This window comes from Rhodococcus sp. T7 (genome assembly GCF_009872365.1).
GTDB lineage: Bacteria > Actinomycetota > Actinomycetes > Mycobacteriales > Mycobacteriaceae > Rhodococcus_F.
On the sequence record NZ_WXYH01000390.1, the window covers coordinates 239,330 to 287,406 of the forward strand.

The following is a 48,077-nucleotide window of genomic DNA, read 5'->3' on the forward strand; positions in this document are numbered from 1 at the left end:
CAGATCAGATCCGCAGTGGGGCGGATGGGGCATTGTCCTCGATCGACGCCATCCCGGTCTGAGCCGCTGCCTTCGAGGTGCCGCCTGACTCACCGCGATGCTCTCCCCGTTGGCTGCCTTCAAGCGGAACCGGAACTTGCCGGCCGCGTCCTTGAAAGCTCGAAGTTCGCAGTCATCGTCCCTCCTCCGCCAGGTGCCACGACGTGTCGCGAACCCCCTGCGATCACGGTAGTCCGACAACACACCTACCGGCAGCCGAACGCGCTCTTTCCGGCGGCACCGAAGTCCGGGACGAATCATCTTCCTAGGTCAGCGCGTTCTTCGAGGCGTCGGCTCTTGCGTCTATCCACGCGATCACGTCAAAGACGCGCAGCGCCGAGTTCTCCTCCGGCCGGCCCGCCTCCTCCTGGATCGACAGCAACCGGCGATGCAGATCGCCGTCGTCGGCCCGGAGGATTCCTGAACCGGTTCAAATATGGTCGCTCGGTGCCCAGAACCTGGCTGGCCCGATCCCAGATGCCACCACGCGATGTCGACTACCTCGATCAGCCAGCGCGGCCGTTTACCCGTGAGTACCTGCGTGGTTCGGTCCGATGGACGGCGGTGGAGACCTCGTGCAGACGACGAACACCTCGCCCACCGACACCGGACGCAGTGTCCTATTCCCGCCTGCTGTGCGGACGCGAGCACCGCGCCGGTATACCCCCGCCCGACCCGAACCTGCCGCGCCCGATGTCAAGGGACTTTGGTTTCTGCCCATCGGCGGTCACGAAACCTGCCCGTGGGCGGACATGAATGTGCCCACGGGCGGACACGAAACTGCCCACCGTGCTGCTCAGATCAGCGGTGTGGTGCCGGTGCCGGCGAGGGCTTGACTCATCCGGATCGAATCTCCACTGGTCTGACACAGGTGAGCGTGATGCATGAGCCGATCGACGGTGGCGGTGGCCAGTGTCTTGGGCATCAGTTCGTCGAATCCTGACGGATGCAGATTCGACGACAGCGCCAGGGCCCGTTTCTCATATGCGGCATCGACAAGCCGGTAGAGGCCTTCGGCGGCGTCGGCGGCCACCGCCAACAGGCCGATGTCATCGATGACCACGAGATCGGCGCGCAGCAGCTTGGTCAGCGCCCCCGACACCGAGTCGTCGGCACGGTGCCGGCGGATCAGTGCGCCGAGGTCTTCGAGGGTGAACCACAACACCTTCCGTCCCCGTTCGACGGCATGCTGGCCGAGTGCCTCGAGGAAGAATGTCTTGCCCGTGCCGGACGGGCCGCAGACGACGAGGTTCTCGCGCCGCTCGATCCATTCCAGGGTGCGCAGCGCCTGCTGGGTCGGCGCCGGGATCGAGGACAGTTCCGGTTTCCAGGCGTCGAAGGTCTTGCCGGTGGGAAACGCTGCGGCGGCGCGGCGGGTGGCCAGCGCCGAGCGTTCCCGTCCGGCGGCCTCCTCGGCGAGCAGCGCCTTGAGTACCTCGGCGGGTTCCCACCGCTGGGCGCGGGCGGTGGCCAACACGTCGGGGGCGGCGCGGCGGATGTGCGGCAGCCGCAGCCGGTGCAACAGGGATTCCAGGTCGGCCGGCAGCGGCGGCGCCGACGGTGGTGCAGTGCTCACGAGAACAGCCCTCCTGTGGTCGGTGTTTGCGTGGCGATCCTTGATGCTGTTGCAGCACAGTAGCTTTAGATAGCACCGCGCGTTGGTGGGTGCTAGTATTCGGTGGCGCCGGTGCCCTCGGTGTCGGTGAGTTCGCTCAGGGTCGGGGCACCGAATCGGGCCCACCCGGCGGTGCCCTGGGCCAGGGACCGCGATTCGTCGGCCCGATGGGTGGTGTCCGAGGCGGCGCCGGCAGGGTGGGCGTCCAGGATCGCCATCAGGTCGCCCTCGGCGAAGCGGCCGTAGGCGGCGGCGTGCCCGAGCGCCCAGTCGACCCGTTCGGCGCCGAGCAGCTTCGCCAGCGACACCGCGTGCTCCATCTTCACTCGGATCTTCCCGGTGCCGGCCTCGGCGGCCTCACACAACCACAGCCGGGCACCGACACCGATGTCGCAGAACGCGCGTTCGGCGTCGGTCCGCGGGATCGGCTGACGGCCCAGGACCCCGGCAGGAGGCGGCGGGAAGTGCTCGTCGCAGATCTGCGGCGAACCGGGGCGGGCCCGCCGGTGCCGGGCGACCTCGACCGGGCCACCCTCGCCGTGGTGGACGAAGACGATCCGCTCGCCGGCCCCGGCGCCGTGCGCGCGGACCCACACCGTCTGCCCACGCAGGGTGTGCGGCACCGAGTACTGGCCGTTCTCGAACGCGATCATCGGTGTGTTGTCCGGGACGATGCGGGTCACACCCCAGGTCACGGTGTGCGGAGCGGCCGGGACCGGGTGCAGGTGAAGGCGTTCTTCGGCGAGCATCTCGGCCGGGATGCGGCGAGTGGTGCGGTGGATGCGGGTGTTGACCTGATCGCAGAACTGCGTGCAGGCGGCCTCGAGGTCGTCGAAACTGTCGTACTGGGCGGCGAGGTTGTGGTCGGTGGGCACCAGGTCGGCTTTGGCCAGCTTGACGGTGTTCTCCACCCCGCCCTTGGTGGCCGGGTCCGCGGGCAGACAGGTCTTCACGACCAGGCCGTAGTGCCGGGCGAAGGAGACCACGCCCGGGTTGCGGACGGCGACCGAGGCGATGTGTTCGGTGGTGACCATCTTCTCGTTGTCGGTGAGCAGATACGTCGGGACACCACCGACCTGCCGGAAGATCCGGTCCAGGCCCGCGTAGACGGAGGGAGCGGTGCGGTCCCGCAACGGGATCACCACCCGGTGCCGGCACCAGGCCAGCCACGCGCACAGCAGCACCGTCTTGATGCCGTCGACGATCGGGCCGTCGCCGAAGTCGTGCTGCAGCCAGAGCCCGGGTTCGGTGACCCAGGGCCTGTGCACCCGGGTGTGGCCGAGCCGGTAGGCGCGTTTGACCCGGGCCACGGCGCGGCGGGTGGTGCGTTCGGTGCCGGTGAAGCCGAGGGCGAGTAGTTTGTCGTGGGCGACGTCGGCGCGGACCCGACCTTTCGAATGTTCGACCCATTCTTCGATTTTCGGTAGATATTCGTCGATCAACATCGGTCTCCTCTCCCGCGGCGGGGTCGGGACATCGGCGGTGTCGCGTTCGGCGACGAGGCGGGCGACGGTGTGATGGGAGCACCCCGCCAGCGCGGCGGCGGCACGGTAGGACTTCGTCAGGTCGTAGGCTTCGAGAATTTCCATGAATATGTAGGTGATCCAGCCGGCTCGACCCGGCGCCGACTCTGACCCTGACGAGGAGTGCACGATGCAGTGGGATCCCTGCTTGGTTCGATCGTCCGAGGACGCTGGTGTGTCGATCGGCCACCCCGACGTTGACGACTACCTGCGGTTCGTGGCGACCCGGGCGCGGCGCAACACCCTGTTGGCCACCGCGTTCGATCTGAAGGTGTTCTTCGGTGTCGTAGGGAAGGACCCGAACGCGGTGACCCGCCGCGACGTGCTCGCCTTCATCGAGGCGCAGCGCACCCCGCGGCGCGGACCTGGCGTCGTCCGCCTGGAGGACGGCGAGGCCGGGCTATCGGCGCGGACTGTGAAGCGACGATTGACGTCGGTATCGGGACTGTTCGAGTACTTGATCGTGCGCGGCGACGCCGGTATCAAGCAGAACCCGGTGCCGCGCGGGTTGTCCACCCGCCGGGCGGGAACGCGCACCCGCACGGTGCCGTTGCTGCGCACCCCGCGCACATTGCCGCGGGTGCTGAGCCCCGGCGACGTCGACGCGGTCATTGCGGCACTGCGCACCCACCGCGACACCGCGATGATCGAGGCGATGCTGCTGGGCGCCCTGCGTCGCAGCGAGGTGCTCGGTCTCACCCTCGAGGACATCCGGGTCGGCGAGAAACGCGTGTTCATCGCCGACGGGAAGGGCGGTCACCAGCGCATCGTGCCGGTCTCCGCACGGTTCTTCCAGACCCTGGCCCGCTACCTCGATGCGGAGCGCCCCGACACCGACACGAATCGAGTGTTTCTGGTGCTCAAAGGACCAAACCGCGGTAAGCCGCTGTCGGCAGCCGGGCTGGAGGAGATCATCCGCGGCCTGCGGCGCCGGTCGGGCGTCGCATTCACCTGCCATCAACTGCGGCACACCTGCCTGACCAGGCTGCGCGAGGCCGGGATGGCACTCGAAGCGGTCCAGGCCCAGGCCGGACACCGGTCCATCGAATCGACCCGCATCTACCTCCATCTGGCCAACGGCTGGCTCGACGAGGAGTACCGACGCGCCCTGACAGCGCTGGACATCCCGACCACCGAGGGCACGCGGTGACCGCCCCCGAACTCCCCGGCGAGCCCGACCTCGTTGCGGAATTCACCAGCGAAACGGATTCCAGTGCAACCACGCGGCGCAGGCAGGCCCGCGCATTCTTCGCCCGCTTCGGCGACCCGGCGGACTGGCAGCGGGCATCGCTGGTCGATCAGCTCGCCGCCGAGCCGGAGTGCGGCCGGTTCGTCGCGTGGCTCATCGTCACCGGCCGGGTTCGGCCGAGCCCGGACTACCTGCTCGGGTGCCGCGGCAATCTCGCCTCGATCGGTGACCGCGTGCACGCCGCACTGTCGATCGAATTCGCGGATATGAGCAAGGAATTGGGCTACTCGGTCGTGCTTGCCAGGCGGCAGTGGAGCGCGCTACTGCTCATCGCAGCACTGACCGCGACCGCAGCCAACCGCGTCGGTGATGCGCAGATCGACGATGCGGTGCAGCAGTTGCGATCGGCGGCAGACCGAGCCGGCAACCGCAGCCTGCGCAACCTGACCGCCAACGTGTTCGGCATGCAGGCAGTCCTGTTCCACCTCGGGCTCATCGACCGGCTGCCCACACGCAGCAACGGCCGCGTCGGTCGTCGCGACGCACAATGGCGCCACATCACCGAACACGCGCCCCTGCTCGCGATCACCCTGCGCGACTATCTCGACCAGATGGGGGTGCGGCTCCGACCCAATTCGATTGCCAGTGTCGAGAAGTCGTTACGCATCTTCGCCGGCTACCTGATCGAGCACCACCCCGACATCCGCTGCGTCGCCGACGTACGCCGCAACCACGTCCAGGCCTACAAGACCTGGCTGGCCACCCGGACCGGCAACCGCGGACCCTCGCTGGCCAACCAGACCATTCGCACGCGCCTGGGAACGCTCGCAGCGTTTTTCGCCCGACTCGACGAACTCGACATCGCCGACCGCCCACCCCGCGTCCCGGTCCTGCGGTCCGACCTGCCGATCAAGGACGACCCGCTGCCCAGGTTCATCGACGACGCCGCCTCGGCGAAACTGCTCACCGCTGTCCGGGCCCACCCGGATCCGTTCACCCGCACCGCGATAGAACTGCTCGCCCGTACCGGAATGCGGCAAGGCGAACTGCTCGCCCTCACCACCGACGCCGTCGTGCAGATCGGATCGTCCTACTGGCTGCGCGTCCCACTCGGCAAGCTGCACACCGACCGCTACATCCCCCTGCACCCGCACCTGAAGACGTTGCTCGACGACTGGATGACCCAACGAGGCGACATTGCCCGCTCGAAGCTGCTGTTCCTCGAACGCGGCCGACGCATCCGACCATCCCGACTCGCCACCGCACTGCACTCGGTCGCCGCCGAGGCCGGGATCGGGCACGTCACCCCTCATCAACTCCGACACACCCTGGCGACCCAGGCCATCAACCGCGGCATGTCGCTGGAAGCGATAGCTGCCCTGCTCGGACACAAATCCATGTCCATGACCCTCGTCTATGCCCGCATCGCCGACCGCACCGTCGCCGACGAATACTTCGCTGTCACACAGAAAGTCGAAGCACTCTACGACCAGCACCGGCAGCTGCCCGCGGACGCCGAGGGGAGCGAGATGGCCAAGCTGCGACGCGAAGCCCACCGCCGCATGCTCGGCAACGGCTACTGCGCACGCCCGGTCGAACTGGACTGCCACTTCGAGTCGATCTGCGAATCCTGCACCTTCTTCGTCACCACCATCGAATTCCGGCCCACGCTGCAACGCCAGCGCGACGACGCCGCCGCCAAGGGGCAAGTCGGTCGACAGAAGATCTTCGACGGCCTACTCGACCGCCTCGACGGGGACGCGGCCTCTTGACGATCACCCGCATAACCATACGGTCCCTCGCAGACTTCAATGGAACTCCCCGGGTGGTGCGGTGTGTGGTTGGCACCTTCACCGTCACCGCTCGGGCCACAAGTTCCTGATCGACACGACGAACACGGGGTGGGGACTTTTATCTGGCCACCAGTGGGGACCTCGACCTGGCCACCAGTGGGTACTTTCTCATGGCCACGGACAGCCGTAGTGCCTGATGAATCGACGACGAGCTCCCCGTAGTTCTGGTGAGTTCCGGACCCGATGAATGAGGCGAACTTCACCCCTTCAGCACCGATCTGGGAAAGGGCGTTTGCACCGTCAGAGCCTGCCAGGGCGGTGAGGCTCGAGGCGAGCTTTCCAAGGTCCCCAGCCTGTGACTGCTGCATGATCTGCTGTCCGGTCGTCGTGGACGCCGACACCGAACCGAGCTTGGACGCGTCGGTCTTCTGGCCACCGCTGAGTGTGCCCACCGCGATCTTCGCGAAGTCGAGGATGTGGGGGAGTGCGCCGAGGCCGGCTCCGATGATGTCGCCGGTTTCGATGGCGTGCCAGAGCTGTTTTTGGAGTTCGCCAGCGGTGTTCGCCAGACCAATGATGTCGAGATTCCCGACGACGCCGACGATCATCGAGATGATCTGTGCGGCGCCGGATGGGTCGGGAATCATCGCGATCAGGGCCGCCGCGGTCTTGTAGTCGAGCCCGGCGGCGAGCGTGATGAGTGGCTCGAACAGGACATTGATCCGGTCGAATTCGGCGTGGACAGCCTTGACCTTGGCCATCGGATCGAGACCCGGATCGAGAACAATGTGCGGGATCCGGTTGAACACGATGTCGAGGACTGCAGGGATGTTGTTGGCGAGGTCGAATGCGTTCGTCCCGATGTGCGTGACCTGGTTGATGAGCACGCTCGGCTTGATGATCGAAAGTGCGTCCGCCGCGAGTGACAGACCATCAGCCGGAGTAGCGGCCAAGGGGGAGACCTGAGTGGACAAGGTATCCACCGATGTCTGCAGCTGCTGCACCTGATCCGGCGTGGAGGCATTCTGAACCGTCCGCGCGATGGTGTCCGCGGCCTGAAATGCACTCGTAAGGTCGATGCCTTTGACCTTGTCGACGAGCTGGCCGGCGGCGTATTCGGGAGTCGACGCGTCCGCGGTCTTGAGCGTCTGTTCCACAGCCGGATTCTGGGTAACCCAGCTGGTCGTATCGACCACCGGAACAAGGGTGTTGGCAACATCTGTCGCCGCCGATTCCATGCTCTTCAGGTCCGGAGCGCCGGACTGCAGCTGTTGCTGGAGGGTCTCGATGTTGCCGGCCAATCCCGGAAGATCGACCTTCGAGTAGTCGGACACCAAGGCGTTCTGCAGACCCGCGGTGGTGGGCTGAAATCCATCGCTCTGCTGCGGACCGGAAGCAGTCGGAGGCTGCGCAAGCACCCGTCCAAGTCCGGCGAGCAATCCATCCTTGCCGGCGTTGGTCGAGCAGTAGAGGTCGTCGGGGGCGCAGTACGAACGCGTGACTGCAGCAGTCTTTCCGAACCCGCCCGGCCTGGCCCCCGCGATCCCAACACCGTCGACGGGAGGACCGACGAGAGTGTTGTCGCCATTCGAACTCTGCCGTGGGTCAGCAACAAGACCGACAGCGATCAACTTCTCTGCCGGGATCGGACCCTTGTCGTGGCCGATCAACCACGCCAAGTCGCCGGCCACGTCCGCACCCTGGCTGTAGCCGCCGAGTGCGAACAGAGTGTTCGGGCATTGCGTTGCACGAGTCTGCATCACGCGCGCGCCGGCCGCGATGCCAGATGCCTTACTGATGCCATAGGTCTTGCCCTTGTTGAAGGCGGACGCTTCGTACGCCGGATAGGTGATCTTGATGGAGCTACCGAACAGCTGGGAAAGAGGATCGGTGACCTGCTTGAGCAGACCCTTCGCGACGTCGGGATTGGCGGTCGAGTCCGTCTCGAACGTTCCCGGCATCATCACCACTTCCACTGCCGGGCAGCCCGATGATGCCGGCGCCGCCCCGGCCTGACTTGGCGACACAACCGCGATGAGCGAGGCGAGGAGTGCAGCGAGCAAGGAGGCGACGAGCAGGGCAACCCGGCCGCTGTCGTTGGCGCGACCGTCCTCAGATGATGGTGCGTGAAGGTTTGTCATGAGTGTTCTCTCTTCGTCAGCGATACAGCGCCGGCACGATGACCCGACCGCTGTCGATATGAGTGGTGATGTCGCGGGGCAGAAAGTCAGCGACAGTGAGAGCGACTCTGCTCATCACATGCGAGGACTCGGCGAGCAGTCCGGGACGAGCGATTGCGGGGCGGGTGAGTGCAGCATCGAATCCTCGCGTCGCTTCGAGGAGCAAGGACGTTTCGGTCAGAAGAAACGCCGCCGCGATGAAGACCATGACGGTGAACAGAGGCGCGAGACTACGGATCATCAGATCACCGCAGTAGTCGTTGCAGTCCGACGACGACCACGTGCAAACCGGGGTCGAGGAGTCGGCGGGTTGGAGGCGACGACACTTTTGCGAATGCGTGTGACCGCGCGGTAGAGCCGCTGGCGAAGCGCTGCCGGAGTCATCCCAATCTCCGCGGCAATCACGGCCAGGTCGCAATCGGTCTGCTCGAGGTATGCCCGCTGAATCAGGGTGCGATCGAGGTCGTTGATGACCTTCTTTTCGACCGCCCAGGAGAGCAGAGCCGGAGCAGAGATATCCGCTTCCGGCTCGTTCTCAGCACTGTCGGACTCGTCCATGACATCGGAGGCGGGGATCTCCTGGGTGAAGGTTTCCTCGCACGTGATCTTCTTCAGCGTGTGCAGGAAGAGCGCCGCGTAGACGTTCTCACCGGAGGGCCTGTAGGTGGCGATCAGTGACATAAACGTGGCCACAGTGGAGGCCGCTCTCTCATCGCACGCGTAATACCGATCGTGCCCACTGACCCGTGCGTGGCGCGTCAGGGAGATGAGCTTGCCGAGCATCAGCTGCAGTAGCGCTCGCCCGGCAAGGGCGCTTCCTTCCTGATGCAGTCTCAGCAGCGCCAGAAGCACACCATCACGATCTCGGCGGTGCGCCGCGGCGAGATCGTTGAGATCCGCGACGTCACGGAGCGCGGCCCGGCTCACCGACCACGTCAAGACTTCGGCGGCGGGGCGAGCGCAGAGGTACATCCACTCGGTGTTCAAGCGGCTGTACAGATTGCTCTGCGCGGTGCTGCGAACCGGCGTTGCCGATGACGCTGTGATGGCGGTGGGTGCGTGGGTGGACGTTTCCACGATCGGTCTCCTCTGGGCGCGGGCGAGGTGGTCTCGCGCCCAGTACAGCAACCGGATATTGCCTCTGACCTGCGTGTTTGTTGTTGCCGGAGGGGCTGTCGTTATTGCCAGGGCGTTGTTGCCGTGAAGGTTCCGGCTGTGCGGCGGTGGGCCAGGGAGTGCCCCTCACGTGCGCTCTTTCGGCTGAGGCAATAACCCCTTGGTGACTGCAGAAAAACTTCAAGAAAGTTTCGCGAACGATGTCACTCAAGCCCCCGGACCCGGATCTTCCTCCAAGTAGAAGCCCACTTTTTCTGTGTGGCGCTCTTCCACACCCCAGTCGCCAGGAGGACCGGATGCACGAGCTCGACAACTCGCTGCAAGCCCAGCTGCACGATCTCGGCTACGTGCACGCCGTCACCGAGGAGATCCGTCGAGTCGCGGCAGCCCTGGCGGTGAACCCTCTCGATGAAGAGGCGAACACTTCGCTGTGGCTGTTGGTGTTCGTCGAAGCGCCAGCCGCGCGCGCCGCGCTGTCGCGGGCGTCCGCATTCGACATCGCGGATTCCGTCCCCGATTGCAGAACGTCCGACCCGACGACAGAAGCCGGCATCCGATGAAAATCGACCTCGCGAAAATCAACAACTTCGGCCGCAGCCCCAAGAGCAAGACCGATCCCGCGACTGAAAATAGCGTCGACTCCGTTGTCGCCGAAGCCGAGGAGTTGGCGCGCGCGGTGCGTGCACAGTGGGGCCTTCGGCAGGTGTGGACCACCCGACTTCTCAAGGCAGGAATCCTTGCCGCACTCGGCGCCGGAATAGTTGCCCTGATCCTCGTCGTCTTCGGATCCTCGCCCACCCCGAACCTCACCGACAACGCCACCAAGGACACCGCAGACGTCGACACAATCGGTCAAGCGAAAGCCGAAGATCTTGCTCGGCAGTTCGTCGTTGCCTGGCTCCAGGCATCGCGTGGGAATGAACAAGAACTCGATCATTTCGTCTCGGGAAGCCCCAGCCTTCCGACCGCGCCGTTGTTTGCCGCGACTGATCCGGCCGTCGCGTCGATCGACTACGAGCAGAAGTCACGGACATACGCGGTGACGATCTCGGTGTCAGTTCGAGCCGCCTCGGACGCGAATGCGGCCACAGTTCGTCGCTACTTTCAGGTGCCGGTTGTGGTCACCGAAGCGGGCGTGAGGGCCGCCGCACTCCCCGCCGAAGTAGCTGAACCGTCGACCTCGATCGACGTCAAGCTCGGCTACAAGTACCGGGTCGCCAACCATCCCATCGCCACGTCCGCGCACGAGTTCCTGTCCGCGATGTTGACCGGCAACGGGGAAGTAGCGCGCTATCTCACGCCGGGGGTTTCGATCGCCCCGATTGTTCCGGCGCCGTATCGCAGAGTGGCAATCACCGATGTCTATTCGTCGGAAGACCTGAGTGCTGCCAGTGCATCGGCACCGCTGCCTGACGGTGATGTTGTGCGCCTCCTGGTGACGGCAGCGCAGAAAGTCGCCGAGGTCGATTCGGTCAGTGGGCAGTACGCGCTGACGATGACCTCCCGCGGCGGCCGGTGGGAGGTCAGCGCAATTGACGCAACGCCGTTGTACCCGCCGGCGGCACCCCGAACACCATCCTCGTCAACGACCGCACCGAGCTCGACCACACCAAGTGCCGGTGCCCCGGAGTCCGCATCGCCTGATTCAGGACAGACCCCCGCACTTTCGGTGCCGACTGCCGGCGACGTGCCGCTTTTTTCCCCGTCAGGAACCGATCCTCATTCATCCGGAAGGTAACCCATCATGTCCATTGCGCTCGCAACCACCGATCCCAACAACGCGGTCCTCGCCGCAGGGCTTTTCGACAAGGCGCAGGAGTTCACCAGCAACGGCAAGCTGCTCCTCCAGTCGGCCGCCGGCTGCCTCGTTTTGTTCTTCCTTCTCAAGAATCTGATGGCCTCATTCACAGTTGCCCGGCTCATCACTTCCGCGCTCATCGGCGGTGCAGCACTGTGGGTCGTCTTCAACATGGACGTCCTGAAGGACTCGACAGGTGAGGAGTTGGAGAGCGCTCCCGCCGTGGTGCACATCGTGGCCGAGCCGATTTCCGGCTTAGACCTTCCCGTGTGATCTCCGCTCGTTCGCACCGGCTGAAAGATGCCTTGCCAGCACTGACCTCGTTGCGCCACCGACCTCTTACAAGGAGGGCTCCCATGTTCGATGTAGCTAGCACTGCGGAAGCGGGTTCGCGGCTTCGCCGGCATGAAGTCACGAGTGGGCCGGTGCTGCGATGAGTGACGATCGCACCACCGGGGAAGTCATCAAGAACTTCACCCGCGCTCGCAAGGTGCCGCAGCTGATCGGGCGTACACCTGACGGAAAGAAGCTGCCGTTCGGTCCCTACACCGTTCCGCAAGCCGTCAGCGGCGCAATCGTCGGTGCGCTCCTGTGGCTCCTGCATCCACTGTGGCTTCGGGACAGCATTTCCTGGAACGTCGGATTCTTCGCCTTCTGGTCACTGGGCACCGTCTTTGTCGTCGGCAAAGTCCGGTTTGCCGGCCGGAGCCCCGCCTCAGTGGCACAGGGAATCTGCGCCGCAGCCTTCGCGCCGGCCGGTGCCAAGATCCAGATCAACGGCCGCCGGGTGACCATCCGGCCACCCCACCTCGTGCGTCCGAGTGGCTACATCACTGCCGACCCCACGGCCGCCGAACTCAGCGCCACGGTCGTCCCGCAGGCCGTGCACATCGCCACCGCCGAGGTCACCGAAACCGCATCGGCGGAACCTGTCGCACCACGACCGCAGACCTCCGCTCCGGTGCCCACACCGGCAAGCGGGCCCACCCATCGCGCCGGCCGATCGAGCGTCAAGGAACTCCTCGCTCTGGCTGCTGCAGGCACCTCCGAGTAGAAAGCACCGCCACTATGGAACAGCCGACACTGTCAATGGCCGCGAACATCCGGTGGACGAAGTCCGGCGTTGTCTGGGCGGACTACGTGCTCACGGGCATCGACTACGGTTACCGCCCCGATGTGGACAAGCGCACTGCTCGTACCCTGCACACGATGCTCGTCCGCGCCCTTCCGGGCGAGTCACTGTTGATGGGCATCGCAGCATCGTTGAGCGCCGAAGCCATCGTTTCCCGAATGACCGAAGGCGTCGATCTCGATGCACACCCGGACTGGGCAACCGAATGCGAAGCGACTCTCGACTCGATCGAGCTATACCGCCCGGGGCAGAGGATCTACTGGCTGAGCATTCCGCTGACCACACCCAAGGTCGTCGATCAGGTCAAGGCCGCCGCTCATTCGGCCTGGACCACACTCTCCGACTACATCGGGCTGCCGCGGACCGCACTTGACGATGACGAGATCCGGGCCCGTGTCCGGCAGGCCAACCGGATCATGGCCGACATCCCCGGTGTCTTCGATCCGCAACCTGCCACTCCCGCTCAGATGGTGTGGCTGTGGCAGCACGCGATGACGCGCGGACTGCATGTCGACCCTGACCTGCCCGACGCAGCCGTGACGCCAGGAGCAAAGTCAGGTGCCGCCCTGACCGCATGCCGGATCGACGAGGGCGCCCAATCGGATCGAGAGAAGGCTTCGGGTTGGCGAGGCAAGGTCCCGACGTTCAGTCGGGTCCTGAAAGTCGACCAGCCGTACGAAATCGTCGACCACCCGGCCTCCTACCAAGTGCTCCTCGCGCTCGCTGACACCCCCGCCGGTGGCGTCTATTTCCCCGGCTCGGAGTTCTTCACCCTCGCTGACGACTTCGGCGATATTGATGTCGATTTCGCCGTACGGCTCAAGGTAACCGCCGGTGCCGATGTCATGCGAGCGAACAAGCGCGCACTCGAGAACCTGAAGGAGCAGTACGAACAGCGGGAAGGAGAGTTGGCCGGCGGCCAAGGTGTTCTCGACCTCGCTGCCGCCGCGTTGACCGAATACACCTCGTTGCTCGAGACGAACCGCGATGAGGTCGAGGTTGCCTGGACGGCGTTGTTCGCGGTAGGAGCTGATTCCGAGGAGCGTGCACTCGCTGATGCGAAGGCATTGGTGAAAGCGTTCGAACAGCAGGAATACAAGGTGGTCGCGCCGGTCGGCTACCAGGAAGACCTGTGGTGGGCGATGTTGCCTGGCGTCCCCACATCGAAGATCGTCCGCGAGTTCGCGCAGATCACCACATCGACGCATTTCGCGGCGTACATGCCGTTCATTCGCAACGAACTCGGCGATGGCAGCGGTCCGCTGTTGGCACTGAACATCACCACCTCTCGGATCGGTGTGGTTCACCACGACGTCGCCGGAAAGTCCCTACGCGACCAGTCCGGATCCTTCGCGGTCACCGGTGAGCTCGGATCGGGCAAGTCGGTCACCATGAAGGTGATCGCCGGCCAGGTCGTCGACTGCGGAGGGCAGGTCATCGGCATCGACCAAAGCGATCTCGGCGAGTACGCCAACTGGGCACGCGCCGTCACCGAAGCAGTCGTGGTCGACCTCGTCGAACCCGAATACAGCATGGATCCACTGAGGATCTTCGAGGCCGGACTCGCAGCAGAAATGGCCCAGTCCGTGTTGTTGACACTGCTCCGGATCCAGCCTTCCTCAGACCTGGGCATCGCATTGGCAAAAGTGATCGAGCCCGAATACCGCGCAGAGCACCCCTACCAGGGTTTGGGCGAGCTGACCGAACACCTCCTGTCCGGTGCTTGCCCGATCGCCCACGCCCAAGATCTCGGCGAAGCAATGAACGTCTACGCCCGCCGCACCTACGCGGCGGCACTGTTCGGCAAAGATCTACCCCCGCTGCCCATTACTGCTCCCGGCATCATTTTCCGCACCCACAAGGTCGACTTACCAACCCAGCTGCAGACCGAGAAACAACACCTCTACGAGAACCTGCCGCTGGAGAAGCGGTTCGGCCACGCGGTGTACACCCTGATCGCGAAGGTCGCCCGCGGACAGTGCTTCGCCGACCCCGACCAGATGGCGTTGTTCCTCGTCGACGAGGCACACCACCTCCTGGGCGCCGACGACGGAGTCGACATCGTCGAGGACTTCGTGCTGCAGGGCCGCAAGTCCTCGGCCGCCGTGGGACTCGGCGACCAGGACTGCGCGTTCGGCACCCCGAAGCTGCGCGGACTGATCAAGACCCGCATCGCGCACCGTCATACAGACGAAACCCTCGCCAAGCGCGCCATTGAATGGCTTGGCCTCGACCCGGACGACTACGGACTGGTCAAGCAATACATGGAGCAGACAGCTCCGGTAACCGGAAAAGACAAGTACGTCGAACCTCACCGCCGCGGTGAAGGTTACATGCGCGATGGCAGCGGAAACGTCGGCCGTATCAAGACGCTGCTGCCTGCAACCGAGTCTCGCCGAATTGCAGTGTCGACCACTCCGAAGGACAACAAGCTGGTGAAAGCATGACCGCGGCCGCGGCGTCCTCCCGTGAACGGGAGGTGGTCGGCGGCCCCGAACCCCGGGAGTATTTCAGTGTCCGCGCCGCGGCCAAACGCTCACTGCTGTGGCTTGTCACCGCATGGATTCCGCAATCCTGGCTGACCGCACTGATACACCTGACCCGTCCAGTAACCCGCTGGCTGTGGGCACGCTGGTGGAGCCGGCTACTCATCCGCCTCATCGCCGGCTGGCACGCGGCCGGCGCCCTCTTGATGATCGTGGCCACCCCGGCTCTCGCCGATCCCGCCGGCGGCGGCGGTGCGAGCCCGTTCTTCGCCTGGATGAATCTGAAAGATTCGCACGGCATCGACGCGTGGAGCTATTTCCTGTCCATCGACAAAGGCAACGCCTCAGTGGGCGGCGGCTGGCGCATGATCTGGGCGTACATCATCACCCTCGAATACGAGGTCTTCCGCTTCCTGATGGCAACGGCCATCTGGTTCATCACCTGGGTGCTCTCGTTCGAATGGCTCGACCTGATCCTCACACCCGTGCGCACCATCGCCGACTCGGTCACCACCATCACCGACCAGTTCGCGCTGACCCCGCTGATGCTCACAGTCGCCGGACTCAGCGTCGCCATCTGGATCATCCGCGGCCGATTCTCCACCGGAATCTACGAGCTCCTCATGTCCTGCGTCATCGCGGCCGCGGCCGCGGGCGTTCTCTCGAACCCGGTCGATCGCGTCCTCGGGGACAACGGACTGGTGCTGTCGGCGCGAGATGCCGGCCTGGAAGTCGCCTCCGGGCTCGCCAACGGCGGTGATACCAGCGGAAACCCGCAGACCGAGATCGAAACGATCGAATCGAAACTCATCGACACGTTCATCCGCCAACCAACGCAACTGATCAACTTCGGAGTCGTTCTCGATGCCCCGGAAAACAACGGGAAATGCGTCAAAGAGTTCGACGCCGCGTACCTCGCGAAGCCCAAGGAGCCAGGACTTGCAGACAAAGCGCAGGACGTCGTCTCCGAGATCGCCCCTGGGGCAGGCGTAGCCCTTGACCTGATCAATCCCGACGCGAAACCGGAAGACCGCGTCAAAGATGCCATCGCCAAATGTGAGGGGGAGGACGGGCCGATGAAGGCCTATGCCGACAACCCCGGTCCCGGACAAGCGATGGGCCTGTTTTTCCTGATCTTCGCCGGCGCACTCCTCATGGCCTTCGCGATCTACCTCGCCGGCCGATTGATCATCGCCGCAGGTGTCTCGATCGGCAATGCCATCAAATCGATACCAGGAGTCGTCCTCGCCATCGCACCCTCGATGCGCGGGCAGTTCTGGCGGACCATCGCCAACGTCGCAATGGCGTTGCTGCAGATGATCTTCGCCATCGTCTTCCTCGTGGGATACGTCATGGTCGTCGAGGATCTCTTCGCTGCAGACGAATCGAACCTGATCCGCACGGTGTTCTTCGTCGACATCTTCCTGGTCACCGCACTTCTCCTCTTCCGCCGAGCGGTCAAGGGAATGAAGCGAATGTCGGACAACCTGGCAACAATTCTGACTAAACGGCCCAACGTCGCACCGACCGCCATTAGTCGCTCAACGCCCACCACAGCGCGCGACATTGCTGCGATGGCCGCCAACGGACGCCACATGTACCAGGGCGGAAAGGCCGTGGTGAAGGGGGCAGGAGCACTAGCGAAGAAGTCCGGCACTGCCGCGGCAACGACCGGAAAAGTCGCAGCCGGAGCCACGTCGACCGCAGCAACCGGCGGGGCAGCTGCAGTGCTGGTTGCCGGACGGGTCCTCTCCTCGACGGCGAAGCGAGCGAAGAACAAGGTCGACTCGATCGCCGATCCCGACAGCTACCCGAAGTCCACCTCAGGCACGGTCGGTGCCCAGACCAGTCGTGGAACCGCGGCTACGAACGCTGCTGCCGACGCTGTCCGGAGTCGACTGTCGAAAACGGCGGTGTCGGACAAGGCCGGCATCAAGCACCCCATCGGGGTCGCCCCGTCGTTGCCGGTCGCCAACCCTGGCCAGGTCCGCGCCTCGGCCACCACGACCAGTAGCCCTGACGGTCGCCGATTCCGCGAATTCACCACCACATCTGGGGCGCCGGTGATGTTGCCGACTACACCGAGCCGCACCCCGCGACCAGCCAGACCCGCCTCTCCTGAAACAGGGGTCCCCAACGGTGCAGGGTCGAAGACTGCTCAGCTGCTCGCTGCCGCCGCGCAGTCCGGATCCGCGCCGGTAGTCACGCCGAGCGCACTGGCTCACCGAGCTCGCTGATGGCGCTCCTCGACACACCACCGTCGACCCCGGACGCACAGGAAGGCAGCTCGAAAAAGTGGTGGTGGCTGCTCGCCGGAATACCCGCCTTCGCCATGGTCATCATGATGGCTCCGATACTGGTCATCCTCGCGACGACCGGTAGTGACACGAACTGCGGTCAACCTGTGCCAGACGCCGGGGGCGGCAGCCTCATGGGACTCAAGCCCGGATCCCTCGCGGTCCCGATGGCCGAAGGCACCTACACAATCAGCTCACCCTTCGGTATGCGCGAGACAGGCATGCACGACGGCCAGGACTACGCAGCACCACTGGACACCCCGTTCTACGCCGCCGGTGACGGCGAAGTCATCGCCGCCGAGCCCGCCGCCGGCTACGGACACTGGATTCGGATCCGGCACACCATCGAGGGCCAGATCGTCGAATCCCTGTACGGGCACATGCAGGCGTCCGGGGTCCTCGTCCACACCGGAGACAAGGTCACAGCGGGCCAACTGATCGGCAAGGTGGGCAGCGAAGGACAGTCGAGTGGACCGCATCTTCACTTCGGCGTCTACCCCGGAGGCTGGTCACTGGGCGGGGGAGTAGATCCCATTCCGTGGCTCAAACAACAAGGAACCATCTCGCCCACTCGAGGACCAGCAGAGCTGGTCGCACATACCGATTCCACCGGTGGAGATCTGCCACCGCTGCCCGCCGACAAAGGCAGCGAAGCGCAGATGCAGGTCGACTCGATCCGCGTCATGCGCACAATCGCGGCGGCCTTCCCCGAGATCACTACCATCGGCGGTTGGCGCCCCACGGACGACGTCGCCCAGGACCACCCCGCCGGGCGCGCGGTCGACATCATGATTCCCGACTCCGCGAGCGCCCAAGGGAAGGCACTCGGCGACAAGATCGCCCTGTACCTCCAACAGAACAAAGCGGCCCTCAGCGTCGAGTACGTGATCTGGCAACAGCGCTACTGGGACGGCACCGGTGACTGGTCGCTGATGGAGGACCGTCACGGCTACACCGCAAACCACTTCGACCACGTACACGTCACACTCGAGGGCGGCGGGATGCCGACCGCCGACTCCCACTACGGCAGCGCTCCGGGCGGTACGACCACCACGGAGCCGTGCCCGCCAGAGGTCGGTGATCAGACCAGGTTCGCCCCTGGCAGCATCCCGCCGCAATACACCAACGCAGTCTCGGCTGCTGGGTCTCTGTGCCCAGAGGTGAGCCCGGTTCTGGTTGCCGGCATCGTTCAACAAGAGTCCGGGTTCAACGAAAAGGCGGTCAGCAAGGGCGATGGCGTAAACCAGGGCGGCGCCGAAGGAATGAGTCAGTTCATGCCGGAGACCTGGAAGGCTTTCGGTACGGATTCCGGTCTAGATCGAAGCGGAAAAGCGGAACCACCGAACGCTGCCGACCCGTTCAATCCGTATGACGCGATCGCCTCGGAAGGGCGCTATCTCTGCCACATCGCCGACTACCTTCGACCGCATCACGACAGTGGAGCCGTCAAGGGCGACTTCACCGATCTGATCATCGCCGCCTACAACGGCGGGGAGGGTGCCGTCGTCACTTACGGCGGGATTCCGCCATTCGGCCAGACCCAGGCATACGTGCCGGCCGTGCGTGAGCACATGAAGAAGTTGACAGCCTGACACCCGCCAGGACGTTATTGCCACACCGAGATCGTGCGCAAATGCCACCCACCGCCCACGCCGACCTACGTCGACTGCACCACTGACCTACAGGTTCCCGCAGGCCAGGACCGTTAATGGGCCTCCGGTTTGGGGCAGGGTCGCGCCCCACCGCTCGGCGTGCTCGCAGCGACCGTATTGAGCCTTACTCGGTTTCCTTCGGATGCCCAGGCTCGCATCGCTCGAGTAGAACTCGGCCGGCGTTCTTCGCGCCTTTAGGCGCCGGATCGACGAAGAACCAGATCCGCCCACCGTCGGTCACCTTGTACTGGTACCGAGCGTAGGTTCGCCCTTGGTACGTCCCGTAGGCGTAGTCGCCCTTGAGCTGATACAGCCGCGATGTCTCCACTATCGGTTCTCGGGTGAGTGTGTCCCATGCATCGACCGTGGCGTTGCGTGCGGTCGCCAGCAGATCGGTCCAGCCCTTCGCGGCGTCACGCGTGGCGAACACGAGATGCCATTCGACACGTTTGATCGGACGAGGGACCGGGCCATCCTTCTTGCTCACGCGCCGAGATCCGGGGCTTCGACCACCTCGGGTTCATCGAGATACTCCAAGTCGGAGCCATCAGCTGTCAACCGAGGGTCGGCGTACGCCTCCGCCGTGGCCTTCCATGCTTCGAGCAGGATCGCGAGTCGATCGAAGCGGGCCACAGCGATGCAGGCACGCGCCGTGGCCTGGAACTCGGCGACGAACTCCGCGTGCAAGGCCGCAGGGAGTAACCCGATCCACGGCAGTGTCACGGCCAGGCGGGTGGCGACACGATCGAGCGCCGCCTCATCGAGGGAGGCAGCGAAAAGCTGCCCGACGACGCCGAGGGCGCTCAACTCCGCGCGGCTCGCCGACTCCTGGGTCAACCGCAGAGCTGGAGCATTCCGGCGAGTCAGAACCACCTCACCGCTGTCCTCGAGGACGCCAAGGACATCCTTGGGTGACCTCAAAAATTCGGAGAATGTGGCCGTAGTAGTCGACTTGCTCATACACACCATTACATCAGAACTAGTTCAGATATTCCAGGTGCCGTTGATCACGTAGCCTCCTCCGAGCATGCCTCCGCGCCCTAAGAGAGTCACCGTTGGCAAATTCTTCGGCCGCAGCGTCTCGGCGTCCAAGCCGCATGTGGCGTCGGTGTTCCTGCCCGACTTCCTGCCCTACTTCGACACCGAGGCGACCGCACACGTGGGGATCGAGCGGTCCGGGCGATCCGAATCCTTTCGTCGTCGCCGGACAGGCTGAACTTGTGCCCGACCAACGGGGCGCTCATCTGCGCTGGGTGCAACTTACCGTCCGCATCGCCGGCAGTGTTCTCGTCGGCATCGGCTACCGCATCGTTGTGGACGCCCACCCTGACATGATCAGTCGATAGAGCGCGGTGGCACTGCTCGTTCGAAGTACGTTGCCGCCGAAGACGAAGGATATTGCGCACTGTCCTGACCGCACCGAGTTGGTCGGCTTCGGCGCGGCCAAGGCTCAGGAGCTCGGTGTCGAAATCGACTGACACACCCTTCTCACGACTCTCCCGGGGAGTGAACGGCCGACCTGTTAGTTGAGAGGAGCACCACGGATAAGCCCGTAAGTCAAGCAGTCTTGATGTTGGGACGGCATTGGGACGGTGTTGGGACGGTGTTGGGACGGGTTCTTGATCGGAGTGCGAGACCAGGGAGATCGGCAGCGTGGGCCACAGTACGGGGACGTAGCCGAGGCTGAAGGAACGATCAAGACGCGTGAGAGAGGTTATTGCCTGAGCGGAATAATTCCCGTACGCGGGGGATTCGCTCCGATCCATGCTCTCTTCGTTGCGCTGATCGGAGCGTAACCAACGTGTCAAGGGGTGGTGGTGTAAATCGGGGATTTGTCCTGGCTGTCGGTTCTCGGTCGATCTGGCGCGTTTCTCACATAGGTGGCGCGGCGTTGGCGCAGTTTCTCGCCCGGGTGGCGCATGCCTCGGTGCTGGGAGAGATTGCGCAGTTGAGCCGTGCCGATGACGAGTTCGAGGCGGTGTTCGTCTCCGGGTCCGGGGTGGAGCGTCGGGTGCCGTGGCGGTGGTTGCCGGGAGGTGGTCGACGAACTGGAACGGCCGGTGAGGTCGTTCCTATCGGTTCTCAGCTGATCTGGCGGGAGTTCTCACACATGTGGCGAGGCTCCTCATCCGAAGTGGCGGAAGCGGTGGAACCGCAGTTCCACGTGTTGCAGTCGCGCCGATTCGGGTGCCTCTGTCCCCAGAATCCGCCAGATCGCGTGAGAAGGGGTTGATGACGACATGACCGCGACAAGTGGCGCACCGCAGCTCACGGCAGGGCGCCACCGCCAGATCGCTCAAGAACCGACACTGGCTCAATGAAGGTGGCGGAGGATCACTGAATCTGGCGAGTCGTGTCGGCTATCTGGCGGACGGCTCAGTGGAGCTGGGAGAGTTGGCCGGGCGAGATCACCCAGTATCACCTGGTGTAGCTGCGAATCGGCGAAACCTTCATCTCCATACTTATTTCCGTACTCGCCAAATTCAATGAGTCGCTCATCAAGGCAACGACGCACCGAGCCTGGCGAACCGCTGGTCAGGTCCGCCAGATTCATTGAGTCAGGACAGGATTTGTCCTGACTCAGTGCATCTGATGATGCCGACTCGTGTAGCTTCTCGTTGAAGAGTTCGGATTCTCATTGAAAGTTCGTGCGTCGTTCGGATTCGAATGATTGCTGAGAATCTGCGGCGGCGTGTCTGCGGCCGGATCGGTTCTGGGCGGTGTTTCATGGCGCCCATGACTGAGGACTCCGTCCTGCGGGCGGGCTTGGCCGATTTTGCCGAGAAATCGGATGTGTCCGTCCGGTATCGGGCGGACGACGGCAGATACGTCGATACGACGTTGCCACGTCTACCGGTGTCGGAGGTGCTGTCCGGTCGTCCGGTGCGGGAGTTCCGTTCATGGCAGGGACGTCGCCATTATTCCGGGTGGTATTGGGCCTCAACAACGGGCTCGCATGTGGTCTACGAGAGTCGGCTGGAGCTGGCGAGGATCCTTCTGGCCGATCAGGACCCGGACGTGGTGGGCATCGCCGCTCAGCCATTCCTTCTGAAGGGGGCTGACGGTGACCAGGTGCGCCGCCATGTTCCGGATCTGCTGCTGACCTATGCCGATGGCGCGGTGACGGTGGTGGATGTGAAAGCCGCTTCCCGCGTTGACGATCCGAAAGTTGTCGCACAGTTTGCCTGGACACGGGCGGTGTGTCGGCGGCACGGGTTCGGGTTCGAGGTCTGGAGTGGGTGCGATCCGGTGCAGCTCGAGAATGTGCGGTTCCTGGCGGGGTATCGACGGGCGATGACCGTGGCGACCGAGTTGATCGAAGCCGTCGTGGATGCCGCCGCCGAGCCCACGGCGATCACGGTGCTGGAGCAGCAGATGGCGGCCGTGGCACCGCCGTGGGTGATCCGGCCGGTGATCCTGCATGCGTTGTGGAGGTCGTGGCTGGCGGCGGATCTGTCGCAGGCCCTCGATGGCGGAACGGTGGTTTCGGCGGCGGCAGGGGGTCGAGTATGACCGAGCGCGCGATCACGGTGGCGGTCGGCACCGCGGTGCTCGTCGATGGGGATGCGGCGCAGATCGTGGAGTTCGACGGCCGAAAGGTCGTCATCTCCTATACCGACGGCCGCTACAGCAGTTTCTCTCTGACCGAATTCGTCACGCGAGCACGAGGTGTTGAGCCGGTCGGATCCGGCGGCGATCCCGGGCTGGTGCTGGCGGGGCTGACCGGAGAGCAACGGCGGCAGGTGACCGAGCGTGGTGAGCACGTCCGAGAGGTGCTGACCGGCTACCGGTCCGGTTATGCCCAGGCAGCCCGGGAGGGCGAGCCACGATCGGAATATGCTCCGAGCCAGCCGCTGATGGCGCGTTACAGGGCCAAGGCCGCGGAATTGTCGGTGACGTCGCGGGCGGTCGAGAAGTGGGTGGCCGCTTACCGCGAGAGCGGCGAAGCCGGGCTCGTGGACCGGCGCCGCGGCAGGAGCGGGTTCTCGGTCGTCGATCCGCGCTGGGAGACTGCGGTACGGGCGGAGCTGGCGGCGGGGGTGTCTGCGTCGACGCCGACGCGGTCGGCGGTGCTGATGCGGGTCGCTGATCGGCTCGACCGTGAGCACGGCGAGAAGGTGGTGCCGATTCCGTCGCAGGCCACCGCCTACCGCCGGTTGGCGGAGCTGACGAAGGGCACGAACGCGGTGAGCGGTTCGGCGAAGGCACGACGGTCGATCGCGGCCGGCCCGAAGGGTGTTCACGGGCGGTTACGTGCTACCCGGCCGGGCGAGTACGTGCTCCTCGATACCCAGGATCTGGATATTTTCGCGATGGAACCGGTGACCTGCCGGTGGGTTCGTGCCCAGCTGACCGTCGCGCAGGACCTGTTCGACCGCCAGATTCTCGGGTTGAAGGTGACCCCGGTGTCGACGAAAGCGGTCGACGTCGCGGGGGTGTTGTTCGAGGCGGTGACCGGCCGCAGTTCGGGACGGCCGACGCTGGGCCCGGCGCACGGGTTGCCGCGGTTTCTGGTGTTCACCGAGGACGGCACCGCCGAGGCTTCGGCCGAGGTGTGGTGCCCGCCGGAGACGCTGGTGATCGACCACGGCAAAGCGTTCCTGTCGGCCCACGTGATCGGTGTCTGCGCGCGGCTGGGCATCTCGATCCAGCCCGCCCAGCCCCGCAAACCGACCGACAAGCCCACCATCGAAAGGTTTTTCAGATCCTTACGCCAGGGCCTGATCCAGCACCTTCCCGCCTACAAGGGCCCAGACCTGCACAGCCGTGGTGAGGGCCTGGAGGAGCAGGCGTTTCTATTCGTGCACGAACTCGAAGATGTCATCCGGGATTGGATTTCGACGGTTTATCACCCGTCCGATCACGACGGGCTCGCGGTCGCGGAATGGCCGAATCTGGCCATGTCACCCAACGACATGTTCGCCACCGGCATCGCCAAGGCGGGCCTGTTGCGGATCCCGGCGGCTCCGGAGCTGGCGCTCGAATTCCTGCGAGTGGTCTGGCGCACCATCCAGAATTACGGTGTCGAGATCGACGGTCGCCGCTACGACGGTCCGGTGTTGAACGGCTACCGCAACGCATCGAGCCCCTACGGCGGTCTGGACGCCGGGAAATGGCCGTTCCGGGTCAACGACGACGACGTCCGCCACGTCTGGTTCTGCGACCCCGACGACGGGCGATGGCATCGGCTGGTCTGGGAACACGCGCCGATGCTGAACACGCCGTTTTCCGACGAAGCTGCCCGCTATGCCCGGTTCCTGGCGCGCCGCAACGACCGGTTCGCCGACCCGAACGAGGCGCTGAGACAAGTGTTGAGCCGCTGGAGCGTGGGGGAAGTTCTCGACCGCCGCGAGCGGCGCATGGCCGCCCGGCTGGCGGCCGAACGCGCCGGTCTGGCCGCGTCCGCGGAACTCGAGCTTGCCGGCGAGCCGGTCCCCGTGCTGCCCGCCGAGTCGCAGCAGGTGATCGCCGACAACGACGACGAGGACGATCTCACCGACGACATCGACACCGGCCGGGCAGGCGAGAACACCGGCGAAGGCCGCACCGGGGTGATCCCGATGCCGATCTTCGACGCGTTCGCCGAGGCGGACAAGAGATGGTGAACCGCCCCGCGCGCCCGGACCGAGGTGACGACCCGGCGGGCGAACACGAGCACTTGCAGTTGACCACGCTGGCAGGCTGGCGCGGCTTCGTCACCGAAATGCCCACTGCACCGAACCTTCTGCCCGACACGATCTGGACGGGCCTGGACGAGGACAAGCGCGACTGCTACGACGACGACCGCATCGCTCACCACTCCCGGCTACTGGTGGTCCAGACTCCCACGATCCGCCAGGTCATCACCTCCGGTCGCCGCCTGATCCAGCTGAACCGCAACGCCCACTACGGCCGCTGCGGCCTGATGGTGTCCGGGCCCGCCCGCACCGGCAAAACCACCGCGCTGACCCAGCTCGGCAAGACCGTCGAGGTGATCCACCGGCGGCGTCACCCGCACGCGACGGGCGACATTCCCGTCATCTACATCACCGTCCCGCCCGCGGCCACCCCGAAGATGATCGCGATGGAGTTCGCCCGGTTCTTCGACCTGCCGATCTCACGGCGCGCCAACATCACCGACATCGCCGACGCGGTCTGCGGAGTGAGCCGCGACGCCCGTGTCACCCTCGTCGCGGTCGATGAACTGCACAACCTCGACACCCGCACCCGCGCGGGCGCCGAAGCATCCGACACCTTGAAATACCTGAGCGAGAGGGTTCCCGCAACGTTTGCATATGCCGGGATCAGCCTGGAACGGACCGGGCTGCTGTCGGGGACTCGCGGCGAGCAGATCGCCGGCCGTTTCGGAATGGTCCGCACCAGCGCGTTCGGCCAGGACCAACAGTGGGCCACATTGATCGCCGCCCTCGAAGGCAGCCTCCGGCTGCACCGGCACCAGCCGGGCACCCTCACCAAACTCGACAACTACCTGCACAGGCGCACCCACGGAATGATCGGAAGCCTGCTCTGGCTAATCCGCAGCGCCGCCATCGACGCCGTCCTGGACGGCACCGAGAAGATCACCAAGAAGACCCTCGACTCCGTCGACGCCGACATCGCCTCCGGGTCCCCGCGCCCACCGGCCGCATGACCGCGATGCTGCCACGAGACCGCGCCGAGAAGATCATCGCGCTGCACGCGGCGGGATGGTCAGGACGCGCCATCGCTAGCCATCTCGGCCACAGCCAGCAGACAATCCGCGATTACCTGCACGGCCGCAAGAAGCCCGGAATCCGGGCCCGGACAAAGCCGAGTATGCTCACCGACCCTCTGGCCGACTACTGCCGGCACCGGTTCGCCGAGGACCCGAACCTGCGGCCCGCGACCGTGTTCCGAGAAGTGACCGACCTCGGTTTCGCCGGAAGCAAAGCCACGTTCTACCGCGACGTGGCCCGCCTCCTGCCGCCCCGACACGAGCAACCTCCCCCGAAAACGCAGAACTCGTCGGTGGCACCGAACCCGTTCTCTCACAAGCCGAAACGCACGCCGGTGCTGCCGCGGTCGGCCGCCCCGGTCAACGGGGAGACCCTCGTCTCCTACCTGACTCGCCTCGCCGACGCCAACCACCTCACTCTCGCCGAGGTTCTCGCCGTCCTTCCCCCGTGGTTCTCGACGAAGGCCAGCAGCGACGACGACCGCGCCCGCCACCACATGCTCGTCCCCGCAACCGGCGCGGCGCTGCTCGCGCTCGCGCACCTCACCAGCAAACCTCCCGCCGACCTCGCCCACGCACTGCCTCCCTTCGGCGACACCGACATCCAAGGCCCGCTCCGGGCCACCACCGCCTGCCGACGATGCACCATCCGCCGCGGCATCCGCGGACCTGTCCCCGTCCACCTGCCCGTCCACCACAATGTCTGCACACGCCACGGGATCTGGATCAGCGACGCCGACAGCCCCCAGCTCGATTTATCCGCCACCCCCGAGATCATCACAGCCCAACGCCGCACCAACCAGCTACTGCGCCACCACACACCCCAGCAAGTGACACTCGCCTACGCGACCGCGGTCAAAGCCGTCCCGCCCTGGCCGGCCTCGACGACCGCCCTTCCTCACCACTGGCGACACCGGCTGCTCCGGCTACAGACCCGCAACCACTATCTCGGCATCCAAACCGATCACGACAGCTTCACCCACGCAGCGATCTACCCCGACACCGTCGAGCTGGCCGCACAGATCCTCAGGCCCGCCAACCAGCACACGCCGAGAAGAAGTCGAACGAACCGTGAGAAGTAGACGTCGAACAGTTGATGAGAACCGACCACAAACCCCCAGGACAGACCACGAAAGTCGAACTTTTAGGCGGGAACCTACAGTTGTTTACCGCGGTAAACAACAGACAAAACGGACATTTCCCGGGGTGGGTGTCGCTTGCAGGCTTGGTCAGGTTCGTTGGGTAAGCACGGCGAGAAGGGTCCGAAGACCATCGCCGTCGAGGTACTCGACCAGCGCTTCCGCGAGAACTGCGGGGTCGGCATCCAGGCGCCGGAAGGTGCGGGTCACCTTCGCCGCGGTCACGGGCACCCGTTCCGCTGGCCCGGGACCGTCGTCAGTGGAACCTGAATCTGACTCAGCACTATGGTGACGCGTGCGTTCGGTGTTCCATGCCTCAACTTGATCCTCCGGCGGGACTTGCGCGAGTGATCGAGCGGTGCGGATCGCGAGTTCACCATTGCGCAAGGCGGTTTGGAGTTCTGGGGTGAGTTGGAGCAGAGACCGCCGTTGGGAGATCCACCCCTTGGACTTGGCGAGCTTCATAGCTGCCTTGTCGACGGTCCCGCACTCGCTGATGAGGAGCTCGATGGCCTTGGCCTCTTCGATGACGTCGAAGTCGCGGCGGCCGACGTTTTCGATGACCGCCGCAGCGAGCAGGGTGACACGGTCCTTGGCGACCTCGTCCTTGACGACGATGTCGAGCGAGGGGCGGCCGAAGTTGGCGGCGGCGGCGAGGCGCCGACAGCCGTTGATCACCACCCACCGCGCCAGCCCGATCTCGGCTTCGTCCTCCGGATACAGCCGCAGGTAGGCGTCCCGGGTGACCACCAGGGCAGGTTGGAGTTGGGTGCCGGTGATGGAGACCAGATCGTTGAGGTCGCCGAGGTCATCACGCGGGTTGCGCGGGTTCGGTGCCAGCTCGCTCAACGGAGCACTGGTCGGTGTCGCGGGCGGGGTGGGCCGGTCGACGGGCGAGTTGTCACCGACGGCGCCGGCGAGGGTCGCCAGGTTGGTACGTGTTCCGCGTGCCATCACCGACCACCGTCGATTCGCAGCTCGAGGGCGAGCCGGTAGAAGTCCTCCCGGGCCTGCAGCGCTACCCGGTTGGCCGGGTACTCCGTTACGACCAGGCCGTCGGCGCTGGCCCGAGTGTGCAGTTTGTAATGCCGGATGACGGTCTTGGCGAGCGGCCATTTGTTCGCGCGGACGAAGTCCTTGGTCTCCTCGAGGTCGAGTTTGCCGTCGCGGGGATCCCAGTTGTTGATCACCACGCTGTAGGGAATGCCGCGGGGCTCGAGGATCTTTCGGATCGTGCGTGCGGTCGGGTCGAACGAGAGTGGTTCGGTTTCGATCGGCACGATGACGTGATCAGCGACCTCGAGGACCGTCCGCAAGGCGTCGGCGGCGGGTCCGCGGCCGAGCGGGTCGGAGGTGTCGTCGGCGGCGTTGAGGTCGATCCAGCCGGGGGTGTCGACGTAGACATGGCGGATGCCGGGCAGCTGACCCAACTGGCGTAGTCCGTTGAGGTCATCGTGCGCCTGGACGACGTGGAATGGCAGGTTGTCGAGGCGGTCGGCCCACCAGATCGCCGAGCCCTGGGGGTCGACGGAGACCGCGGCGACGGGGGAGGTGGCGTCGGGATCGTCGTCCTGGTTGAGAACGTCGGCGGTGACGGCGGCGAGATTGACGGCGAGGGTGCTTTTTCCGACGCCGCCCTTCTGATTGAGAAGGACATGAATGGTCATGGGACCCTTTCCGTTTGCTTCACCCACCTGGTGTGGGCTACTTCGGACGGGTATGCACGGTACGGCACCGCGGCGGTGGAACGGTGCCGACACGCGGGGTGTCATGCAGGCTGAGCGCAAGGTATCGGGCCGATCGTCGTTGGCCGCGCGCTAGCGTCGCGGATGCCGGTTGCGCGGCATCTCTTCGAAAGGTCTCGCCGGCGCGACACGCGCCTGACGCAGCCGACGCGATACTCGGAATGCCGTTCGAGCCCCGGCCCGCACTGCCGGTGCCTTCGCCGGGGGCGACTTGCCGAGTGCTGTGCGTCGCGTGTTTACCGCGGTAAACAAACAAGACCAATCGGTCTGGTTTGTTTACCGCGGTAAACAACGGACAAAACGGACATTGGGGCCCGGGTGGTGGGGTGGTCGGTGTGTCGCGCTATCTGGCGGCGACCGTGACGTTGCCCCGGGCGGGGCCGAAGATGGTGACACCACGTGCGGCCGCGGCGTGCGCGTTGCCGTGCAGCACGATGCGGGTGCTGTCGGTGGCGTGTACCTGCGCGTCGCCGTGTGCGTGGACGGCGGCGTGGTCGTAGGCGTAGACGGTGGTGTTCTCGCCGGCGTAGATGTGGGCGTGGTCGACGGCGGAGACGGCGGCGCGGTTGTGTGCGGTGACCCGGGTGTGATCGAAGGCGTCGACGGTGGCGGTGGTGTACGCGTGGGCGCGGACGTGGCCGAAGAGTTGGGCGTGGGCGGCGCCGGTGATCACGATCGCGGGACCGCGTTGTTCCGACCGCACGGTGGTGTCGGTGATCTGCACGCGGGATGAACCTTCGACGCGCAGGGTGAGGCCGTCGGGAAGATCGTGCAGTTCGATAGTGGTTTCGGGTGGGCTGTCGAGGATCACGGTTTTCGCGCCGGTCGCCAACCGGGTGTGCACGTCGTGCGCTGTGCGGCAGGGACTGCGGCGGGCGTGCGCGGACGCGGATCTCATGGCGCCAATCTAACCCGGCGACCGTGCTGTTTTCGGCTGGGCCGTGGTGGTGTCGGAAATGGAGAGGGCAATGCCGTGCTGGGCGAACGCCGTACGCAACCGCAGCACAGCGGCCTCGGTGCGACATCCGTTGCGGGCGAGCGCGAACAGCGCCTGCGCGGCCGCGGGGTCCTGCCGGGCCGCCGCGATCGCTGCTTCCATGCTCGAGTGCACGCGCGCCCACAGCGCCGCGGTCTCGTCGCTGGACACCGGGTGCACCGAGCGGGGTGGTGACGGGCGGCGGGTGAGCCGGCCACCGAAGACGGTCGTCGACGGCCAGGGGCACAGCAGGGGCCCGTGGGTACCTCGCGCGGTGATCGTTCCGGCGCCGAGTAGGTCGATCGCGACGGCGGCCGCGGCGAGCAGGTGTGCCTGCGTCGCCCAGTCCAGTTCTTCGAAGGTGGTGGTCAATACCCGATGGGGTCTGCGGCCGACGCTGGTCCAGATGCGGCGCAGGTCATCGCCGCCGGGCCCGGCGGCGCGAAACGGGGTGCACAGTTCGTCGAGCAACGTTCGCAGCATGCGGAACCAGACCGCGGCGTGCACCGCCCGCCGCCGCAGGGTGACGGTGCCGGCGCCCAGCGCCTGGGCGATGAGTGCGTCCAGGCCGGCTTCGGGTGCGGTGGTCGCCCGGGTGACCGATTCGGCGGTCTCCCAGCGCGCCAGCGGGTGCGGGATGGCGTTACAGGATTCGAGCCGGCGGTGGTGGGCGGGGCACCCGAGTGTCAGCGGCAACTGCCCGATCAGGGGGATCGACCACGGACCGGACGGCGCGACGCAGTCCGGGCATGCGCGGTAACTGCGGTTCGCGCTCACCCAGGGCCGCCACCGAGCAGAGGCGGGGGCGCGGACGGCTGAATCGCGCCGATCGGTGGGGAGCAGGACCGAGAGTTGATGGACGTAGGTGGGAAACGAACATCGGTCCGGGTCGGGGTTGTCGAGCAGCCACGGAGCCCATCCGGCCAGGCTCATCGGGCGCAGCCGATCCAGGGGGAGGCCGCTGCGGGTGGAGATGGTGTCGAGTACGGCCGGTGGTGGGTCGTCGTCGAGTTCTCTCGCGGTCAGGCCGCGGTGGTTGAGGTCGTGTTCGAGGAGTTCGTCGAGGCTCAGGGAATGCAACTGCGCGATTCGGTACAGCCAGGAGGAGAGCGCTTCCCCCGGCTGGGGTGGTGGGTGTAGCGGCCATTTTCCCGTGCGGGTCACAGCAGTTCGCGTTCGAACTGGCGGCGGCGGTCGCTCGGACCGGTGTAGTCGGCGACGGTCAGGGCGCAGCGGTTGATCGCTTCCTCCCCGGTTTCCACGGCGGCGACGGCGGCCGCGGTCAGCAGCATGGCGAGCTCACCGATGGTGCCCTCGCAGCGGGAAAGGAGGTATCCGGTCATCTCGTCGCCGCTCAGATGCGAGCGGGCACGCAGCGGATAGCTGGCGGCGAAACTGGCGAGCAGGGACCGGGTGACGGGGTCATCGCCCCACGGCGGCAGGGAGATCGGCAGGAACCGGTTCTCGAGTTGGTCGTCGGTGCGGATCGCCAGATACGCCTCGCGGGTGCCGACGCCGACGAGGGGGATTTTCAGTTCGTTGCCGAGATAGCGGAGCAGGTTCAGGAATTCGCGGCGGACGTTGTCACGGCCGGCGAGGATGTTGTGAATCTCGTCGATCACCAGCAGCTGCACTCCAGTGCGGCGCAGCAACGTGAGGGTGAGCTGTTCGAGTTCGGCGATCCGCCGGTGCGGACGCAGCGGGGCTCCGAGGGCGGCGAGCACCGCGACGTAGAACCGGCTGATCGAGGGGTCCGAGGGCATCTGCACACACAGGACGGGGATCTGTTCGGCGTCGTCGCCGCTGACCGGCGGATGCTGGCGGCGGAACTTCTCGACGATCATCGACTTGCCGTTGTTGGTCGGCCCGATGATGAGCAGGTTCGGCATTCGTTGCCGGGCCGGCCATTTCAACAGGATGTCGAGTTGCTCCACGGCCGCGCGGGCGCGGGGATAGCCGATCCACCGTTCGGCGCGGATGTGCCGGATCCGCTCCTCGGCCGGTAGGGCGGCGACCGGACGGACCGGTGCGTGCAGGTGCTCGAAATCTTCCGGTGCCGCGGTGTCGACCATCTCTCACCATTCTTCGATGTCGTCGAACACGGCCACCGGGACGCCGGCTCCGGCGGTGGGACCAGGGTCTGGTGGTGGCTGCATCCGGGCAGCGGGTACGGGTGGGCGCAGGTGGCGGCGGCGTTCGGTGTTGCGGCGGGCTGTACGGGTGGCTTTGCTTGCGGTGGCGGTGATCTCACGCATCGTGTCGAGCATCCGGAACAACGCCGCCTCGTCGACTTCGGTGCGCCCCCGCTCGCGCAGACGGGTGATCGCGGCACGGTGTTCCCACAGGGTGATCGACGGTCGGGACAGAGTGCGGTAGGGCACCTCCAGATAGGTGGTGCCGTCCGGGTCGAGCACCCAGATGCGGCTCAGATCGCGGGGGTCGCGCCGGAGGACGAACTTGCCGCACTGTTCTCGGCGCGCGACCCACGGCTTGAGGGCGGCGGAGAAGTAGTGGATGTGGTCGACGACGAATCCGGTGCGGGTCAGTCGGCGCCGGAGCACCGGCAGGAAGTCGATCAGGAACACCGCCCGGTTCGCCGACACCGGTGGGGGAGCGGGCAGGGCGGCGATGCCGTCCGCCCACCGCCCGGCGGGGGTCTGACCAAGTCCGGTGTGGACGGTGCCGTGATACGAGCCGACTGCCAGGGTCAGCCAGCGTTCGAGCTCCGTCAGGGTCAGTGCCGCGGCGGTTTCGGAGTCGTAGGTCCCACGGTCGGTGGGATTGGAGAAGGTGGTGCCGGGCAGCTCGTGTACCCGGGTCATGGCGGTGCCGATGAGGCGTTCGATGATGCCGCCGTAGTGCGGGCGGCCGAGTGGCCGGTAGTTGGGATCGATGCCGTGCTGTTGGCAGCCGCGGTGCAGTGCTTCGCTGTGGAACTCGGCCGCGTTGTCGAGGTACAGGTGGCGTGGTTTTCCGCTCATGGGCCAGGTCATCTGCTCGCCGACGCCGAGGCTGTCGAGCCAGGGCCGTTTGTCGCAACACACCTGCCCGAGACACAGTCCCACCGATACCGCGGACGGCGGCTCGAGGGTGAGGACTAAGCCCAGCACACACCGGCTGAACACGTCGATCGCAGCCGTGAGGTAGGGCCGTCCGATGGGTTGTCTATCGCGTTCGTCGACGACCATCACATCAACCACGGTGTGATCGATCTGTACCTGCTCGAGCGGCGTATCGATACTCGGGGCGGTGCCGCCAGCGGACCGCCGACTGCGCGCGGCGGGGGAGTCGGTACCCTCCCGCTTCCGTGCAATCTCGCCCGGATGCAATGCAGCGATGCGCGCCGCCACCGTGTTGCGGGCCGGCACCGGCAACTGCTGCCGCACGCAGGCACCCACGATGGCCCGATAGACCACTGCCACGGAAGGCTTCTGGCGCTTGAGGTACATCCTCGTCAGGTGATCGGCGATCACCTCTTCCACCGCCTCGGGCAGGCGGCGCGCACCGCGGCCGCCGGACGAGCGGCCAGGAAGCAGATCGGTGACCGTGCCCGCCCCCTTCCGGAAGCGATGCACCAGCGCATATACCTGCCGGCGTGACAATCCCAGCCTCACCGCTGCCTCATCGGCCGCGGCGTGGCCGATCGCGTCCAGCGCGGCCAGCGGGGCGATCACCGTGAACCGCGCACACGCGCAATCCCATTCAGGTTCCGTGGCAGTCAGCACACCAGTCTCGGTGACCGCAGGTCCCGCAGTCACCGCACATCCCACCTCACCTGGTGCCACTGCTCGACGCTAGTGGCCGAGACCGGCGATCGGCAGCGCTATCGGCAAATCACGGATCGGCCGGAGATGGTGGTTGCGCGGCTCCGGGTTTGGCATGTGGATGGCGGCGGGGGACCCGCAATCTGTGGATCCGGGATATGCCGCAGAGAGCGGGTGGCCGGCGGTGTGGGCCCCGACCCCCAGTCCTGGCTGCTCTTCCCGACATGACGCTGCACCCGACCGCGGTCAGGGCGTACCCGACCGGGCCTCGAGATACGAATGCTGTTCACTGCCGACGGCGCTCTCGCCGTGCTTGCCCGGCACGAGGCCCGGGCCCTGACCGACCGCGGCCATCGGCCCAGCATCAGATTCACTGAGCCAGGCATCAGATAGACCGTCGGTCGCGTCAGGTCAACTGAGTCGGCATCAGATGTACCGAGCCGGGACATCGAAATCACCGCCCTCATGTCCGTTTTGTCTGTTGTTTACCGCGGTAAACAACAGACAAAACGGACATGCTGCGAGTGTTCAGTCCGATTCGAGGACGGAGAGCAAGTCGGCCAGGAGTTGGTCGGCGCGGTCCTCAATGTCACCGAGAATGTCGGTGACGCCGCTCATCGCGGTGTGCGCGTTCGCGCGAGCGCGAATGCCGCGCTCGTAATAGTCGCCGTCGAGGATGATGTCCTGCGCCTCGGTCGGCGCAGGCGTCTCCCGGGCCGTAACAGGCCGTCGGCGCACCCGATCATGGGTGGGCGCATGGCCGGTCAAGTGGGCTCGGACGACGGTGCCGACGGACTGCCCAGTCAGCGTGGTCGCGACGTACGGAGTGTGGCCCCATCGATCGATCGGGGTCAACAGTGGTCGATCGTCCCGGCGGGCCGTCGCCGCGTGCGCGGTCAGGTCCGCACCCCGGCCCAGGGACTGCGCCAGCAATGAGGTGCTGGGGTAGCGGTCGAGGAAACCCAGGACCTCGAGCCACCTGTGGTAGACCGCGACCACATCTGTGGTCGGCAGGTGGAGTCGGCGGGGGCCATCCTCGTCGAGGTGGATCAGCAACGTATCGGTGTGGACGCTGATCTGGTTTCGGCGCAGGCGGGCGATCTGCTCGAAGCGCAGTGTGGCGGCGAGGGCGAGGAGGAGGGCGTCGCGGCGCCCGAAGAGACCGGCCGGCGAGCCGGTGAGCGGCAGCTGCGCTATTCGATTGGCGATTGCCGCCGCAGCGCGCTCGCGCCTTGCCGTGCGCCCGGCATCGAGCAGGTCGCGGACGAGTTCGCTGCGCCCCGGTTGCGGCAGGCCGGCTCGGCGGTGCGCGGCGTTGATCACGCCGACCCGGCGCCGTTGCGTTCCGGGGGCAGTGGGGTGCTCGCCGAGGAACATCGCCACGGTCACCGGGTCGGTGGGCAGCGGTGCGAGGTCGACGGCCGTGCACCAGTCGGTGAACAATCCCCACACGTGCTGAGACGCCCGGTCCATGCGGTGTTCGGGCCTGTCGCCACGCTCTGTCCGTGCCGTCCGCCCGTCGGTCTCCGCCCCCGTAGGTCGTGCGGGATCGGGCGGCGAATGGTCCGGGCGGGGGGCGAGATGCATTCTGGAATCATGCCGAACCTGTCGGACACAGCACGGTGCGACCGCAACCCGTGATGGGGCGCCGTCTCTTTTGTGACTCGTCTGCGGTCGTGGAATGCGTTCGTACCTTTGGTGCTTACGGGTGTCGTCGTAGCCGATTCCCGCCGGGTTGCTAGGGTCCTGGTGTAGCCATCTCATTGCGGTGGGATCGGAAGTGAGCTGCAGGATTACTCGCCGGACGACGAGGCCTGTGGCTCGCGTCGTGTCCGGCTCAGATCGCCCAGGTCGGGTTCCGTCTTCGGCCGGCCCACGGTGTTCTCGTCGGGGCGCGCAGGAGCGCATCGGCTGCCACCGGTGTCGTGGGCGACGCTGGTGGATCAAACGCTTTTCGTGCAGGTCATGTGTGCCGCGGTTGCATCGACGGATCCGGCACCGACATAATTCGGGTGCCCGACGCAGTAGCCGAGGGAAGTGGTTCGTGTAGGAGGTCTCCGGGGCGTAAGCACCCCTGTAGGCAGCCCCACCCAGCGGTTTCCAGCCTTGCGTGCCCACATACGACGAATGCCCTTCGGCGCTGAGGGTTCTCGTGGTTCAGACCCGGTCCGGCGCAACCCGGGGCGCCATCGCCCGCGCACAAGCTGCCGCCGTGGCGCGGCGTTGGCTGACCGCCGTCCACCCGGGATCGAAGTGCCTGTTCAGGAGGCGAGCAGCGGACCATACTTCTGGCGGGCTGCCTCCCCGGACGTGCCGACCTCGGCGCCGATCGTCGACCAGGGCAGGCCGTGCTTTCGGGCCGCGACGATGTGGTCGACGAGCTGACGCTCGGCTTCGGCGCGGGCGACTACGGCGGCGCGCAGCTCGGCGAGCGCGGCCGGGTCCCGGCGGTCCCCCTCTCGGGGTTCGTAGTCCTCGAACCGCTTCGCGAGTTCGTCGGCGTGCGCGAGGATGTCCTTCGTTGTGCGTGGCATAGTCATCACCTCAGGTAGCTTGGTCGGGCCTTCATGGCGTGGACGATCACGTGGGCGTCGGTGCTGGTGACGTAACCGATCTCCAGCAACGTCGCGTCGAGCGCTGGTCCGACGAGCATGATGAACCCCTCGCCGAGATCGAACGCGGTGATCGCGTTATTGAATGCGTGCACCATGTCGCCGGAGTCGATCCCGTGCTTGTAGGCGCTCTCGGCGATGACCGGCTCCGACTGCATTATTCCAAGTTACCTTGCCACTCGACGGACTGCAAGCTAACTTGCCGTCTTGATGCTGACTGCACCCCAGGCCTCGCCCTGCCTCGGTACCAGATCCACGCCTCCTTCGCCGGATAGCCGTCGGTCCTTCAGTCGGTCGTGGGGATCCGGAGCGGGGCTGCCTCAGGTTCCCAGTGGGTGCCGGTCCCTCACCAGAGGGTGAGGGGCAATCCCGCCGCTTCGGCGCTTCTGATCCGCTGTTCGATACTGTCCGCATTGTCGCCGCTGGCAAGGCCATTCCGGATCGCGGTGGCGATGGCACGGGTGCGCCCGGCCTGGCCGCGGACGTCGGCGAGGGGACTGGCGAGGTTACGCCGCCGCAGGTGGTATTCACTGCGGTTGACGGCGTTGGTGCCCAGTCGCATGTGCCGAGGATTCACGCAGCCGGCGAAGTCGCACTGGTGGCACAGCACGGCGTCGTCGGTGCCGGACCACCCCAGCCGCGGGATGACCCCGTACTCGAGCTGGTATGCGAAGAGGTGCGCGGGCACGGTGCCACGGCGAGACGCGCCGGGCAGGCTCGCGGCCCGAAAAGACCCGTGCCCGGTGGAGGAGACACTGCCCAGCCATGCCGTGCATCGGTTTGCTTCTCGCCGATAGCATTTGGCGACGAACCGGGCAACGACCGAGGGGTCGTCGAGCCAGGACCGCCACAGCCGTTCGGGGATCCGGATCGGCTGCGGCTGACCGAGCAAGGCGAGTTGCTCGGTCCCCGCTACCACCGGGTGTGCGGGCATTCCGGGAAGCGAAAGTACGTCGTCTACGACTGCCACACTGCTCTCCCCTCCGCGTCCGCGGTGCTGTTACCGGGAGGGTAGGGGCGGTGTCCGACACGAACCGTCCGGGTGGTCAGGGAACTATCCCTGCAGGCGGATGGGGCCGCTAGTGGCGCACGCAATCGGCTACGACTGGGCCATCAGATGCAGTTCCAACCCTGTTCGACACGTCAGAGGCCGATGTCGGTGACCGCGTTGGCGATCAGCGGCGCGTTGTCTCGGGTGTAGACCTCGATCATCGCCGGTGTGGTGTGCCCGGTCTGGCGCATGATCGCCTGCGCGCTCCGGCCGTTGCGGACGGCCTGGGTGACGAACCCGGCGCGCAGCGAGTGCCCACCGAGCTGGGCGACGACAGCGGGGTCGTACCCAGCCTGTCCGGCGCGGCGGCGGACAGCCTTATGAATCGCCGCTCCCGACAAGGCGGTCTCGGAGAGGTTCCCGTTCTTCTGGATCGACCGGAACAGCGGGGACCGTGCCCGCGTCCGCGGCACCGCACCTTTGCAGACGTGCCCGTCGAACGGTGGGGTGTTGCGCAGCAGCCGGATCACCCCGGGTCGGCCGTAGGTGTCGTGGGCGGCGAGTATCTGCGCCCACCGCAGGTAGGCACAGGGTGGGCAACTGGTGTGGGAGATGGTGAACGGCAACGCCCGCGTTGCGCCCTCGCCCTCCTGATCGGTCTTGGACCGCCGCAACCGGATGTGCACACCGTCCAGCCGATGCATGCTCGCATCCTCGCAGACCAGGTCGGCGAGGTCGCCGCGACGGAAGGCACCGGCGAACCCCATCAACAGCAGCGCGGTGTCGCGGCGCTCGAGCACCTCCGACGCCCACCCGGTAACAGCCTGGCGAGCCGCGGCGACGATGGTGACGACGTCATCGACCAGCAGCGGCGCGGCCTGGCGGCGCGGCCGGTCTCCGTTGTCGGCGTAGTCGCGGCGGATCCCGGACAGGGTGGCCGCGACGATCTCGTTGCCCCCGGGGGCGGGGTGCCCGGCACGGCGGTGGTGATGCCCAAGGGCGGCAACCCAGCGCGAGAGCGTCGCCGGGGCGTAGGCGCGGTCGCCGTCCTGGTCGTAGGTGTCGGCGGCGTCAATCAGATACGCGGCCACCACCATCGGGTGCGCCGGCAAGGAAGGGTGGCCGTGGGAGAAACACCACGTGACGAAACGATCCCAGTCCGAGGCGTAGCCGCGACGCGTGTTCTCCGCCCGCGACCGCTGTATGGCTCCGGCGATCCGCGCCGCCACCTCTTCCGGTACCACCGGCTCTGTGCCGGAAGAAGCTGTTACCGGGCCGCTGCGGGCCTCGTTCACCGGTTCGATCGTCACCGGCGCAGGTTATCCGAGCACACCGACACTCTGCAGAGCAAAAACGTGGTGACGTGGGGTTTCGGCGGGGACGGTGCGATAACTGAAATTATCGTCGCCGAGTGCGCACAAACCATGAGTGACGCGAAGCGAGTGCACGTAGTGCCGATTTTCGGTGTAGGAGGTGCAGGTTCCTGTGAAGTGACAGGCGAGTTGTCCAATTGACAACCTTTTGTCCAATCGTGCCTACGGGCTTGTCCAGCCACCGAACGACCGCCCCCTCATGAAAGCCCCGACCGGCACTCGCTGCCCTGTCATCGCCGCAGGTCCGGACCCCCTCATCCCCACACGAGGACGGCTCCGGCCGGGTCTTCCACGTTGGACAACATCACTGACGCGACGCGCACGGAGACCGACGTTTTTCGATCATTGGATTTGGCACACCGGCCCGGCATTCCAGCAACGCGGTGGACAACTACCTGGTCCGATTGGACATCTTCGGTGTCACTTCACAGTTCCGCGGAGCGGTGTCACTTTCCAATTTTCGTGTCACTCGCGTGTCACTTTCCAGGTTTGGTGTCACTCGGGTACGTGTCCCGGCCAGCGAGGTCGAGGTCACGTGTGTGCAGGACAACGGCGCTCCTGTCGCGACAACGGTCGCTGCCATGGACTTCCATCGAGTTGTTCGTGGTTTACCGCGATCATCGTCGGCGGCATTACGCGGGGCTGTTCTGGTCAGCCATCCAATCGTGACCATGTGCCCTATGAGAGTCGGGAGCCGATGTTTCGGGAGGGATGGCTACGGGCACGCCGAGGGCATGACGACCGAACACGGCCCCACACCCGTCTCCGCTTCCGGGTCGGCCGGGGACTGTCCGCTTCCGCCCCTGAGGTCCGGTGGCCGGTTGCACATCGTCGAAGGTCGGCCCTGGCGTCGGGCGCTCGACTGTGTGGCGGTTGGCGGCCGGGAGGGTAGAAGGCCATGGCACGGGGTGACGGACCTCGACGATCTGGATTTGCTGCTCGTTGTGCTCTCGACAGATCCCCGCATGGTGTTGTGCCTGGACGTTGCGGATGGAGATGCTGCCGAGCGCGGCGGCAACATCGTTGTGCACCCTCGCGAGACGGTGCTGTTCCGGCACGGCATTTTGTTCGACGCGGTGAAAAAGCGTTCCGGACTTCATGTTCGGATGTACGAGAGCTACACCGGGGTGGATGCGCATGCGATCTTGGATGTCCTCGATAAGGAGTATCACCTCGATATACCGTGGTTCACCCCCGCGCGTTGGCTCGACGGCCACGGAGTCGACTTCTAGCGGTGTGCCGATCGGGGAAGGGGCAGGAACCGAATACGCCGGAGTGGGGCCGCAGCCGGGTGCAGATGCTGGTCAGGCGCCGCTGTCGGGGAGTTCATTCGCGGTGGAGCGAGTCGACCGAGGGGTGAACGACCGGCGTTCTTGCCGGTCTTGATCTGCGCTCGGGGAACAGCGGAACAGCCGGAACAGCCGTTAGTGTTGAAATTGATCTTGGTCGACTTCGAGGTTGGGGCCGCGGCCGACTATGAGTGGTCTGGGCAAAGGAGCGTCGGGCTGATCTGCCATCCGGCGTCGGTGAGCCAGCGCTGGGTGATGTCGGGCAGGTGGGCGGGGTCGGAGACGTTGGCGAGGGACGCGGTGAGGATCGGGCCGTCGCCGCAGACGGCGCACGAGAGGCACGGTAGTCGACTTGCGCCATCAGGAGGGCTTCGTGGTGCGGGCCGCGCTGAGTCGGTCGGTGCCGCAACCGGGCGTCGACACTCTCATCCTGGTGCTTTCAGATGTCACCGAGCAGCTGTGGGACGGCGGACCGTCGGCCTCCTTCGACTGAACATCGGCGGTGTGCGACGGCATGCGTGTGCAGTCGCGGTGGTCGAGTGTTCGGATTCCGACAAGTTAGCTTTAGCAGACCCACCGTACATAGAACGGCCGTCGCGCTTTGATCCCGACGTCGTCCACGGAAGACAGGCGGGCGGTCTGCCCGCTGGGAAGGGCCACGATGTGTCGATGTCCGGTAGGCGCAGCGGTCAGATCGACCGCATGGTCTAGCAACGCGGCCTGATCTTGGGTATCCAATGCCCGGCGCAGTCGCCGGTTCATCAGGACGACATCGTCGCCGAGGGCCAGCACCCCGGTCTGCGGTGCGCGGCGATAGGCCTTCAGGTAGGCGTCGAGCAACGCGAGCTGCTCCGCGCTGGCCTGGGCGAGCAGCCGCCCCGCTATCTGGGCGGTGGCCGACCGGGCCAGTGTGGCCAGCAACGGTCCGCCGTCCTCGACCCAACCGGTGAGATCGAGCGCACCGACGAGGGCGCCGGATACCGGGTCGTGGATCGGGACACCGGCGCACGCCAGTTCCCCGAAGCAGTCGGCATAGTGTTCGGCGCCCGCGACGAGGGTGGGCTGGCCCGTCTCGAGAGCGGTGCCAATCCCGTTGGTGCCGGCGAATTTTTCCGAGTAGCTGAAGCCAGGCGCGAGGTTGACGTCGTCGAGTGCCTGATTGAGTTGTCGGCTGGCGGTGATCCTGGTCAGTATCACGCCGTCGGCTGAGGTCAGGATCACGCTGACCGGCTCGTCGACCAGCCCGTCTGCCAGTTGTTGCAGCACGGGGGCGGCCGCTGCGACGAGGGGGCTGTCCAGATCCGGTTCGCGGACGAAGGGGAGCTCGATATGCTCGGGTAATACTTTGAGCGACTTTGATCGCTGCCACGAATACGAGATGGATTCCCGAACCGAGCTGTCGAGATCGTGCTCGACGAGGAAACGATCCCGTGCTCTCTGGAGGTCCTTGGTGGTCATGGCTGGTCATCGCCCTGTTCTTTCACCGGTTACATAGACGAGCCTACGTGGGGTGAGAAACGCCTGAAAGGGCCGTGGCCGGATGTAGGTGCTGGTCAGGCGCCGCTGTCGGAGAGTGCGGTAGAGCGAGGCGATCGAGGGTGACGGCCGGCGTTCTTGCCGGTCTTGATCACGAGCTTCTCGGCGATGTCGGACGTGGGGGTGCCTTTGTCCTTCAGGGCGCGGGCGAAGATCAGCATGTCGTCGCCGATGACCGTGGGCCGTCCGCCGTGGTGGCCCTTCGCGGCGGCGGCCTGGTGTCCTTCGAGGGTCTTCTCGCGGATGTAGTTGCGGTCGAGCTGGGCGGCGACGGCGAGCACGGCGAAGAGCATGGCGCCCATGCCGTTGGGGTCGTAGATCCCCGCCAGCGGACCGGTGCGATCAGTCAGTCATGCTCGAATGACACGAAGACCCGGTGATCGTCTGCTTCCAGGATGTGACCGGGCAACTGTGGGGCGGCGGCGGCAGTGCCCTCCGCGCTTCGAGTGAGGCACGGCCTGTGCGGGTATCCGCTTGTGCGATCTTCGGCGACGTGCGATCAGGACTGCCGCCCCTGCGTCTGCGCGACGATCCATGCCGCGATCTGAGTGCGGGAGGTGAATCCTAACTTCGAAAGGATGTGCTCCACGTGGCCCTGTGCGGTGCGTTGCGAAATGACGAGCTTGGCTGCGATCGCTCTGTTGGTGAGGCCTTCGGCGACGAGTTCGGCTACCTGCTGTTCCCGCCGCGTGAGAATCGTGGGCCCCGGCTCGACTGAGGTGTTGGGCGGGCCCTTCGCGTCGAGTGCGTAGTCGACGGCGTCTTCGAATCGCATCCCGAGGCCGTGCCGGAACTCCGTCTCGACCGCGCGGTCACCGATCGCCGGACGAGGCTTTTGCTCGAATCGGTCGCGTAGGACACGAAGATTCGGATAGATGGTGTACGGGCTACCGACCGTTTGGGCGAGAGCCTCGGTAGAACCCATCAGCTTGGCCGCGCGCTGGAGAGCTCCCTCATCCACAGCGATCCACGTGAGGACCTCCAGACACCCCGCAGCACTCGCGCGATCGTCCACCGAGAGCGCGAGCTGTAGCCCCCGCGTGAGAAGATCCTTAGCGCGGGAGTGCTCGCCCCGCTCCCAGGCACCCATCCCTAAACCCCACAGCGCCCATCCCCGGTAGATGGACTCGCCCCGCGATTCGGTGATCGTAAGGATCTCCTGGTGGCACTCCTCGCTCCGGATCCGGTTGCCGTCCGCGTGACTGGCCAGCGCGAGTCCGAACAGGGACCAGATCATGTACAGCAGGTTGCCGTCCGTGCGGAAAACCGCGAGCGAGGACTCGAAGTGTTCACACGCCGTCACGGAATCTCGGGTGATCAGCGCGTGATGGCCGACGGCCTCGGCCATGAGCGCCGTTGCGGTTCGATCGCCGAGCTGGCCCGCGAGGGCGCCTCCGCGCTCCGCATACAGTGCCGACGCCTCCGGGTCACCATGCAACCCGGACAGCACACTGAGCACATGCAACGCCTTGATCCGACCCACACTGGGTGTGCCGCCCTGAACGGCCAGAAGTTGTGCCAGCCAACGCATCCCCTCACGCAGTCGGCCCCGCACCCGCCAGTACGGGTACAACGCTGCCGCCATGCGCAGTCCCGCATCCGCCTCTCTCGGGCCGGTCAGGCAGAACTGCAGAGCAGCCCGGATGTTCGGTTGCTCTGCGTCGAGGCACCCGATCCACGCTACCTGCCGTGAACTGATCCAGTCGGACTCCGCCCGCAGCACCATGTGTTCGTACCAGTTCCGGTGCCGGCGCAACAGCGATCCGAACTCGCCGGTCTCCTGCAACCGTTCCGTACCGTAGTCACGCAGCGTCTCGAGCATCCGGTACCGCACCGCCCCCGCGGTGTCCGCTTCGCGAATCAGGATCGACTTGTCGATCAGCGAGCCCACCACATCCACAACCTCGTCCTCTGCGACGGTGTCGGTGCAGACCGCTTCGACGGCGTCGAGGTCGAAGCCGCCCGAAAACACCGCCAGCCGCCCCCACATCGCCCGCTCGGCCGGAGTGCACAACTCATGGCTCCAGTCGATGCACCACTGCAGAGTGTGCTGCCGGGCCGGCGCCCCCCGACTGTCCGAAGTCAGCACACCGAACCGGTCCGTCAGCCGCTGCAGGATCTGCTCCAGCGACATCACCCTCAGTCGTACTGCCGCCAGTTCGATCGCGAGCGGCAGACCGTCCAGGCGACGGCAGATCGCCGCGACCACATCCTGATTGTTCTCGGTGACAGCGAAGCCCGGGACCGCCATAGCCGCACGTTCGGCGAACAGGCTCACTGCCTCGTAGTGACCGAGACCCCCACCGGCCGCCGTTGGTTCCGGCATCGTCAGGGGCGGCACCCGGAGCACGGCTTCTCCGCCAATGCCGAGAGGTTCCCGGCTGGTCGCGAGAATCCGAAGTTCCGGGCATGCGCGGAGAAGGGTTACGGCGAGGTCTGCGACCGGTTCGACAAGGTGCTCGCAGTTGTCCAATACGAGCAGCGGTTTCCGCGCCGCGAGGTACTCGACGAGCAGCGTCTCGGGTGCGGCGTCCCGGCCCTCACGCAGGTCTACTGCCGACGACACTGCGTCGCCGACCGCGCCTGGGTCGTGCAGTTCGCCCAGCCCGACCAACCACACACCGTCGTCGAACGCGCGACCGGAATCGGCGGCGACCCGCAGCGCCAGCCTCGTCTTTCCCACGCCCCCGATGCCCGTCAACGTCACGAGCCGCGACACGGAGAGCAGCCGGCGAACCTCGGCGATCTCACGGCGTCGACCGACGAAACTCGTCAGTTCGTGGGGAAGGTTTCCCACGTTCGCTCTGCCGCCGGAAGGCATGAAGCCGTCACTTTCATCTCACGTACCCCTGCGGACCACGGTACCTCCGTTGCAGCGGCGCAATGCGGCTACCGATCGCCCTGAAACAGGCCATCGGCGGTTCGGCGCACTCCTTGGCGACCGAGTTACCGAGGACCCGCAGCGAGCGACCTTGACGATCGGTTTCCCGCTCTCCCGAAGATCCGAACCCTCAGTGCGGAACTCCGGGTCTGAGCTTTCGACGTCATCGACGAGGGTTCGGCCGCCGAGGCGCCTCTCGCCGATGCGGAGGAACAGATCGCACGGCACTCCGTCCGCTGAGCGTGATGATGGATGAATCGCTTTGTGTTGAGACGTGTTACGTGTCGATTCTCGAGATCAACATTCCTGTATGAGGTGCCGTGTTGGGTGCCTCGGCGACGTCCTCAGGGCGGAGCCCATCGGCGGTGATCCATCGTTCGGTCGCGTATGTCTGGGCCAGAGCAGCAAGAACCGATCGCGTCCTTGACAGCCTGTTGTGCGGGGCGATCGAGATGACTGCGACGACGGCGTGGATCAGAAGGGATGTCATTGGTGAATCGGTCCTGTTTGTCAGATGGTGGTTCGAAGCAGGTTTCGCCTGTGGACGGTTGCAGCTCTTACCGGCCGGGTTGCGACTGAGCGCCGAAGAGACCGTGTTGCGGCCGATGGCTCGGGTTTGCGGTGTCTGTTCTGGGCCGGAAAGGCCTAGGTTTTGAAGCTTGCGTGCCGCCCGCCACCTCCGCGGCATGGCGGACGGCACGCCCGCAGGACGGCGCGTCGAATCCCCTGTACCCAGTTCAGGGTCTTCTTCGGTGCGCGCCGCCGGGCATATGCACCACGTCCAGTCTGGATGATTCAGCAACCGTGGTCGACGCGCTCGCGCTGAATCGCCCCGCGGCACCGCGGTCGACATGCTTCCGGTACGCAGGTGACTGTGGTGAGTCCGTGGGGGATTGGTCCTCGATGGCTCCTATCTTCCACATGCGCTGGCCGGATGAGTATTCCCGGCTGGGAGCATCCCAGCACAGGCGGGTTCATGGGTGTCTCAATTTGATACGCCGACATCGCGGCGTGTTCGCACTCGATGTCGAATCCTCGGATCTTGCGCTTCATCGTTGCACGCGATATTCCGAGTGCGGCAGTGGCGGCGGTCTTTTCGCCAGGCATGCAGGGCGAGCACGTCGACTATCACATCGCGCTCGAGGCGCTGGCACTGCTCGTCGCCCGAGTTCCGGCGCATCACCGCCCGGCATTCGGCGATCGTGCGGAGCAGTGGGGCGGCCATCCGCCGGCGCGAGCAAGGGGCGACGGTCACCGCTCGCTGACACCGACGCCGGCGAGTGTGCCACCCACGAAGGTCGCTTCGGTCGGCCTTCACCGAGGCGAAACATTCTGTGGCGGTGATCCCATCGTCGATCTCCCGGTTGCAGGTCGGACCTGTCCTAGCGCCGGATCAGTGCCGGCACCCGACAAACCGTCTGGATGTGACTCCCGTCTCACACTGAGACGCTCGAGAGCTGGATTACGCGGTTCAATTCATTGCACAACGTCCCCACCGCCGGCACCCGGCCGGCACCCGATTCAGGAGGCGCACATTGAGTAGGCAAAGCCTGACAAAGGCCCACGCGAAGATCACCGAACTGTCATGGGATCCGACATTCGCAACCCCGGCCACCCGGTTCGGAACCGACTACACCTTCGAGAAGGCCCCCAAGAAGGACCCTCTCAAGCAGATCATGCGGTCCTACTTCCCGATGGAGGAGGAGAAAGACAACCGCGTGTACGGCGCCATGGACGGTGCAATCCGCGGCAACATGTTCCGCCAGGTGCAGCAGCGGTGGCTCGAATGGCAGAAGCTGTTCCTGTCGATCATTCCGTTCCCGGAGATCTCCGCCGCCCGAGCGATGCCGATGGCCATCGACGCCGTGCCCAACCCCGAAATCCACAACGGGCTTGCGGTACAGATGATCGACGAGGTTCGTCACTCGACGATCCAGATGAACCTCAAGAAGCTGTACATGAACAACTACATCGATCCCGCCGGGTTCGACATGACGGAGAAGGCGTTCGCGAACAACTACGCGGGCACCATCGGCCGGCAGTTCGGTGAAGGGTTCATCACCGGTGACGCGATCACCTCGGCGAACATCTACCTGACCGTGGTCGCCGAAACCGCGTTCACCAACACCCTGTTCGTGGCCATGCCCGACGAGGCCGCCGCCAACGGCGACTACCTGCTGCCGACGGTCTTCCACTCGGTGCAGTCGGACGAGTCGCGGCACATCTCCAACGGCTACTCGATCCTGCTGATGGCCCTCGCCGACGAACGGAACCGTCCACTGCTCGAACGCGATCTGCGGTACGCGTGGTGGAACAACCACTGCGTCGTCGACGCCGCGATCGGCACCTTCATCGAGTACGGCACCAAGGACCGCCGCAAGGACCGGGAGAGCTACGCCGAGATGTGGCGGCGGTGGATCTACGACGACTACTACCGCAGCTACCTCATTCCGCTCGAGAAGTACGGTCTGACGATTCCGCACGACCTGGTCGAGGAGGCGTGGAAGCGGATCACCGAAAAGGGCTACGTCCACGAGACGGCCCGGTTCTTCGCCACCGGCTGGCCGGTGAACTACTGGCGGATCGATGCGATGACCGACAAGGACTTCGAGTGGTTCGAACACAAGTACCCGGGCTGGTACTCGAAGTACGGCAAGTGGTGGGAGGAGTACAACCGGCTCGCCTACCCCGGCCGCAACAAGCCGATCGCATTCGAAGAGGTCGGGTACCAGTACCCGCACCGGTGCTGGACCTGCATGGTGCCCGCCCTCATCCGCGAAGACATGGTCGTGGAGAAGGTGGACAACCAGTGGCGGACCTACTGCTCGGAGACCTGCTACTGGACCGACGCCGTCGCGTTCCGTAGCGAGTACCAGGGTAAGCCGACCCCGAACATGGGACGGCTCACCGGGTTCCGTGAATGGGAAACCCTGCACCACGGCAAGGACCTCGCCGACATCGTCTCCGACCTCGGATACGTTCGCGACGACGGCAAGACCCTGGTCGGCCAGCCGCACCTCGATCTGGACGACCCGAAGAAGATGTGGACCCTCGACGACGTGCGGGGCAACACCTTCCAGAGCCCGAACGTGCTCTTGAACCAGATGTCCGACGCCGAACGCAACGCCCACATCGCCGCATACCGCGCAGGCAGCACCGTTCCTGCCTGACCCGGCTCGGTGGGCGGCGCCTGACCGCCACGGCGCCGCCCACCGCAACCAGCACAATTCTTTCAAAAGCCCAGGAGATGGCCCGTGGCCGACAAGCACCGTATCAACTTCGAGCCCGTCGACATCGAGATGGAAGTCGGCGAAGACGAGTACATCCTCGATGCCGCATTCCGGCAAGGCATCCACCTGATGCACGGCTGCCGTGAGGGGCGGTGCTCGGCCTGCAAGTCCTACGTCCTCGACGGCGATATCCAGATGGAGAACTACTCGACGTTTGCGTGCAACGAATCCGAGGTCGACGAGGGGCACGTACTGCTGTGCCGCGCAACCGCATACAGTGACTGCACGATCGAACTGCTCAACTTCGACGAGGACGAACTTCTCGGCGGGGTTCCCATCCAAGACGTGCGTACCCGCGTGGTAGCGATCGAATCGATGACCAAGGACATCGTGTCGCTGCAGCTGCAGCCCGTCGAGCCGGCAACGTTCGAGTTCAAACCCGGCCAGTACGCCGACCTGACAATCCCGGGCAGCGAGGAACACCGGTCCTTCTCCATGGCGACCACCCAGATGACACCGGACCGGGTGGAGTTCCTCATCAAGAAGTACCCCGGCGGGAAATTCGCCGGCCTGCTCGAGGACGGCATCTCGGTTGGCGACGAGATCGCCCTGACGGGCCCGTACGGGTCGTTCACCCTCAAAGAAGGCCACGTCCTGCCGATCGTCCTGATCGGAGGCGGGGCGGGGATGGCCCCGGTCCTCTCGCTGCTGCGGCACATGAGCGAGACAGCCAACACCCGCCCGGTGCACTTCTACTACGGTGCCCGCACTCCCGCCGACCTGTTCTACGTCGACGAGATCCTCGAACTCGGACGAGGGCTGACGGACTTCACGTTCGTGGCCTGCCTGTCGGAATCGATGGACCCACAGCCCGCGGGGTCGATCGTCGTCGAAGAAGGCAATGTCACCGACGTGGTGAGCCGCCGCGAACCGGACATCAGCAAGACCGAGGTCTACCTCTGTGGGCCACCGCCGATGGTGGATGCCGCTCTGGCCTTGCTCGACGCCAATGGCGCCCCGCACGACC

Annotated in this window: 39 protein-coding genes and 2 pseudogenes; 18 read left to right on the forward strand and 23 right to left on the reverse strand. The window is 65.6% G+C overall.

Annotated features, from left to right (window positions below; genetic code table 11):
- The 4 genes from MLGJGCBP_RS49620 to istA form a co-directional block, all read right to left on the reverse strand.
- The coding region (locus tag MLGJGCBP_RS49620) for a YegP family protein (protein ID WP_236581728.1) at nt 1-300 on the reverse strand (300 nt) is incomplete at its 3' end.
- Between the two features lie 4 nt (nt 301-304).
- Nucleotides 305-421, reverse strand: coding sequence for a hypothetical protein (locus MLGJGCBP_RS52890; RefSeq protein WP_236581662.1), 117 nt, complete (start codon nt 419-421; stop codon nt 305-307).
- A 414-nt stretch (nt 422-835) separates the two neighbouring features.
- Nucleotides 836-1,615: an IS21-like element helper ATPase IstB gene (gene istB, locus MLGJGCBP_RS49625; protein ID WP_160103048.1), complete on the reverse strand. Its 780-nt coding sequence runs from the start codon at nt 1,613-1,615 to the stop codon at nt 836-838.
- A 92-nt stretch (nt 1,616-1,707) separates the two neighbouring features.
- Nucleotides 1,708-3,243 carry an IS21 family transposase gene (istA, locus tag MLGJGCBP_RS49630; RefSeq protein ID WP_160103050.1) on the reverse strand — a complete coding sequence of 512 codons (1,536 nt, stop codon included), beginning with the start codon at nt 3,241-3,243 and terminating at the stop codon, nt 1,708-1,710.
- A 64-nt stretch (nt 3,244-3,307) separates the two neighbouring features.
- On the opposite strand from istA, the gene MLGJGCBP_RS49635 reads away from it, so the two are divergent.
- Both MLGJGCBP_RS49635 and MLGJGCBP_RS49640 read left to right on the forward strand, forming a co-directional pair.
- Nucleotides 3,308-4,327: a tyrosine-type recombinase/integrase gene (locus tag MLGJGCBP_RS49635; protein ID WP_160097334.1), complete on the forward strand. Its 1,020-nt coding sequence runs from the start codon at nt 3,308-3,310 to the stop codon at nt 4,325-4,327.
- Complete coding sequence (locus MLGJGCBP_RS49640) at nt 4,324-6,138, forward strand: tyrosine-type recombinase/integrase (protein WP_201453105.1); 1,815 nt, start codon at nt 4,324-4,326, stop codon at nt 6,136-6,138. Before MLGJGCBP_RS49635 ends, MLGJGCBP_RS49640 begins: the two co-directional genes overlap by 4 nt.
- 1,487 nt (nt 6,139-7,625) lie before the next feature.
- Here MLGJGCBP_RS49640 and MLGJGCBP_RS52895 read toward each other — a convergent pair.
- From MLGJGCBP_RS52895 to MLGJGCBP_RS49655, 3 genes and pseudogenes are all read right to left on the reverse strand, one after another.
- Nucleotides 7,626-8,300, reverse strand: a pseudogene (locus MLGJGCBP_RS52895) (cutinase family protein); the annotation flags it as partial.
- A gap of 16 nt (nt 8,301-8,316) precedes the next feature.
- The gene (locus MLGJGCBP_RS49650) at nt 8,317-8,580 is read right to left on the reverse strand and encodes a hypothetical protein (RefSeq protein ID WP_012686742.1); all 264 of its coding nucleotides are present in this window, start codon (nt 8,578-8,580) and stop codon (nt 8,317-8,319) included.
- Nucleotides 8,580-9,416 carry a sigma-70 family RNA polymerase sigma factor gene (locus tag MLGJGCBP_RS49655; protein ID WP_012686743.1) on the reverse strand — a complete coding sequence of 279 codons (837 nt, stop codon included), beginning with the start codon at nt 9,414-9,416 and terminating at the stop codon, nt 8,580-8,582. Before MLGJGCBP_RS49655 ends, MLGJGCBP_RS49650 begins: the two co-directional genes overlap by 1 nt.
- A 335-nt stretch (nt 9,417-9,751) precedes the next feature.
- On the opposite strand from MLGJGCBP_RS49655, the gene MLGJGCBP_RS49660 reads away from it, so the two are divergent.
- The 7 genes from MLGJGCBP_RS49660 to MLGJGCBP_RS49690 all read left to right on the forward strand — a co-directional run bounded on the left by MLGJGCBP_RS49660 (nt 9,752) and on the right by MLGJGCBP_RS49690 (nt 18,760).
- Complete coding sequence (locus MLGJGCBP_RS49660; RefSeq protein WP_012686744.1) at nt 9,752-10,015, forward strand: hypothetical protein; 264 nt, start codon at nt 9,752-9,754, stop codon at nt 10,013-10,015.
- Nucleotides 10,012-11,193, forward strand: a complete 1,182-nt coding sequence (locus MLGJGCBP_RS49665) for a conjugal transfer protein (RefSeq protein WP_012686745.1) — start codon at nt 10,012-10,014, stop codon at nt 11,191-11,193. Before MLGJGCBP_RS49660 ends, MLGJGCBP_RS49665 begins: the two co-directional genes overlap by 4 nt.
- Nucleotides 11,194-11,199: 6 nt before the next feature.
- Complete coding sequence (locus MLGJGCBP_RS49670; protein WP_012686746.1) at nt 11,200-11,526, forward strand: hypothetical protein; 327 nt, start codon at nt 11,200-11,202, stop codon at nt 11,524-11,526.
- A gap of 160 nt (nt 11,527-11,686) precedes the next feature.
- Entirely contained in the window at nt 11,687-12,307 is a 621-nt protein-coding gene (locus MLGJGCBP_RS49675) for a hypothetical protein (protein ID WP_012686747.1), read from the forward strand.
- A gap of 14 nt (nt 12,308-12,321) precedes the next feature.
- Nucleotides 12,322-14,832 carry an ATP-binding protein gene (locus tag MLGJGCBP_RS49680; RefSeq protein ID WP_012686748.1) on the forward strand — a complete coding sequence of 837 codons (2,511 nt, stop codon included), beginning with the start codon at nt 12,322-12,324 and terminating at the stop codon, nt 14,830-14,832.
- Nucleotides 14,829-17,108, forward strand: coding sequence for a hypothetical protein (locus MLGJGCBP_RS49685; RefSeq protein ID WP_012686749.1), 2,280 nt, complete (start codon nt 14,829-14,831; stop codon nt 17,106-17,108). Before MLGJGCBP_RS49680 ends, MLGJGCBP_RS49685 begins: the two co-directional genes overlap by 4 nt.
- Complete coding sequence (locus tag MLGJGCBP_RS49690; RefSeq protein WP_012686750.1) at nt 17,108-18,760, forward strand: M23 family metallopeptidase; 1,653 nt, start codon at nt 17,108-17,110, stop codon at nt 18,758-18,760. The genes MLGJGCBP_RS49685 and MLGJGCBP_RS49690 overlap by 1 nt, the downstream gene beginning before the upstream one ends.
- A 184-nt stretch (nt 18,761-18,944) precedes the next feature.
- On the opposite strand, the gene MLGJGCBP_RS49695 is transcribed toward MLGJGCBP_RS49690, so the two are convergent.
- Nucleotides 18,945-19,307, reverse strand: coding sequence for a hypothetical protein (locus tag MLGJGCBP_RS49695; protein ID WP_012686751.1), 363 nt, complete (start codon nt 19,305-19,307; stop codon nt 18,945-18,947).
- On the reverse strand, nt 19,304-19,780 hold the full coding sequence (locus tag MLGJGCBP_RS49700; protein WP_043827368.1) for a hypothetical protein: 477 nt from the start codon (nt 19,778-19,780) through the stop codon (nt 19,304-19,306). Before MLGJGCBP_RS49700 ends, MLGJGCBP_RS49695 begins: the two co-directional genes overlap by 4 nt.
- A 392-nt stretch (nt 19,781-20,172) precedes the next feature.
- Between MLGJGCBP_RS49700 and MLGJGCBP_RS53480 the strand changes: the two genes are divergently transcribed.
- The 5 genes from MLGJGCBP_RS53480 (at nt 20,173) to MLGJGCBP_RS49720 (ending at nt 26,596) form a co-directional block, all read left to right on the forward strand.
- On the forward strand, nt 20,173-20,298 hold the full coding sequence (locus MLGJGCBP_RS53480) for a hypothetical protein (RefSeq protein WP_268960729.1): 126 nt from the start codon (nt 20,173-20,175) through the stop codon (nt 20,296-20,298).
- A 1,258-nt stretch (nt 20,299-21,556) separates the two neighbouring features.
- On the forward strand, nt 21,557-22,333 hold the full coding sequence (locus MLGJGCBP_RS49705; protein WP_236581117.1) for a TnsA-like heteromeric transposase endonuclease subunit: 777 nt from the start codon (nt 21,557-21,559) through the stop codon (nt 22,331-22,333).
- Nucleotides 22,330-24,426, forward strand: a complete 2,097-nt coding sequence (locus tag MLGJGCBP_RS49710; protein WP_236581118.1) for a helix-turn-helix domain-containing protein — start codon at nt 22,330-22,332, stop codon at nt 24,424-24,426. Before MLGJGCBP_RS49705 ends, MLGJGCBP_RS49710 begins: the two co-directional genes overlap by 4 nt.
- Nucleotides 24,420-25,451: a TniB family NTP-binding protein gene (locus MLGJGCBP_RS49715; protein ID WP_201453080.1), complete on the forward strand. Its 1,032-nt coding sequence runs from the start codon at nt 24,420-24,422 to the stop codon at nt 25,449-25,451. Before MLGJGCBP_RS49710 ends, MLGJGCBP_RS49715 begins: the two co-directional genes overlap by 7 nt.
- Before the next feature lie 5 nt (nt 25,452-25,456).
- Nucleotides 25,457-26,596 (forward strand): TniQ family protein, encoded by a 1,140-nt coding sequence (locus MLGJGCBP_RS49720; protein WP_236581119.1) that lies wholly within the window; start codon nt 25,457-25,459, stop codon nt 26,594-26,596.
- 147 nt (nt 26,597-26,743) lie between these two features.
- On the opposite strand, the gene MLGJGCBP_RS49730 is transcribed toward MLGJGCBP_RS49720, so the two are convergent.
- From MLGJGCBP_RS49730 to MLGJGCBP_RS49780, 11 genes are all read right to left on the reverse strand, one after another.
- Nucleotides 26,744-27,607 carry a ParB/RepB/Spo0J family partition protein gene (locus MLGJGCBP_RS49730; protein ID WP_160094383.1) on the reverse strand — a complete coding sequence of 288 codons (864 nt, stop codon included), beginning with the start codon at nt 27,605-27,607 and terminating at the stop codon, nt 26,744-26,746.
- Nucleotides 27,607-28,320, reverse strand: a complete 714-nt coding sequence (locus MLGJGCBP_RS49735) for a ParA family protein (protein ID WP_072948795.1) — start codon at nt 28,318-28,320, stop codon at nt 27,607-27,609. The genes MLGJGCBP_RS49730 and MLGJGCBP_RS49735 overlap by 1 nt, the downstream gene beginning before the upstream one ends.
- Nucleotides 28,321-28,741: 421 nt before the next feature.
- Nucleotides 28,742-29,296, reverse strand: coding sequence for a hypothetical protein (locus tag MLGJGCBP_RS53485; protein WP_160094382.1), 555 nt, complete (start codon nt 29,294-29,296; stop codon nt 28,742-28,744).
- 9 nt (nt 29,297-29,305) lie between these two features.
- The gene (locus tag MLGJGCBP_RS49745) at nt 29,306-30,538 is read right to left on the reverse strand and encodes a TniQ family protein (protein WP_160094381.1); all 1,233 of its coding nucleotides are present in this window, start codon (nt 30,536-30,538) and stop codon (nt 29,306-29,308) included.
- Nucleotides 30,535-31,446, reverse strand: coding sequence for a TniB family NTP-binding protein (locus MLGJGCBP_RS49750; RefSeq protein WP_160094380.1), 912 nt, complete (start codon nt 31,444-31,446; stop codon nt 30,535-30,537). Before MLGJGCBP_RS49750 ends, MLGJGCBP_RS49745 begins: the two co-directional genes overlap by 4 nt.
- A gap of 3 nt (nt 31,447-31,449) precedes the next feature.
- Nucleotides 31,450-33,132 (reverse strand): Mu transposase C-terminal domain-containing protein, encoded by a 1,683-nt coding sequence (locus MLGJGCBP_RS49755; RefSeq protein ID WP_160094379.1) that lies wholly within the window; start codon nt 33,130-33,132, stop codon nt 31,450-31,452.
- A 534-nt stretch (nt 33,133-33,666) separates the two neighbouring features.
- On the reverse strand, nt 33,667-34,611 hold the full coding sequence (locus MLGJGCBP_RS49760; RefSeq protein ID WP_236580937.1) for a hypothetical protein: 945 nt from the start codon (nt 34,609-34,611) through the stop codon (nt 33,667-33,669).
- Between the two features lie 788 nt (nt 34,612-35,399).
- Nucleotides 35,400-35,672 carry a hypothetical protein gene (locus tag MLGJGCBP_RS49765; protein WP_083395401.1) on the reverse strand — a complete coding sequence of 91 codons (273 nt, stop codon included), beginning with the start codon at nt 35,670-35,672 and terminating at the stop codon, nt 35,400-35,402.
- Between the two features lie 5 nt (nt 35,673-35,677).
- A complete protein-coding gene (locus MLGJGCBP_RS49770; protein ID WP_160094378.1) occupies nt 35,678-35,908 on the reverse strand; it encodes a hypothetical protein in 231 nt (76 codons plus the stop codon).
- A gap of 188 nt (nt 35,909-36,096) precedes the next feature.
- A complete protein-coding gene (locus tag MLGJGCBP_RS49775; protein ID WP_160094385.1) occupies nt 36,097-36,684 on the reverse strand; it encodes a hypothetical protein in 588 nt (195 codons plus the stop codon).
- Between the two features lie 209 nt (nt 36,685-36,893).
- Nucleotides 36,894-38,051, reverse strand: a complete 1,158-nt coding sequence (locus MLGJGCBP_RS49780; RefSeq protein WP_160094377.1) for a site-specific integrase — start codon at nt 38,049-38,051, stop codon at nt 36,894-36,896.
- A gap of 971 nt (nt 38,052-39,022) precedes the next feature.
- Between MLGJGCBP_RS49780 and MLGJGCBP_RS49790 the strand changes: the two genes are divergently transcribed.
- On the forward strand, nt 39,023-39,346 hold the full coding sequence (locus MLGJGCBP_RS49790) for a hypothetical protein (protein WP_236580936.1): 324 nt from the start codon (nt 39,023-39,025) through the stop codon (nt 39,344-39,346).
- Nucleotides 39,347-39,755: 409 nt separating this feature from the next.
- Complete coding sequence (locus MLGJGCBP_RS49795; RefSeq protein ID WP_160094376.1) at nt 39,756-39,896, forward strand: hypothetical protein; 141 nt, start codon at nt 39,756-39,758, stop codon at nt 39,894-39,896.
- Between the two features lie 86 nt (nt 39,897-39,982).
- On the opposite strand, the pseudogene MLGJGCBP_RS49800 reads toward MLGJGCBP_RS49795, so the two are convergent.
- From MLGJGCBP_RS49800 to MLGJGCBP_RS49810, 3 genes and pseudogenes are all read right to left on the reverse strand, one after another.
- Nucleotides 39,983-40,861 (reverse strand): annotated as a pseudogene (locus tag MLGJGCBP_RS49800) (GAF domain-containing protein); the annotation flags it as partial.
- A 95-nt stretch (nt 40,862-40,956) separates the two neighbouring features.
- Nucleotides 40,957-41,241, reverse strand: a complete 285-nt coding sequence (locus MLGJGCBP_RS49805) for a recombinase family protein (protein ID WP_236580935.1) — start codon at nt 41,239-41,241, stop codon at nt 40,957-40,959.
- A 197-nt stretch (nt 41,242-41,438) separates the two neighbouring features.
- Nucleotides 41,439-43,760: an ATP-binding protein gene (locus MLGJGCBP_RS49810; RefSeq protein ID WP_160094374.1), complete on the reverse strand. Its 2,322-nt coding sequence runs from the start codon at nt 43,758-43,760 to the stop codon at nt 41,439-41,441.
- 1,595 nt (nt 43,761-45,355) lie between these two features.
- On the opposite strand from MLGJGCBP_RS49810, the gene MLGJGCBP_RS49815 reads away from it, so the two are divergent.
- Nucleotides 45,356-46,990 (forward strand): methane monooxygenase, encoded by a 1,635-nt coding sequence (locus tag MLGJGCBP_RS49815; RefSeq protein ID WP_160104074.1) that lies wholly within the window; start codon nt 45,356-45,358, stop codon nt 46,988-46,990.
- Nucleotides 46,991-47,074: 84 nt separating this feature from the next.
- A partial coding sequence (locus MLGJGCBP_RS49820) for a 2Fe-2S iron-sulfur cluster-binding protein (protein ID WP_160098006.1) occupies nt 47,075-48,077 on the forward strand: 1,003 nt, incomplete at its 3' end.

What these genes read in the sequence shown, in the direction of transcription:
- MLGJGCBP_RS53485 (WP_160094382.1), bottom strand. Translation starts at nt 29,296, where the DNA reads ATGAGATCCGCGTCCGCGCACGCCCGCCGCAGTCCCTGCCGCACAGCG.
- MLGJGCBP_RS49710 (WP_236581118.1), top strand. Translation starts at nt 22,330, where the DNA reads ATGACCGAGCGCGCGATCACGGTGGCGGTCGGCACCGCGGTGCTCGTC.
- MLGJGCBP_RS49715 (WP_201453080.1), top strand. Translation starts at nt 24,420, where the DNA reads ATGGTGAACCGCCCCGCGCGCCCGGACCGAGGTGACGACCCGGCGGGC.
- MLGJGCBP_RS49760 (WP_236580937.1), bottom strand. Translation starts at nt 34,611, where the DNA reads ATGGACCGGGCGTCTCAGCACGTGTGGGGATTGTTCACCGACTGGTGC.
- MLGJGCBP_RS49665 (WP_012686745.1), top strand. Translation starts at nt 10,012, where the DNA reads ATGAAAATCGACCTCGCGAAAATCAACAACTTCGGCCGCAGCCCCAAG.
- MLGJGCBP_RS49750 (WP_160094380.1), bottom strand. Translation starts at nt 31,446, where the DNA reads ATGGTCGACACCGCGGCACCGGAAGATTTCGAGCACCTGCACGCACCG.
- MLGJGCBP_RS49770 (WP_160094378.1), bottom strand. Translation starts at nt 35,908, where the DNA reads ATGCAGTCGGAGCCGGTCATCGCCGAGAGCGCCTACAAGCACGGGATC.
- MLGJGCBP_RS49720 (WP_236581119.1), top strand. Translation starts at nt 25,457, where the DNA reads ATGCTGCCACGAGACCGCGCCGAGAAGATCATCGCGCTGCACGCGGCG.
- MLGJGCBP_RS49680 (WP_012686748.1), top strand. Translation starts at nt 12,322, where the DNA reads ATGGAACAGCCGACACTGTCAATGGCCGCGAACATCCGGTGGACGAAG.
- istA (WP_160103050.1), bottom strand. Translation starts at nt 3,243, where the DNA reads ATGGAAATTCTCGAAGCCTACGACCTGACGAAGTCCTACCGTGCCGCC.
- MLGJGCBP_RS49705 (WP_236581117.1), top strand. Translation starts at nt 21,557, where the DNA reads ATGACTGAGGACTCCGTCCTGCGGGCGGGCTTGGCCGATTTTGCCGAG.
- MLGJGCBP_RS49675 (WP_012686747.1), top strand. Translation starts at nt 11,687, where the DNA reads ATGAGTGACGATCGCACCACCGGGGAAGTCATCAAGAACTTCACCCGC.
- MLGJGCBP_RS49690 (WP_012686750.1), top strand. Translation starts at nt 17,108, where the DNA reads ATGGCGCTCCTCGACACACCACCGTCGACCCCGGACGCACAGGAAGGC.
- MLGJGCBP_RS49810 (WP_160094374.1), bottom strand. Translation starts at nt 43,760, where the DNA reads ATGCCTTCCGGCGGCAGAGCGAACGTGGGAAACCTTCCCCACGAACTG.
- MLGJGCBP_RS49660 (WP_012686744.1), top strand. Translation starts at nt 9,752, where the DNA reads ATGCACGAGCTCGACAACTCGCTGCAAGCCCAGCTGCACGATCTCGGC.
- MLGJGCBP_RS49765 (WP_083395401.1), bottom strand. Translation starts at nt 35,672, where the DNA reads ATGCCACGCACAACGAAGGACATCCTCGCGCACGCCGACGAACTCGCG.
- MLGJGCBP_RS49730 (WP_160094383.1), bottom strand. Translation starts at nt 27,607, where the DNA reads ATGGCACGCGGAACACGTACCAACCTGGCGACCCTCGCCGGCGCCGTC.
- MLGJGCBP_RS49700 (WP_043827368.1), bottom strand. Translation starts at nt 19,780, where the DNA reads ATGAGCAAGTCGACTACTACGGCCACATTCTCCGAATTTTTGAGGTCA.
- MLGJGCBP_RS49685 (WP_012686749.1), top strand. Translation starts at nt 14,829, where the DNA reads ATGACCGCGGCCGCGGCGTCCTCCCGTGAACGGGAGGTGGTCGGCGGC.
- MLGJGCBP_RS49775 (WP_160094385.1), bottom strand. Translation starts at nt 36,684, where the DNA reads ATGCCCGCACACCCGGTGGTAGCGGGGACCGAGCAACTCGCCTTGCTC.
- MLGJGCBP_RS49805 (WP_236580935.1), bottom strand. Translation starts at nt 41,241, where the DNA reads ATGGGCGCCATGCTCTTCGCCGTGCTCGCCGTCGCCGCCCAGCTCGAC.
- MLGJGCBP_RS49735 (WP_072948795.1), bottom strand. Translation starts at nt 28,320, where the DNA reads ATGACCATTCATGTCCTTCTCAATCAGAAGGGCGGCGTCGGAAAAAGC.
- MLGJGCBP_RS49670 (WP_012686746.1), top strand. Translation starts at nt 11,200, where the DNA reads ATGTCCATTGCGCTCGCAACCACCGATCCCAACAACGCGGTCCTCGCC.
- MLGJGCBP_RS49650 (WP_012686742.1), bottom strand. Translation starts at nt 8,580, where the DNA reads ATGATCCGTAGTCTCGCGCCTCTGTTCACCGTCATGGTCTTCATCGCG.
- MLGJGCBP_RS49635 (WP_160097334.1), top strand. Translation starts at nt 3,308, where the DNA reads ATGCAGTGGGATCCCTGCTTGGTTCGATCGTCCGAGGACGCTGGTGTG.